Origin of the sequence: Planococcus beigongshangi (genome assembly GCF_016820495.1) — a bacterium.
In the GTDB taxonomy this organism is placed as follows: Bacteria; Bacillota; Bacilli; order Bacillales_A; family Planococcaceae; genus Planococcus; species Planococcus beigongshangi.
Genome location: NZ_JADHDU010000002.1, coordinates 517408 through 575078, shown reverse-complemented (window position 1 = coordinate 575078; position 57671 = coordinate 517408). Strand labels below are relative to the sequence as shown.

The 57671-nt window shown below is 47.1% G+C and carries 56 protein-coding genes and 2 other annotated features (2 of these 58 only partly in view); of the genes, 43 read left to right on the top strand and 13 right to left on the bottom strand.

Annotation, left to right across the window (positions count from 1 at the left end; all coding sequences use genetic code 11):
- The 3 genes from IQ294_RS06930 to leuS form a co-directional block, all read left to right on the top strand.
- On the top strand, window positions 1-451 hold the 3' portion of the coding sequence (locus IQ294_RS06930; protein ID WP_203333271.1) for a CoA transferase subunit A. Its footprint begins 242 nt before the window's first position; only the last 451 of its 693 coding nucleotides appear in the window; its start codon lies off the left edge, out of view; it ends in the stop codon at window positions 449-451.
- Between the two features lie 17 nt (window positions 452-468).
- Complete coding sequence (locus IQ294_RS06925) at window positions 469-1122, top strand: 3-oxoacid CoA-transferase subunit B (protein ID WP_203333270.1); 654 nt, start codon at window positions 469-471, stop codon at window positions 1120-1122.
- Window positions 1123-1167: 45 nt separating this feature from the next.
- Window positions 1168-1374, top strand: a binding site (T-box leader).
- 44 nt (window positions 1375-1418) lie between these two features.
- Window positions 1419-3830 (top strand): leucine--tRNA ligase, encoded by a 2412-nt coding sequence (gene leuS, locus IQ294_RS06920; RefSeq protein ID WP_203333269.1) that lies wholly within the window; start codon window positions 1419-1421, stop codon window positions 3828-3830.
- A 253-nt stretch (window positions 3831-4083) separates the two neighbouring features.
- On the opposite strand, the gene IQ294_RS06915 is transcribed toward leuS, so the two are convergent.
- Entirely contained in the window at window positions 4084-5349 is a 1266-nt protein-coding gene (locus IQ294_RS06915; RefSeq protein WP_203333268.1) for a BaiN/RdsA family NAD(P)/FAD-dependent oxidoreductase, read from the bottom strand.
- A gap of 224 nt (window positions 5350-5573) precedes the next feature.
- On the opposite strand from IQ294_RS06915, the gene IQ294_RS06910 reads away from it, so the two are divergent.
- Together IQ294_RS06910 and IQ294_RS06905 are read left to right on the top strand one after the other, a co-directional pair.
- Window positions 5574-7181 (top strand): putative polysaccharide biosynthesis protein, encoded by a 1608-nt coding sequence (locus IQ294_RS06910; RefSeq protein ID WP_203333267.1) that lies wholly within the window; start codon window positions 5574-5576, stop codon window positions 7179-7181.
- A gap of 9 nt (window positions 7182-7190) precedes the next feature.
- Window positions 7191-7904, top strand: coding sequence for a pseudouridine synthase (locus IQ294_RS06905; protein WP_203333266.1), 714 nt, complete (start codon window positions 7191-7193; stop codon window positions 7902-7904).
- Between the two features lie 395 nt (window positions 7905-8299).
- On the opposite strand, the gene IQ294_RS06900 is transcribed toward IQ294_RS06905, so the two are convergent.
- Entirely contained in the window at window positions 8300-8521 is a 222-nt protein-coding gene (locus tag IQ294_RS06900) for a DeoR family transcriptional regulator (RefSeq protein ID WP_033541578.1), read from the bottom strand.
- Window positions 8522-8833: 312 nt separating this feature from the next.
- On the opposite strand from IQ294_RS06900, the gene pepV reads away from it, so the two are divergent.
- The 6 genes from pepV to IQ294_RS06870 all read left to right on the top strand — a co-directional run bounded on the left by pepV (window position 8834) and on the right by IQ294_RS06870 (window position 14233).
- Window positions 8834-10213, top strand: coding sequence for a dipeptidase PepV (gene pepV / locus IQ294_RS06895; RefSeq protein WP_203333265.1), 1380 nt, complete (start codon window positions 8834-8836; stop codon window positions 10211-10213).
- A 66-nt stretch (window positions 10214-10279) separates the two neighbouring features.
- Window positions 10280-11128: a D-amino-acid transaminase gene (gene dat, locus IQ294_RS06890; protein WP_203333264.1), complete on the top strand. Its 849-nt coding sequence runs from the start codon at window positions 10280-10282 to the stop codon at window positions 11126-11128.
- 88 nt (window positions 11129-11216) lie between these two features.
- Entirely contained in the window at window positions 11217-11756 is a 540-nt protein-coding gene (gene thpR / locus IQ294_RS06885) for an RNA 2',3'-cyclic phosphodiesterase (RefSeq protein ID WP_203333263.1), read from the top strand.
- Window positions 11757-11778: 22 nt separating this feature from the next.
- Entirely contained in the window at window positions 11779-12690 is a 912-nt protein-coding gene (locus IQ294_RS06880; RefSeq protein ID WP_203333262.1) for a diacylglycerol/lipid kinase family protein, read from the top strand.
- 18 nt (window positions 12691-12708) lie between these two features.
- Window positions 12709-13356, top strand: coding sequence for a tRNA (guanosine(46)-N7)-methyltransferase TrmB (gene trmB / locus IQ294_RS06875; RefSeq protein WP_203333261.1), 648 nt, complete (start codon window positions 12709-12711; stop codon window positions 13354-13356).
- Between the two features lie 22 nt (window positions 13357-13378).
- A complete protein-coding gene (locus IQ294_RS06870) occupies window positions 13379-14233 on the top strand; it encodes a YtnP family quorum-quenching lactonase (protein ID WP_203333260.1) in 855 nt (284 codons plus the stop codon).
- Window positions 14234-14517: 284 nt separating this feature from the next.
- Here the strand turns inward: IQ294_RS06870 and IQ294_RS06865 are convergent, their stop codons facing one another.
- Both IQ294_RS06865 and IQ294_RS06860 read right to left on the bottom strand, forming a co-directional pair.
- A complete protein-coding gene (locus tag IQ294_RS06865) occupies window positions 14518-15075 on the bottom strand; it encodes a DEAD/DEAH box helicase family protein (protein WP_203333259.1) in 558 nt (185 codons plus the stop codon).
- Window positions 15076-15155: 80 nt separating this feature from the next.
- On the bottom strand, window positions 15156-15470 hold the full coding sequence (locus IQ294_RS06860; protein WP_203333258.1) for a hypothetical protein: 315 nt from the start codon (window positions 15468-15470) through the stop codon (window positions 15156-15158).
- 171 nt (window positions 15471-15641) lie between these two features.
- Between IQ294_RS06860 and IQ294_RS06855 the strand changes: the two genes are divergently transcribed.
- The 13 genes from IQ294_RS06855 (at window position 15642) to ccpA (ending at window position 27820) form a co-directional block, all read left to right on the top strand.
- Window positions 15642-16715 carry a M42 family metallopeptidase gene (locus tag IQ294_RS06855; protein WP_203333257.1) on the top strand — a complete coding sequence of 358 codons (1074 nt, stop codon included), beginning with the start codon at window positions 15642-15644 and terminating at the stop codon, window positions 16713-16715.
- Between the two features lie 48 nt (window positions 16716-16763).
- Window positions 16764-17285: a DUF84 family protein gene (locus IQ294_RS06850; RefSeq protein ID WP_203333256.1), complete on the top strand. Its 522-nt coding sequence runs from the start codon at window positions 16764-16766 to the stop codon at window positions 17283-17285.
- Between the two features lie 60 nt (window positions 17286-17345).
- Complete coding sequence (locus IQ294_RS06845) at window positions 17346-17861, top strand: hypothetical protein (RefSeq protein ID WP_203333255.1); 516 nt, start codon at window positions 17346-17348, stop codon at window positions 17859-17861.
- A gap of 12 nt (window positions 17862-17873) precedes the next feature.
- Window positions 17874-18191 carry a thioredoxin family protein gene (locus IQ294_RS06840; RefSeq protein ID WP_203333254.1) on the top strand — a complete coding sequence of 106 codons (318 nt, stop codon included), beginning with the start codon at window positions 17874-17876 and terminating at the stop codon, window positions 18189-18191.
- Between the two features lie 61 nt (window positions 18192-18252).
- Window positions 18253-19068 (top strand): DUF1444 family protein, encoded by an 816-nt coding sequence (locus tag IQ294_RS06835; protein ID WP_203333253.1) that lies wholly within the window; start codon window positions 18253-18255, stop codon window positions 19066-19068.
- Window positions 19065-19673, top strand: coding sequence for a YtpR family tRNA-binding protein (gene ytpR / locus IQ294_RS06830; protein WP_203333252.1), 609 nt, complete (start codon window positions 19065-19067; stop codon window positions 19671-19673). The genes IQ294_RS06835 and ytpR overlap by 4 nt, the downstream gene beginning before the upstream one ends.
- Before the next feature lie 6 nt (window positions 19674-19679).
- Window positions 19680-22166: a DNA translocase FtsK gene (locus tag IQ294_RS06825; protein WP_203333251.1), complete on the top strand. Its 2487-nt coding sequence runs from the start codon at window positions 19680-19682 to the stop codon at window positions 22164-22166.
- 138 nt (window positions 22167-22304) lie between these two features.
- Window positions 22305-23618: a UDP-N-acetylmuramate--L-alanine ligase gene (murC, locus tag IQ294_RS06820; protein WP_203333250.1), complete on the top strand. Its 1314-nt coding sequence runs from the start codon at window positions 22305-22307 to the stop codon at window positions 23616-23618.
- A gap of 137 nt (window positions 23619-23755) precedes the next feature.
- Window positions 23756-24247, top strand: a complete 492-nt coding sequence (locus IQ294_RS06815) for a DUF948 domain-containing protein (RefSeq protein ID WP_203333249.1) — start codon at window positions 23756-23758, stop codon at window positions 24245-24247.
- A 42-nt stretch (window positions 24248-24289) separates the two neighbouring features.
- Entirely contained in the window at window positions 24290-25096 is an 807-nt protein-coding gene (locus tag IQ294_RS06810; protein ID WP_203333248.1) for a YtxH domain-containing protein, read from the top strand.
- Window positions 25097-25112: 16 nt separating this feature from the next.
- The gene (gene ytxJ / locus IQ294_RS06805; RefSeq protein ID WP_203333247.1) at window positions 25113-25442 is read left to right on the top strand and encodes a bacillithiol system redox-active protein YtxJ; all 330 of its coding nucleotides are present in this window, start codon (window positions 25113-25115) and stop codon (window positions 25440-25442) included.
- Window positions 25443-25612: 170 nt separating this feature from the next.
- Complete coding sequence (locus IQ294_RS06800; RefSeq protein WP_203333246.1) at window positions 25613-26698, top strand: bifunctional 3-deoxy-7-phosphoheptulonate synthase/chorismate mutase; 1086 nt, start codon at window positions 25613-25615, stop codon at window positions 26696-26698.
- Window positions 26699-26809: 111 nt separating this feature from the next.
- Window positions 26810-27820, top strand: coding sequence for a catabolite control protein A (gene ccpA, locus IQ294_RS06795; RefSeq protein WP_203333245.1), 1011 nt, complete (start codon window positions 26810-26812; stop codon window positions 27818-27820).
- A gap of 167 nt (window positions 27821-27987) precedes the next feature.
- On the opposite strand, the gene IQ294_RS06790 is transcribed toward ccpA, so the two are convergent.
- From IQ294_RS06790 to IQ294_RS06780, 3 genes are read right to left on the bottom strand one after another with little or no spacing between them, the layout of a single operon-like run.
- A complete protein-coding gene (locus IQ294_RS06790; protein ID WP_203333244.1) occupies window positions 27988-29181 on the bottom strand; it encodes an acetoin utilization protein AcuC in 1194 nt (397 codons plus the stop codon).
- On the bottom strand, window positions 29151-29795 hold the full coding sequence (locus tag IQ294_RS06785) for an acetoin utilization AcuB family protein (RefSeq protein WP_203333243.1): 645 nt from the start codon (window positions 29793-29795) through the stop codon (window positions 29151-29153). The genes IQ294_RS06790 and IQ294_RS06785 overlap by 31 nt, the downstream gene beginning before the upstream one ends.
- A gap of 18 nt (window positions 29796-29813) precedes the next feature.
- Window positions 29814-30446, bottom strand: a complete 633-nt coding sequence (locus tag IQ294_RS06780) for a GNAT family N-acetyltransferase (protein ID WP_203333242.1) — start codon at window positions 30444-30446, stop codon at window positions 29814-29816.
- Between the two features lie 170 nt (window positions 30447-30616).
- On the opposite strand from IQ294_RS06780, the gene acsA reads away from it, so the two are divergent.
- On the top strand, window positions 30617-32335 hold the full coding sequence (gene acsA / locus IQ294_RS06775) for an acetate--CoA ligase (protein WP_203333241.1): 1719 nt from the start codon (window positions 30617-30619) through the stop codon (window positions 32333-32335).
- 55 nt (window positions 32336-32390) lie between these two features.
- Here acsA and IQ294_RS06770 read toward each other — a convergent pair whose 3' ends face one another.
- Window positions 32391-35348, bottom strand: coding sequence for a transglycosylase domain-containing protein (locus tag IQ294_RS06770; protein WP_203333240.1), 2958 nt, complete (start codon window positions 35346-35348; stop codon window positions 32391-32393).
- A gap of 106 nt (window positions 35349-35454) precedes the next feature.
- Window positions 35455-35652, top strand: a binding site (T-box leader).
- A 122-nt stretch (window positions 35653-35774) separates the two neighbouring features.
- On the opposite strand from IQ294_RS06770, the gene tyrS reads away from it, so the two are divergent.
- A complete protein-coding gene (tyrS, locus tag IQ294_RS06765; RefSeq protein WP_203333239.1) occupies window positions 35775-37043 on the top strand; it encodes a tyrosine--tRNA ligase in 1269 nt (422 codons plus the stop codon).
- A gap of 147 nt (window positions 37044-37190) precedes the next feature.
- On the top strand, window positions 37191-37724 hold the full coding sequence (locus IQ294_RS06760) for a general stress protein (RefSeq protein WP_203333238.1): 534 nt from the start codon (window positions 37191-37193) through the stop codon (window positions 37722-37724).
- A gap of 92 nt (window positions 37725-37816) precedes the next feature.
- Here the strand turns inward: IQ294_RS06760 and IQ294_RS06755 are convergent, their stop codons facing one another.
- Window positions 37817-38617, bottom strand: coding sequence for a cobalamin-binding protein (locus tag IQ294_RS06755; RefSeq protein WP_203333237.1), 801 nt, complete (start codon window positions 38615-38617; stop codon window positions 37817-37819).
- 448 nt (window positions 38618-39065) lie between these two features.
- Between IQ294_RS06755 and IQ294_RS06750 the strand changes: the two genes are divergently transcribed.
- Window positions 39066-39317 (top strand): hemoblobin-interacting domain-containing protein, encoded by a 252-nt coding sequence (locus IQ294_RS06750; RefSeq protein WP_432419949.1) that lies wholly within the window; start codon window positions 39066-39068, stop codon window positions 39315-39317.
- A gap of 177 nt (window positions 39318-39494) precedes the next feature.
- Here IQ294_RS06750 and rpsD read toward each other — a convergent pair whose 3' ends face one another.
- Window positions 39495-40097, bottom strand: a complete 603-nt coding sequence (gene rpsD / locus IQ294_RS06745; RefSeq protein WP_203333235.1) for a 30S ribosomal protein S4 — start codon at window positions 40095-40097, stop codon at window positions 39495-39497.
- 365 nt (window positions 40098-40462) lie between these two features.
- On the opposite strand from rpsD, the gene megL reads away from it, so the two are divergent.
- Entirely contained in the window at window positions 40463-41677 is a 1215-nt protein-coding gene (gene megL / locus IQ294_RS06740; protein WP_203333234.1) for a methionine gamma-lyase, read from the top strand.
- Between the two features lie 100 nt (window positions 41678-41777).
- Here megL and IQ294_RS06735 read toward each other — a convergent pair whose 3' ends face one another.
- Together IQ294_RS06735 and hisJ are read right to left on the bottom strand one after the other, a co-directional pair.
- Window positions 41778-42257 carry a GAF domain-containing protein gene (locus IQ294_RS06735; RefSeq protein WP_203333233.1) on the bottom strand — a complete coding sequence of 160 codons (480 nt, stop codon included), beginning with the start codon at window positions 42255-42257 and terminating at the stop codon, window positions 41778-41780.
- An 8-nt stretch (window positions 42258-42265) separates the two neighbouring features.
- Complete coding sequence (gene hisJ, locus IQ294_RS06730; protein WP_203333232.1) at window positions 42266-43078, bottom strand: histidinol-phosphatase HisJ; 813 nt, start codon at window positions 43076-43078, stop codon at window positions 42266-42268.
- A gap of 153 nt (window positions 43079-43231) precedes the next feature.
- Between hisJ and ezrA the strand changes: the two genes are divergently transcribed.
- From ezrA to cuyB, 13 genes are all read left to right on the top strand, one after another.
- The gene (gene ezrA / locus IQ294_RS06725; protein ID WP_203333231.1) at window positions 43232-44935 is read left to right on the top strand and encodes a septation ring formation regulator EzrA; all 1704 of its coding nucleotides are present in this window, start codon (window positions 43232-43234) and stop codon (window positions 44933-44935) included.
- 134 nt (window positions 44936-45069) lie between these two features.
- Entirely contained in the window at window positions 45070-46173 is a 1104-nt protein-coding gene (locus IQ294_RS06720) for a cysteine desulfurase family protein (RefSeq protein WP_203333230.1), read from the top strand.
- Between the two features lie 3 nt (window positions 46174-46176).
- Window positions 46177-47379 carry a tRNA uracil 4-sulfurtransferase ThiI gene (gene thiI, locus IQ294_RS06715; RefSeq protein WP_203333229.1) on the top strand — a complete coding sequence of 401 codons (1203 nt, stop codon included), beginning with the start codon at window positions 46177-46179 and terminating at the stop codon, window positions 47377-47379.
- Window positions 47380-47484: 105 nt separating this feature from the next.
- On the top strand, window positions 47485-49056 hold the full coding sequence (mbcS, locus tag IQ294_RS06710) for an acyl-CoA synthetase MbcS (protein ID WP_203333228.1): 1572 nt from the start codon (window positions 47485-47487) through the stop codon (window positions 49054-49056).
- Between the two features lie 116 nt (window positions 49057-49172).
- Window positions 49173-50108: an EamA family transporter RarD gene (gene rarD / locus IQ294_RS06705; protein WP_203333227.1), complete on the top strand. Its 936-nt coding sequence runs from the start codon at window positions 49173-49175 to the stop codon at window positions 50106-50108.
- A gap of 58 nt (window positions 50109-50166) precedes the next feature.
- Window positions 50167-51180 carry a signal peptide peptidase SppA gene (gene sppA / locus IQ294_RS06700; protein WP_203333226.1) on the top strand — a complete coding sequence of 338 codons (1014 nt, stop codon included), beginning with the start codon at window positions 50167-50169 and terminating at the stop codon, window positions 51178-51180.
- Window positions 51181-51192: 12 nt separating this feature from the next.
- Window positions 51193-51771 (top strand): RDD family protein, encoded by a 579-nt coding sequence (locus tag IQ294_RS06695; RefSeq protein WP_203333225.1) that lies wholly within the window; start codon window positions 51193-51195, stop codon window positions 51769-51771.
- Window positions 51772-51806: 35 nt separating this feature from the next.
- The gene (gene tpx / locus IQ294_RS06690) at window positions 51807-52313 is read left to right on the top strand and encodes a thiol peroxidase (protein WP_203333224.1); all 507 of its coding nucleotides are present in this window, start codon (window positions 51807-51809) and stop codon (window positions 52311-52313) included.
- Between the two features lie 52 nt (window positions 52314-52365).
- Complete coding sequence (locus IQ294_RS06685) at window positions 52366-53289, top strand: class I SAM-dependent methyltransferase (RefSeq protein WP_203333223.1); 924 nt, start codon at window positions 52366-52368, stop codon at window positions 53287-53289.
- 71 nt (window positions 53290-53360) lie between these two features.
- Window positions 53361-53546, top strand: coding sequence for a hypothetical protein (locus tag IQ294_RS06680; protein ID WP_203333222.1), 186 nt, complete (start codon window positions 53361-53363; stop codon window positions 53544-53546).
- A 163-nt stretch (window positions 53547-53709) separates the two neighbouring features.
- The gene (locus IQ294_RS06675; protein ID WP_203333221.1) at window positions 53710-54129 is read left to right on the top strand and encodes a universal stress protein; all 420 of its coding nucleotides are present in this window, start codon (window positions 53710-53712) and stop codon (window positions 54127-54129) included.
- A gap of 274 nt (window positions 54130-54403) precedes the next feature.
- A complete protein-coding gene (locus IQ294_RS06670) occupies window positions 54404-55642 on the top strand; it encodes a carboxylate--amine ligase (RefSeq protein WP_203333338.1) in 1239 nt (412 codons plus the stop codon).
- A gap of 3 nt (window positions 55643-55645) precedes the next feature.
- Window positions 55646-56347 carry a cysteate racemase gene (cuyB, locus tag IQ294_RS06665; protein ID WP_203333220.1) on the top strand — a complete coding sequence of 234 codons (702 nt, stop codon included), beginning with the start codon at window positions 55646-55648 and terminating at the stop codon, window positions 56345-56347.
- Window positions 56348-56408: 61 nt separating this feature from the next.
- Here the strand turns inward: cuyB and IQ294_RS06660 are convergent, their stop codons facing one another.
- On the bottom strand, window positions 56409-56903 hold the full coding sequence (locus tag IQ294_RS06660) for a universal stress protein (RefSeq protein ID WP_203333219.1): 495 nt from the start codon (window positions 56901-56903) through the stop codon (window positions 56409-56411).
- Between the two features lie 371 nt (window positions 56904-57274).
- On the opposite strand from IQ294_RS06660, the gene ald reads away from it, so the two are divergent.
- Window positions 57275-57671 carry the start of an alanine dehydrogenase gene (gene ald, locus IQ294_RS06655; RefSeq protein ID WP_203333218.1) on the top strand. 719 nt of this gene lie beyond the right edge of the window, so the window shows 397 of its 1116 coding nt (coding positions 1-397); the start codon lies at window positions 57275-57277; its stop codon lies beyond the right edge, outside the window.

Below are 57671 nucleotides of genomic sequence, written 5' to 3'. Positions count from 1 at the left end.
TAAAGAGTTCGAACGCCAGGTGCTGTCTGGTGAAATCGAAGTCGAACTGACGCCGCAAGGCACGTTAGCTGAAAAAATGCGCGCTGGCGGAGCAGGCATTCCGGCATTTTTCACTCCAGCTGGCGTCGGCACGACCGTTGCGGAAGGAAAAGAAATCCGTGAATTCGACGGCAAGGAATACGTACTGGAACATGCACTCCGTGCTGATTTTGCATTGGTACGGGCTGCCAAAGCCGATAAAATGGGCAATCTCGTTTATAACAAAACCGCGCAAAACTTCAATCCGCTGGCGGCGGCTGCCGGCAGAATTACGATCGCTGAAGTCGAAGAAATCGTTGAAACCGGAACAATCGACCCGAACCATGTCCAGACGCCGAGCATCTATGTGCAGGGATTGCTGGAAGCGAAACAGGAAAAACGCATCGAGCGTTTAACGACAAGACAGGCATAAGGGAGGAGACTGAGAATATGGATAAGCAAATGGTAAGAGAACGAATTGCGAGACGCGCTGAGAAAGAGATAAAAGACGGCGATTACGTCAATCTGGGAATCGGGATGCCGACTCTGGTGGCGAATTTCATATCAGATAATAAATCGGTCGTGCTGCAATCAGAAAACGGCCTGCTTGGCATCGGACCTTATCCGACTGAAGAGCAAGTCGATCCGGACTTGATCAATGCCGGAAAAGAAACTGTGACGACCATTCCAGGCTCCGCTTTCTTCACGAGTGCCGAATCGTTCGCGATGATCCGCGGCGGGCATATCGACGTAGCGATACTCGGCGGCATGGAAGTTGCCGAGAACGGCGACCTTGCCAACTGGATGATTCCAGGCAAAATGATCAAAGGGATGGGCGGAGCGATGGATCTGGTCCACGGTGCCAAAAAAGTCATCGTCATCATGGACCATGTATCGAAAGATGGTTCCGCCAAGATCAAGAAACAATGCGATCTGCCGCTGACCGGCAAAGGCGTCGTCAACAAAATCATCACGGAACGCGCAGTCATCGAAGTGACCGACAGCGGACTTGTGTTAACGGAAGTGTTTGAAGGCTTCAGCGTCCAGGATGTCGTCGATTCGACTGATGCACCGCTGAACACTGAAAACGTCAAAACATCCTGAGCCATTGCCAAAAATCGGCGGGTCGTATAGAATAGAAGGTAATAGCAAATGACTATGATGAGGATCAGTAAACCGTGTTTTATTCCCCCAGAGAGCCGGCGTTTGGTGCAAGCCGGTGGATAAAGCGGTTGAACTCGCCTTTGAGTCAGTGTATGTGAATCTAGTAATATGCACCGTTCTCCGCGTTAAGGAATCAAGTTGGGCGAGCAATCGCTAATTTGGGTGGTACCGCGGGTGATTCCCGTCCCTTATTTTTATAAGGGGCGGGAATTTTTTATTTTGAGGAGGAAAACACAATGACATTCAAGCACAAAGTTATCGAAAAAAAGTGGCAGCAACATTGGGAACAAAATAAAACTTTCAAACTGGAAACGGATTTCGACAAGCCGAAATTCTACGCACTTGATATGTTCCCGTATCCATCAGGCGCCGGACTCCACGTCGGGCATCCGGAAGGCTACACGGCGACGGATATCCTGAGCCGTATGAAACGCATGCAGGGCTATAACGTTTTGCATCCGATGGGCTGGGATGCTTTCGGTTTGCCGGCTGAGCAGTATGCACTTGATACAGGAAACGATCCGGCGGAATTCACAGCGAAAAACATCGCGACGTTCAAACGCCAAATCCAGGAACTCGGCTTCTCGTATGACTGGGACCGTGAGATCAACACGACGGATCCGAAATATTATAAATGGACACAATGGATTTTCATCCAGCTGTACAATAAAGGCCTGGCTTACGTCGATGAAGTGGCGGTCAACTGGTGTCCGGCACTTGGCACAGTCCTTGCAAACGAAGAAGTGATCGACGGTTTGTCGGAGCGCGGCGGCCATCCGGTCGAACGCCGCCCGATGCGCCAGTGGGTATTGCGCATAACTGAATACGCGGATCGTTTACTCGAAGATCTGGACGACCTTGACTGGCCGGAAAGTCTGAAAGACATGCAGCGCAATTGGATCGGAAAATCGGAAGGGGCGGAACTTGAGTTCCAAATCGATGGAAATGACCATTCCTTCCGTGCATTTACGACTCGCCCGGATACGATTTTCGGTGCGACTTATGCAGTCTTGGCGCCAGAGCACAAACTGGTTTCAAGTATTACAACACCTGAACAAAAAGATGCTGTTGAAAAATACATTGATGACGTAAAAACGAAAAGCGATCTCGAGCGCACAGATTTGGCAAAATCAAAATCTGGTGTATTCACTGGAGCTTACGCGATCAACCCGGCAAGCGGCGAGAAGATGCCGATATGGATTGCGGATTATGTATTGGCGACTTATGGAACAGGTGCCATCATGGCAGTTCCGGCACATGATGAACGCGACTATGAATTCGCGAAACAATTCGATTTGCCGATCGTGGAAGTTGTATCCGGCGGCAATATCGATGAAGAAGCTTACGCCGGCGACGGTGAACTGATCAATTCTGATTTCCTTAATGGATTGAATAAAACCGAAGCGATTGCGAAAGCGATCGACTGGCTTGTTGAAAAAGGTGTCGGCGAGAAGAAAATCACGTATCGTCTCCGCGACTGGCTGTTCAGCCGTCAGCGTTACTGGGGCGAGCCGATTCCGATCATCCACTGGGAAGATGGCACGATGACTCCGGTTGACGAGAAAGATCTTCCAGTAGTGTTGCCGGTGACTACAGATATCAAGCCGAGTGGAACAGGTGAATCACCACTTGCCAATATCGAAGATTGGCTGAATGTCGTACACCCGGAAACGGGATTGAGGGGCCGCCGCGAAACGAACACGATGCCGCAATGGGCAGGCAGCTGCTGGTACTACCTGCGTTATATCGACACGGAAAATGATGAAGCCATTGCAGATCCGGAACTATTGAAACACTGGCTGCCGGTTGATGTGTATATCGGCGGAGCCGAGCATGCGGTCCTTCATTTATTGTATGCGCGCTTCTGGCATAAAGTTCTATATGATATCGGTGTGGTTCCGACAAAAGAGCCATTCCAGAAATTATTCAACCAGGGAATGATTTTGGGTGAAGGCAATGAAAAAATGTCGAAATCCAAAGGCAATGTCGTCAACCCGGACCAGATCATCGAAAGCCACGGGGCAGATACACTGCGTCTGTATGAAATGTTCATGGGGCCGCTTGACGCTTCGATTGCCTGGTCGACGAACGGTCTTGACGGAGCGCGCCGTTTCCTTGACCGCGTATGGCGCCTGTTCATCGAGAATGATGCGTTGAGTGCGAAAATCGTTGAAGCTAACGACGGCAAAATGGAAAAAGTCTATCATCAGACTGTGAAAAAGGTGTCTGAGGATTTCGAAGGTCTGCGGTTCAATACAGCCATTTCACAGATGATGGTCTTCATCAATGAAGGCTATAAAGCGGATGCCATCCCGAAAGAATACGTGGAAGGCTTCGTGAAGATGCTGTCGCCGATTGCACCGCACGTCGCGGAAGAACTGTGGGAAAAACTTGGCCACACGGAAACGGTGACCTACGCGGCATGGCCGACATTCGATGAGTCGAAAATGGTCGACGATGAAGTGGAAGTTGTTGTGCAGGTGAACGGCAAAGTGAGAACGAAAATCGTTGTTGCGAAAGACAGCACGAAAGAGGAACTGGAAGCGGCAGCGCTTGCGGATGAATCCATCCAAAAAGCTGCGGAAGGCAAAGGGATCCGTAAAGTGATTGCGATTCCTGGGAAATTGGTGAATGTGGTAATTGCATAATTTAATGAAACCGGAGTTCGGGCTGAGAAGCTGGAGCTCCGGTTTTTTATTGGCTGAAATTGGAAAAAAGAATGCTGATATTTATTTGGATAGTATTTAGTCCGTTCCGGATAGTATTTTTAATATCTGGATAGTATTTCGAAATTCCGGATAGCATTTTAACCATTCCGGATAGTAAATCCTTAATTTGGAAAAAAATCTGTACAATATTGAAAAAAAGCCTTCGCAAAATTTTTGCGAAGGGTTTTCTGATCTATAATTGTGCTGCGAAATCTGCCGCACTTCTGCCGGCGACATTGCCGGTCACAAGAGCCGACGTAATATTATAGCCGCCTGTGTAACCGTGGATATCCAGGATTTCACCGCAGAAATACAGACCGGGCTTCTTGCGTGAAGCCATTGTTTTCGGCTCGATCTCCTTGATGGACACACCGCCGCCTGTGACGAATGCTTTTTCGATCGGCTGCGTGCCGGTCACTTCCATAGTGAAGGCGGTCAATTGTGACGCCATGGCACGGACTTTTTCACTGGCAAGCTCTGCACCGGTAACAGACGGATCGATTCCTGCGCGTGCCAGAAGAAACAGCAGCCAGCGTTCCTGTGCGAGACTCTTCCAGACATTTTTAACCGCTTTTTTCGGGTCGTCCTTCATCATTTTGAAGAGCAGCTGAAATGCGGATTCGGCATTTTCGTCCGGCATTGAATTGATGCGCATCTCTACGGGTGCGCCGCCCGTCTTTTTCATTTCCTTGACCACATACTGGCTGCAGCGAAGAATGGCAGGACCGCTGAGTCCGAAATGGGTGAACAGCATGTCCATCTGGTGTGTCACCAGAACTTTGCCTTTTTTATTCAACACTGAAACTGCAACGTCGCGGAGGGCTAGTCCCTGAAGGTCGCGGCTGACGATGAACGGCTCTTTTGACAGGAGCGGCACTTCTGTCGGATACAGGTCAGTGACCGTGTGGCCGGCTTTTTCCGCCCATGGATAGCCATCTCCTGTCGAACCGGTCTGGGGAACAGCTTTTCCACCGACAGCAAGGACAATCGCTTTCGCTGTGTATTCTTCGCCGGAATGAAGGCGGGCACCTGTGACTTTTTCGTCGGTCATCAATAATTTCTTGACCGGTGAATCAAGCAGGACTTCGACACCGAGCCGGTCCATTTCACGGAACATGGCATCGGCCACATCCTGTGCACGGTTCGAAACCGGGAACATGCGGCCATGATCTTCTTCTTTCAGCGCGACACCGAGCCCTTCGAAGAAGGAGATGATGTCCTCATTGTTGAATACGGAAAAGGGGCTGTAGAGAAATCTACCGTTACCTGGGATGTTTTTTACAATTTCCTCAAGCGGCAGGCGATTGGTGACATTGCAGCGTCCGCCGCCGGAGATGATCAATTTTTTACCGAGTTTTTTGCCTTTTTCGATCAAAAGAACTTTTTTGTTAGATGAAGCTGCGGCGATTGAAGCCATGAGGCCAGATGGACCTCCGCCGATGATAATGACGTCATACATAGTAGGAAGAACTCGCTTTCGTTTATTATTTGCTTGTAGGTGAGCATTGGGATCAGACTCCAGCCGCCCAGCTCTTCGGGGCATAAGCCGTTTTAGAGCTTAACGGGCACTTTCACTTTTCTTTAGTATACACGATGCTTCAATATCCGTTGAGTAATTCCTTCTATAGGTGTAAACTATCGGGTAGATTGTTTTTTTATCAAGAATTAGTCAGGAAGTGCAAAATGTCAACGTTAATCAAAGGAACGGCCATTTTGACGCTGGGTATGTTTTTATCCAAAGTGCTTGGTGTCATGTATATTATTCCATTCTACGGATTGGTCGGGGAAGAAAATATCGTCCTGTACCAATACGCATATATCCCTTATAACCTGATGCTGGCCGTCGCCATATCGGGGGCGCCGCTGGCTTTTTCAAAATATGTGGCAAAATACAATTCGCTGGGGGATTACGAAACCGGGCGGAGGCTACTGCGATCCGGTTTGCTGACAATGCTGATTACGGGTTTTATCTCGTTTCTCGCACTTTATTCGCTGGCGGATGTATTGGCCAAAATCACAATTGACCCGGATGACAAGATCTTTACGGAACAGGATGTTGCAGATGTCATCCGCTGGGTGAGCTTTGCCTTGATTGTCGTGCCCTTCATGAGTTTATGGCGCGGGTTTTTCCAGGGCTATAATTATATGATGCCAACAGCTGTTTCCCAGTTGCTTGAACAGATTATCCGCATCATTTTCCTTTTGGCGGGAGCTTATGTAGTCATCAATATTTTTGACGGAACGCCGAAGACTGCCATTCAGTTCGCGGTTCTGTCCGCAGCAATCGGTGCAATCGGTGGTGTCCTGGTCCTGTTTTACTACTGGAAAAAGCAGAAACCAGAATATGATCTGCTGCGTGCCAATTCAATCGACTCGTATGATGTCCGTCTTCGTGACATGTACAAGGAGATTCTATCATACGCACTTCCAATCGTTTTTCTGGGCGTGGCCAATCCATTATTCCAATTCATCGATATGCTGACCTTCAATATGGGGATGAGCCGAACGGACAATGCAGAAAATACCAGCCTGTATCTGGGAATCCTGAATTTGACGGCGCATAAGCTCGTTTTGATCCCGGTCATGCTGGCGACCGGATTTTCAATGGCTTTGATTCCATTGATCACGAAATATTACACGTTGAATGAACATAAATCATTGACGCGCACACTTGATCAGTCATTCCAGATGATCGTGTTCCTCACCTTGCCGGCAGTTGTCGGCATGACATTATTATCCGATGAACTGTATCATATCTTCTATAAGAACAGTGAAATCGGTTCAGAGATTCTTGCGCATTATCTGCCGGCAGCCATTCTATTTGCGCTGTTCCCGGTAACGGCTTCGATCCTGCAGGGGATCAACCAGCAGAAATGGATCGTTCTGAATCTTATGATTGGGCTTTTGCTTAAATTGTCATTGAACATCCCGCTGATCGCGATATTCGAAACAAATGGCGCCATTGCTGCAACCATCATCGGCTATTCCGGCGCAATCGCGATGAATATCGGTGTCATCATGGTGACGATGCAATACCGTTCATCCTTGGTTGTCAGGCGCCTTGTCTTCATCGTGCTGATGAATGCTGTGATGGCAGCTGCTGTCCTATTGGCATTGGCAGGGTTGGATCTGGTCATCGGTATGGAAACCAAATTACAGTCGATCATCCGGATTATAGTCGTCGGAGGGATCGGAGGCGCAGTATATGGCTATATCGCGCTCCGTACCGGTCTTGCCCAGAAGTTATTCGGTGAACGTTTGACAAAATACACCCGTAAATTGGGCTTCTAGGGGGCACTTATGCGTATCGATAAGTTTTTATCCAATATGGGTTTTGGTTCCCGAAAAGACGTGAAAGTTCTTTTGAAATCAAAAGCAGTGGAAGTGAACGGGGAAATCGTCCGTGATGCTAAGCGGCACGTCGATGAAAACGGCGATGTGATTACCGTGGATGGCGAGGCTGTTGAATATGTGGAATTCATCTACTTGATGATGAATAAACCGCCGGGTGTCATTTCAGCGACAGAAGATAAATATGATGAGACGGTCATCGATCTGCTCGGCGATGAAGAGCGGCATTTCGAGCCGTTTCCTGTCGGCCGCCTCGATAAAGATACAGAAGGCTTGCTGCTGCTGACGAATGACGGCAAACTGGCCCATGAATTGCTGTCACCGAAAAAGCATGTGGCGAAAACGTATTACGCGAGGATCGATGGACGGGTGACCGAAGAGGACGGCGTGGCATTCCGGAAAGGAGTCATTCTCGATGACGGCTACCAGACGAAAGAGGCGTTTCTTGAAATCCTCAGGAACGGTGAAGAATCCGAAATCGAATTGACGATAACGGAAGGGAAATTCCATCAGGTAAAGCGCATGTTCGAGAGTGTCGGCAAAACTGTTGTCTACTTGAAGCGCCTGTCGATGGGCTCGCTTCAACTGGATCCGGAACTTGAACTCGGTGAATACCGCTATTTGACGGACGAAGAATTGAATAACTTAAAAGAGAAAAAATGACCGCCATTGACTGGCGGTCATTTTTTATTGAAAGGTTATTATTAATATTGGACAGTCGACGGCGCCCTGATTAAACGGGCGCCGTCGTTTTTTGTTGTCTAGTCTCCGGCGGGCCAACTCTTCAGAGCAGAACGGGCCGTTTCCGCTTTTCGTTGTCCAGACTCCGATGGCCCAGCTCTTCGGGTCATAAGCCAGCTCAGCAGCCGTGGCCAAGGCCACTCTGCTGATCCGTCTTATGCCTGTCAGAGCTTGACGGGCATCGTCGCTTTTCTTCTGTTTAGTCTCCAGCGACCCAGCTCCTCGGGTCATAAGCCGGCCTAGCTCTGCGGTCAAGACCTCGCCGCTATTCCGTCTTATGCCTTTCGGAGCTAAACGGGTGCTGTCGCTTTTCTTGTCTAAGATGTCATCTTCACTTTTTTCTGCGTCGTTGTCCATTTGCCCCGAACTGGACTTGTCACCAAATCGTTAAAGGCTAACACATTCAAATCCCTTTGAATGGTGCGAGGAGTGATGCCGAATTCATCGACTAAATCTTGCGTAGTTACAGTCCCGTTTTCCAGGATGTACTTATACATATCTTTAATTCGAATGAGCATGCGATCCGTAGTAGGTTTCATAAAAGAGAACCACTCCTTCATCTTTTTTCCCATTGGCAAAGACTAGCGGACGAGCTGCCGGGGTATACCCGGCTGATTTTCTGCAAGTGTTTGAGACATCCCCCTAAAATATTATCTGCCAGTCCAACTAATCTGACAATTTGATTATAGCGAAAAAATGATTCTATATCCATATTTTTATTCTGATTTACTATAATTTACAATCCTTTTACACTTGAGAAATCACTGGAACAGGCAAAAAAAATTGTCCGCTAATTCTTTTAATCCGCCGGAAAAGGTGTACAATGGGGGTAATAAAAGCGGGGTGTTCATATGGATTGGCAATTGGAAGCGGAAAAAAGGCAGGAAAAGATGTTAAAGGAATTACAGGAACTGATTGCGATTCCGAGTATTCTCAGTGAAGACGCTGCACCGGACGCACCTTTCGGAAAAGAAGTCAAAAGGGCGCTGGACTGGTTTTTGGATAAAGGCCGCGAAAACGGCTATCAAGTGAAGAATGTGGATCATATAGCGGGTCATCTTGAAATAGGTGAAGGGGAGGAACTGTTAGGGATTCTCGGCCATGTGGATGTCGTACCGACCGGAGCAGGCTGGACGAAAGAACCCTTCGGCGGCATTATCGAAGATGGAAAATTATTCGGCCGTGGTGCCATTGACGATAAAGGGCCGACTATAGCTGCATGGACTGCGTTGAATATGGTGAAGGACTCAGGGGTAACATTCAATAAACGCATCAGGCTGATCATCGGAACGGATGAAGAAAGCGGCTTCCGCTGTGTCGGAAATTATTTTCAGAAAGAGGAAATGCCGACGATCGCTTTTGCACCGGATGCAGATTTCCCGATCATCAATGCAGAAAAAGGGATCGCCGGACTTGTGTTTTCACAGCTCACTTCAGGAAAAAAAGATCAATTGGCCGCGTTTCGTTCCGGCGACCGGACCAATATGGTGCCTGATTTGGCGACAGCAACTCTAGCCGGCAATCTGGCTGACTGGAAAGAAAAGATTGAAGCGTTCACCAATGAACATGATGTCCCTTTTTCAATCGTTGAAGAAAACGGACAGGTGAGGCTGACTGTCCACGGAAAATCGGCTCATGCGATGGAACCGGATGACGGCATCAATGCCGGAGTCCTGTTGGCTTTATTCCTGAGAGATCACCTGTCGGGCGATGGCAAGGCATTCACGGATTTTATAGTGGATCACTTTTACAGGGACTCGAGAGGCCGGTCACTGGGGCTGGAATTCAACGACGAAGTTTCAGGCGATACAACGTTCAATGCAGGTATCATGCGTTATGATCAAAAAAAAGGTGGAATAGCCGAAGTCAGTATGCGGTATTCAATCACGTATCCTTTCGACGAAAAGACAGCTGATTTTGAAGTGGAAGGTTTTACACTTAATATCCATTCCAATTCCAAACCGCATTATGTCGATGAAAAGGACCCGTTCATCAAAACTTTGCAGGACGCTTATGAAAAACAGACGGGTGAACCAGCTGAGCTCCTGGCAATCGGCGGCGGCACGTATGCACGCGTCATGGATAAAGGCGTGGCGTTCGGCATGCTGTTCCCAGGTGAGAGGGACGTCGCCCATCAGCTGGATGAATTTGTCGACATCGCCAATTTGACGAAAGCGGCAGCGATCTATGCAGAAGCCATTTATCAATTGGCTTGTCAAAAAGAAAATTAATTTTAGGGGACTGCATTTCCGCAGTTGAAATATCAAAAAACATCACTTTTGAAAGAAGGAATGGAAATGGATTGGATTTTACACAACGACGAGTTTATCCAGGAAGTGGATCTCAAGATTTCCAAAGAGGACCGCGGCTATCAATTCGGTGACGGGATATATGAAGTGATCCGTGTATACGGGGGCGACCTTTACACAGCAAAAGAGCATATCGACCGCTTTTATGCGAGTGCCGAAAAAGTGAAGATCGTGGTGCCCTATACAAAAGATGTGTTCCACAAATTGATGTATGATCTGGTCGAACGAAATGAAATCAATAACGGACAGGTATATGTACAAATCACACGCGGAGCTTTTATGCGCCAGCACCATTTCCCGTCCGACACTTCGCCGGTAGTCGTGGCATATACCAAATCTGTGGAGCGTCCGCTTGAATTGATGAGAAACGGCGCACATGCGATTTTCCTGGAAGACATACGCTGGCTGCGCTGCGATATCAAGAGCCTGAATCTGCTTGGCAATGTCATGGCAAAACAGGAAGCTTATGAAAACGGCTGCTATGAAGCAGTGCTTCATCGCGGTGAAGTGATAACAGAAGGTTCGTCTTCGAATATGTATGGCATCAAAGACGGCATTCTTTACACGCACCCGGCGACGAACCTGATCCTGGACGGCATCACGAGAAGAACGATTCTCGGACTTTGCGACGAACTGGGCATCACAGTTCAGCAAACACCAATGACAAAAGATCAGGCGCTCGACATGGACGAGTTCTTTATGTCATCTACCACTGCCGAAATCATTCCATTGACTCAAATCGACGGAAATAAAATCGGGACGGGCGAACGGGGCACACTGACAGAAAAATTACAGAAGGCATTCGAGGCTAAATTGAATCTGGGCGTCCAGATCTGACAGTGAATTTTGAAAACAGTGTCCGGCAACTGCCGGCCGCTGTTTTTTTGCTTTCATTTAAATGGTAAACTGATGAGAGGTGATCATTATGAGCATTCATTATTTTATCGGAATCAAAATCCCCCTGCCAGCAGCCGGGAAAATGACTTCCCAGCGCGACACCTGGAATCTGGAGAGCCACAGGCGCCATCCTCTGGCGGAGGACCTTCACATCACTTTGCTGTTTCTCGGAGGAGATCCCCATGGAGAAATACATGCCGTTGCAGAAGCACTGGCAGAAATCAGCCATCCTCCATTCGAGCTTGAAATCAGCGGTGTGGCCCATTTCGGCATTCCCGAGCGACCCCGGGTGGTCTACGCAGCGCTGGAAGAGAATGAGCAGCTGAACGGTTTGCAGGGGAAAATCAGTGAGACGCTGAGAGCGTTTCAATTGAGCCCTGACAATAAGCCATTTGTTCCGCATATCACACTCGCGAACAAATGGCGCGGGCAGGATGTGTGGGAGCAGCTTCCGGAAATCGAAACCGATCATTTCAAAGCTTGCGAATTCGCCTTGTTTCGAATTGATCCTGCCGGTACACCAAGATATATTCCAGTAAGAACCTATAAATTGAAAGATGGCGTGTAAGCACGTCAATGGGCGAAGTCAGATGAGAACTATATTCGTTATCAATCCGGCAGCCGGCAACGGCATTGCCATGAAGAAATGGCTGAAGTTCAAAGAAACGATCCGTTTTCCATTTGAACTTGCAGTCAGCAGGTATAGCGGTCATGCGGTGGAAATCGTAAAGGGGCTGCATGATTCATCCGAACCGGTGCTGGTTATCGGTTTTGGCGGTGATGGCACTCTCCGGGAAGTGATTGCCGGAGCAGCCGGTGCACCGCAGCTGATTGTCGGTTCTGTTCCGGCAGGTTCGGGAAATGATTTCAGCCGCGGCTTCCATTCTTTTGCGGATGCCGGGGAAATTGCAGCATTTTTGCAGAATCCGATTGGCAAGAGACAGGATCTGGGTCAGTTTGCGGACGATGACGGCCATTACTTTGTCAGCAGCTCGGGTATCGGTTTTGACGCTGACATCTCAGTGAAAGTCAACCGCTCTGTTCTGAAGCGCCTCCTCAATAAATTAGGGCTTGGCAAACTTGTTTATTTGATCTACGTAATTTCTGCATTACTGACTTTCCGGCTGTTTACGCTTACAGTCGAACAGGACGGCAAAACGCTCCAGTTTGACCGCGTCTGGTTCGCGACGGTCAGCAACCAGCCGTATTTCGGAGGGGGCATGAAAATTTCCCCGCATTCCATAACCGACGACGGCATCCTGGAACTTACCGTCGTGAACCGTCTTTCGCGATTGAAACTGCTGCTGGTTTTTGGTACGGTATTCAGCGGGAAGCATCTTCAGTTCAAGGAAGTCCACCAACTGAAGGGAACCGATTTTTTATTGGCAACGGACCGCCCGGTTTACCGCCATGTGGACGGCGACGGTGCGGGAAGGACTCCTGAAAAACGCAGCATCCGCTATTCAGTCAGCCTGGATGGCTGGCAATCTGTAAATAAATGATGGAAAGAGGAAGTAGAAATGAGAGCGAGATATAAACCATGGGCATCTGAATTGATCGAAGCCCATCCGGAAATCGTGATTCCGGAACCGGAAAAGTTAAAAGGGAAGTGGCAGGAGGAGTTCGGCAATACGAATCCGCTGCACATCGAAGCAGGGACCGGCAAAGGCCGCTTCATCACTGGAATGGCGCTTGCCAATCCGGATGTCAATTACATCGGCATCGAATTGTTCGACAGTGTCATCGTGACGGCGCTTCAGACCGTATTGGACGAGGAAAACGGAATACCGAACCTTCGCCTATTGCGGGTGAATGCGCAGGAAATGACTAATTTCTTCGAGAAAAATGAAGTCGACCGCCTGTATCTGAATTTTTCCGATCCATGGCCGAAAACGCGTCATGCCAAACGGCGCCTGACACATGAATCGTTTTTGAAACTGTATGAGACGGTTCTTCCGAAAAACGGGGAAATCCATTTCAAGACGGACAACCGCGGTTTATTCGAATATTCACTGACAAGCATATCTGCATACGGCATGCTGTTGAAGGATGTGTCACTCGACCTTCACGCCAATGAACCGGAATGGAACATCATGACCGAATACGAAGAGAAATTTAAGAAAAAAGGCCAGCCGATCTACCGGATGGAAGCGCAATACAATTCTTAAAGTGGGCTAAGGGGGATGGATGATGGAAAAATTTGACTTTCATGAAATGACATTGACATGGCTTGACGGGGGAACCACGAATCTGGACGGCGGCACAATGTTCGGCGTCGTGCCGAAAGTGGTGTGGTCGAAGAGGTATCCGGTGAATGAAAAGAATAATATCGAATTGCCGACGCATCCGATACTGGTCCAATTCGACGGACATAATCTATTGATCGACAGCGGACTGGGCAGAGGCAAATTGACCGACCGCCAGCTGCGGAATCTGGGGGTTTCTGCAGAATCATCATTGGATGAGGAGTTGGCTGGACTTGGTTTGTCGGCAGCGGATATCGATGCCGTATTGATGACGCATCTTCACGGCGACCATGCAGCAGGTCTTACCATGAAACAGGGCGACGAATACGTATCGGCTTTCCCGAATGCGAAAATTTACGTTTCTGCGGTTGAATGGGAGGAGATGCGCAATCCCAATATCCGTTCACGCAATACGTACTGGAAAGAGAACTGGGAGCCTGTGCAGGGTCAGGTCGAGACATTCAAGTCGAAGCTGACGCTGTTCGGGGCGATCACGATGATCCATACAGGCGGCCATTCAAACGGCCATGCGGTCATCAAACTGGAGAGCGGCGGGGAAACGATCCTCCATATGGGCGACATCATGCCGACCCATGCCCATCAAAATCCATTGTGGGTGCTCGCATATGACGACTATCCGATGGATTCGATCTTCGCGAAAGAGCGGCTGATGAAAGAGGCGCTCGAAAACGGCTATTATTTCTCGTTCTACCATGACGCCTATTACCGTCTGCTGAAGTGGAATGAAGACGGCAAAGATATTATCGAAGCCGTGACATATAAAGAGAAGAATAGCTAGTTTTGCAAAAGGCATCGCTTCGGTGGTGCCTTTTTTGATTTATTTGGATGAAGATTGGGTGACCGCAACTAGATAAGGTGAATTAAAGAAACGACATCTATCTGCCACTTCGTCACTTTGGACAGTGCAAAGATTATGCTGCTCAAGTTCATGGCGCATCTTGCCTCCCGCAATAAGCCGAGAAGAGCACTTGTCCTATATCCCAATTAAAACAATAAAAATGGCTGCCCGATAAGACAGCCATTGCAGTTTCAACACATATAAATTTCAATCTAAACCCAAGCCTAAAACCCGAAATGCGCTTTAATCATTTCGGCCGCTTTTTCAGGAGCGAGGCCCGTATTGTTCAGGCGCATATAATTATCAGCCTTGATCTCATCCTGGAAAGAATTCAGGCGATAGATTTTATTGGATTTGAGCATTTCCCTTTCGGACGAAACGAGATTTCTTTTGGTCGGCTTGTGCGCGAGACGGTTTCCGCTTTTGTTTCTGATCAGTCTTTCCTTGATATCGGCTTCGAGTTCGACGAAGTATATTTCAGCGCCCTGTGCCTCGAATAGGGCAACGGCTTTGTTGACGAAATCCCAGTCTTCCTGCTGGTCGAACGCCCATACATATGTAAAGATCATGCCGTATTTACCGCTGCGCGCAAATGAAGTGAAAATCTCTTCGCGAAGCATGGTGGAAATGCGCCACATCTCCTTTTCAAAACCGAAGAACGGTTCCAATAAATCGATGGTCATGTGATTGTGCAATAATTTCAGGTCGGTGATTTTCGCCAATTCCTGGCCGACAGTCATTTTTCCGACAGCATGCGGGCCGAACAGCAGGACAAATTTCATGTTTCTTCCTCCGGACTTTCTGGATTTCGATAAAAAAACTGCAGGCAAGCGATGTTTCAGGCGCTTGCCTGCAGTGTGGATTAAACTTTTGATACTTCTACGACTGCGCCTGTATAGGCGTCAGCCATGAACTCGAATTGCTCCAGTTCATCGTCGCGGTGGCGGGTGATGCCGCCTTTATAGACATCCGTCGTGATGGCGTGCTGAGTATATGGCTCGGTTTTCATATAAATCCATGAACCGTCGATCGGCCCTTCTTCTTTGAATGAAGTTTTGACTTGTTTAAGTACTTCTTCCGCCGGATAAAGCTTTTGAGTGCGGTCAACCATTTCTTTGATGACGTACGTTGCAGCGACTCCTGTAGCGAAGCCAATCAATAAATCACGATTTTTCAATTGAATCCCTCCCATAATTGCTGGCTAAATTGTACCATACATCATAAAAAAACGAGAAATGAAAGCAGTGAAGAATCAAAACAAATTTCGTTTTTCGAAATTTAAAGTGGAAATAAACTGATAAAAGCTCTAAACTGAAAAGAGGCATTTCATATAGGAGGAAGTTTTATCATGAATCATGAAACAAGAGAACTTTTCAAAACCTTAACAGAATTGCCAGGAGCTCCTGGCAATGAACATGCAGTTCGTAAATTCATGAAACAGCAGCTGGAATCTGTTTCCGATCGAATCATCCAAGATAAGCTGGGCAGTATTTTCGGCGTCAAAGAAGGCGAAAAAGATGGCCCGCGCATCATGGTTGCCGGACATATGGATGAAGTCGGATTCATGGTGACGCAAATCACCGATAACGGCATGATCCGCTTCCAACCGCTTGGCGGCTGGTGGAATCAGGTAATGCTTGCAACGCGTGTCGAAATTATCGCTGGCGATCGGGTGATCCCTGGGGTCATCGGATCGATTCCTCCGCATTTACTCAGCGAGGAATTACGCAGTAAGCCGATGGAGATCAAAAACATGCTCATCGATATAGGTGCGGATGATAAAGAGGATGCATTGTCGTTCGGCATCCGTCCAGGTCAGCAGATCATCCCTTACAGCCCGTTCACGCCGATGGCAAACGATAAGAAAATCATGGCGAAAGCTTGGGATAATCGTTACGGATGCGGCCTCGCAATTGAATTGTTGCGTGAACTGAAAGACGAAAAACTGCCGAACCAATTGTTTTCTGGAGCGACAGTGATGGAGGAAGTCGGCCTTCGCGGCGCGCAGACTGCAGCGAATATGATCGACCCGGAACTTTTCTTCGCACTTGACGCCAGCCCGGCAAACGATGCAACAGGCAATGTAAACGAATTCGGCCAATTGGGTAAAGGGACCCTTCTCCGCATACTCGACCGTACGATGGTCACACACCGCGGCATGCGGGAATTCGTACTCGACACTGCTGAATCGAATCGTATCCCTTACCAGTATTTCATTTCGCAGGGCGGCACTGATGCAGGGCGTGTCCATACGGCAAATGAAGGTATACCGAGTTCCGTGATCGGAATCTGCTCGCGTTATATCCACACTTCCTCATCGATCATCCATACCGATGATTATGCGGCGGCGAAGGAATTATTGGTGAAACTGGTGAAAGCGGCTGACCGCACCACAGTGGATACAATCAAAAATAACGTCTGAAAAAGTGCCCTTGGGCACTTTTTTTCTATAGAAAGGGAGAAGTACGAGATGGAAAAATTAAAAATTGCCGTGGCATCGAAAAATCCTGCGAAAGTGAAATCGATGAATGATGTGTGCACTGAACTGGGCATACTTGCCGAAATCACTGCTGCTGAAACCGACTCGGGGGTTTCGGCACAGCCATTTTCTCTTTCCGAAACGCGTCTTGGCGCAGTCAACCGGGCAACAGCGGCACTTGGATCCGGGGCAGATCTGGCTGTCGGACTTGAGGGTGGCGTATTTGAACTCGAAGGCGCTCTATATCTCTGCAATTGGGGAGCATTGGCGACTGCTGAAGGCGGCGTCTATACGGCAGCCGGGGCGCAGATCCCGCTGCCGGACAGCATTGCCGAAAAATTGCTGGCAGGATATGAGCTCGGGCCGTTGATGGACAATTTTGCTGACGAAACAGGCGTCCGGAACCATAAAGGAGCCATCGGCATTTTGACTGCCGACGGGGTGAACCGCGGAGAGATGTTCGGACATGTCGTCAAACTGCTAATCGGGCAGTGGCGGTTCTACAGCGCTTGAGTTGCATGTGCATACAAACATCTTTAAAATAGGTATCAGCATAGCAGGGGAGGAAGACGTGTGAAACGGTCAGCATTTATCATGGGAATTACAGCATCTCTATTTCTGTTAACGGGTTGCATGGCGACTCCGGAAGAACGCCTTAATGCCGGATTAACGGAAACCCGGGATGCGTTCGAAGAGGAAGCGCCCGAAACCAATGAAACAGCCGGACAGATAGAGTTGTACCTGCCGGGGGGCTATGATATCGAAGAGCCTTCAGATGATCATAATGTCATCATTACAAAAGGGAGCGACTCATACGTCCTGTTCATCAATCCGAATGAATCTGCGGACAGTAAATTCTTCTATGGACTTCAAAAGGCGAACGAAGAACAGCAGTGGATCATGGATCAGACTTTCGAGCAGAATGGCCGTTTCGGTTTTACCACTTTGCGGGAAATCGCTGAAGACCGAATTGAGATCGTAGTCAGCACAGGCGGTGTCAAAATGACGACCATATCCGAAGAGTCGGATGTTCCTGGCAATATGGAATGGATGATGAAAACAGTCCGCTCGGTCGAAGCGGGAAATTGAGGAGAAGAATTGATGAGACAACTGGAATCAATTGAGGAATTCAATAAATTAAAAAACAGCCAGCCGGTAATCTTCATGTTTACTGCCGGCTGGTGTCCGGATTGCCGGGTGATCGATCCGATCATGCCGGAGGTAGAAAAGAAGTTTGGGAACTATACATTCGTTTCGGTTGACCGGGATAAGTTCATCGATCTTTGCATCGAGTTGGACATATACGGCATCCCGAGTTTCCTGGCGTTCGGCGAAGGCAAGGAGCTGGGACGCTTCGTAAGCCGTGACCGGAAGACTCAAGAGGAAATCGAATCCTTCATTACAGAGTTGGCCCTATAATATCAAGACGGTTCGCCCGCCTGGGTCGAACCGTTTATTTTTGACAGAGAGGAAGATCGCGATGAATTCCACACAATTATTCAATCTATTGAGAGAACGGCTTCCGAGCCGGGACTTGGAATGGCGCTATGACCGTGAAAAGAATACGGCGAATATCCGCCACTTAAAAGTCGGAAAAGGCCTGACGCTGGACCTTCCGAAAATTGCAAGCCGCTATGAAACAAAAGGTGATGAAGCGGTCAATGAGATCGTTTATACCATCAATGAAACATTCAAGGCGATGGAGCGTGAAGCGGAAGGGGACCTGCCTGGCGGTGAACACATCTATCCGGTCATCCGTTCGACTTCCTTCCCCGAAGAGTCCAATGAAGGTAACCGCTTCATCACTGCAGAACATACTGCTGAAACCCGGATCTATTATGCACTTGATACAGGGGCAGCCTATCGCTTAATTGATGAAAATATGTTAAATTCATTAAGTCTGACAGAAGACCAGCTGAAAGAGCTTGCGAGATTCCAGGTTAAAAAGCTGAAAACTGCAGTCAAGGAAGACCATGTTGCGGGCAACGTGTTTTATTTCCTTAACGAGAATGATGGATATGATGCTACACGAATTTTGAATGAGACCTTCCTGAAAGAGATGAAACAGAAAGTCACGGGAGACATGACGGTATCAGTTCCGCATCAGGATGTCCTGATCATCGGTGATATCCGCAACGAAATGGGATATGACATCCTCGCCCAGATGGCGATGCATTTCTTCACCAATGGCAAAGTGCCGATCACATCCCTGTCGTTCATCTATGAAAACGATGAATTGGAACCGATATTTATCCTGGCAAAAAATAGACCTGAAGAGGAGAACGATAAGAAATGAACGCATTTTACAATAAAGAGGGAATCGGCGACGTGCTGCTGGTTCAATTGCAGACGGAAAAACCTGAAAAAATTAAAACTGAAATTACAGGAGATGTAACGCTGATCAAAGACGAAGCAGGCAATATTGCCGCTTTCAACTTATTCAATGCATCGGGGTACATCACGTTCCCGGAAACGGGAACAATCGACGTATCGGAGCAATTGGTGACTGAGCTTCAGAATGCACTTGAAAAAAATGGCGTTGATTACCTGTTGGAAGTCGACCTGTCACCAAAATTCGTCATCGGGTATGTAGAGTCTATGGAAAAACATCCGAATGCGGACAAACTGAATGTCTGCCAGGTGACTGTCGGCACTGAAAGCCTGCAGATCGTCTGCGGTGCACCGAATGTGGCAGCCGGACAGAAAGTGGTTGTAGCAAAAGTCGGAGCAGTGATGCCTTCTGGGATGATCATCAAAGATGCTGAACTTCGCGGAGTAGCATCCAGCGGGATGATCTGCTCGGCCAAAGAATTGGCATTGCCGGATGCCCCGCAGGAAAAAGGGATCCTTGTTTTGGACAATGATGCAGAACCCGGAACAGCATTCGAAGTAAAGGCGTGATTTAACATGAGTTGGGTTAAAAATTTATGGAATCGGATGTTCGCGGACGAACGTGAAGAAGAAGTGGAACCGGAATATGAAGCGCCCGTCGAATCTGCAAACAGAAATGTCCCTTTCCGCTTTCCAGTCATCACTGATGAAGAAAGGGAGATTTTTCTTAAGCGGGAGCAGAACGGCGAGAAAGTGACCATGGCAGAAGTCAGGGAAGAACTGGTCCGTCGGCCGCTTCGTCCTGCTCAGAATGAGCGGAGGGAGTTTCACCCGGAACCGGTCCCTGTAAAGCGGCCGGTCCGTCAGGCAACGCAGCATTTAAGGGAACGCCCATCCAAACCGGCCGAACGAAAAGAGAAGAGCCGGCCAGTGCCGGTCAAAAACCGTTTTGAGCCGACCAGGATCCCTTCTCCCATCCATGGATATAATGAGCGGAAACCGGCACGGATCGAAAAGCTTCTTGAACAGAAAGAGCTGAAAGAAGAATTCCAACGGGCGATTTTGCCGCAGCCTGAACCCGCACCGCCAGAAATCCAAAAGGCGGAAACGGAAAAAGCTCCAGCGGTGATTGAGCAAATTCAGCAGGAATCAGGGAAAGTCACCGAAACGATCCCGGTTATTACGGAGCAGGAACCGGTGATCGAACAAATGGATGCAGTTGAGGCGGAACCGGAAATAAGGGAAGAAACCCAAATTTCCTCTGTTGCAGAAGAAACCAAGTCAGCTGATCTGGAAGAATCTCCTGTAGAAACGGATCCGGCGTTTTCCGAAGAGGAACCTGAACCAGAAATGATCGAAGAAAATCCGGTACATAATGAATTGCCGCAAACCGGCCAACCGTCGCAGGCGGCAATAGAGTCGGCTCCAATCAGAAAAAAGGAAAAAACGGTGCCGTTTAATGTGCTGATGCTGAAATCGGATAAGGAAAAGATCAATAAATTTCAGCCCTTTCAGATGAAACAGCAGGCTCCGATTAAAAAAGCCGAACCTTCAGCGATACCTAAACAGGATCAGCCTGCCACTATAGAAAAGACTGCACCATTGCCAGTGGCAGAAGAACCGGTTGAACCGATTGAAACGCCTGCATCCCTGAGCTATGTGCACCCGCACAGCAGCTTTCTTCAGATGCCTGAAAATGACCGAAAAGATGATGAGTGGATGGAAGAACAAGGCGAGCGCCTGATTGAAGCGCTGTCCCACTTCCAGGTGCAAGCCACTATTTTAAGCATCGTTCAGGGGCCTGCTGTCACTCAATTTGAGCTGACGGTCGCCCAGGGTGTGAAAGTGAGCAAAATCCGCAATCTGGCGGATGATCTTAAATTGGCGCTGGCAGCGAAAGATATTCGTATCCAGGCTCCGATTCCAGGGAAAAGTTCCATCGGCATCGAAATCCCGAACAGGACGTCGAGAGCTGTCAGAATTTCGGAAGTGCTCGAAAGTCCGCAATTCCTGGATTCGGATTCTCCGTTGGAAGCGGCGCTTGGCCTCGATTTGACCGGTAAGCCGGTCACACTCGATCTAAGGAAAATGCCGCACGGTTTAATTGCCGGTGCGACAGGATCGGGGAAATCGGTATGCATCAATTCACTCCTGGTGAGCCTGCTGTACAAATCGTCGCCGCGTGATCTGAAACTGTTGCTGATCGATCCGAAAATGGTTGAACTGGCACCGTATAACCATATTCCACATCTTGTGAGCCCTGTTATTACTGACGTAAAAGCAGCGACAGCTTCATTGAAATGGGCGGTGTCGGAAATGGAACGGCGCTATCAATTATTTGCGCATACCGGCGTACGCGATATCAGCCGCTATAATAAGTTGGTGAAGGAAAAAGGCGATCATGCCCAGCATCTGCCGTATATTTTAATCGTTATCGATGAATTGGCAGATTTGATGATGATGTCACCGTCAGATGTCGAAGATGCGATTTGCCGGATTGCGCAGAAAGCGCGCGCATGCGGTATCCACCTGGTCATTGCGACGCAGCGGCCATCCGTGGATGTCATTACCGGCTTGATAAAATCCAATATCCCGACACGTATCGCGTTTTCTGTATCTTCACAAGTGGATAGCCGGACCATCCTAGATTCTCAGGGAGCTGAACGGTTGCTTGGAAGAGGGGATATGTTGTATCTAGGAAACGGCATGTCAGCACCAAGCCGCATCCAGGGAACTTTCGTGACAGATGAAGAAATTGAAAAAATCATTGATCATGTCCGCAGCCAAGGTGAACCTGAATACTTCTTCAAAGAAGATGAACTGATCAAACAGGCGGGATCCGGAGCGGAGCAGGATGAATTATTTGAAGATGCCTGCCGCTTCATCATGCAGCAGGGAAGCGCGTCCACGTCCCTGTTGCAGCGGAAATTCCACATCGGCTATAACAGAGCCGCCCGATTGATGGATCTAATCGAGGAATATGGCTTCATATCCGAACAGAACGGCAGTAAAGCCCGCTCTGTACTGATTACAGAAGAAGACATTTCTGAAGTTTTCCATTAAGGGTCCTATTATTCTAAAATGTCGGTTATCTTTCCGTTTGATAAAATTATGATATAATTGTGTAATTGTTTGGAACAACGGCTATTGCATCCATAAGGTGTCCATAGACTACTTACAGCTTCCACAGGAGGTTCATTTATGACAGTTTTACATTTTACCGGCATTAAAGGCTCAGGGATGAGCCCGCTGGCGCAGATTATGCACGATATGGGCAGGGAAGTTCAGGGCTCGGATATCGCCAAGTATTTTTTTACAGAGGAACGGCTGCGTGAAAGAGGCATTTCCATCCTGCCTTTCGATCCTGACAATATTTCTGCAGAGATGACGATCGTTGCCGGCAATGCTTTCAATGATGAGCATCCGGAACTCGTGCGCGCAAGGGAATTGGGCGCGACCATCATCCGCTACCATGAATTTCTTGGAGATCTGATGAAACAATATGTCTCCGTCGCAATCACTGGCGCTCATGGAAAGACATCGACCACCGGCTTGATGGCTCACGTGCTGAATGGCTATAAACCTGTATCTTACCTGATTGGTGATGGAACAGGCTACGGTATGGAGGATTCGCATTTCTTCGTTGTCGAAGCGTGTGAATACCGCCGTCATTTCCTTGCCTATCATCCGGATTATGCGATCATGACGAATATCGATTTCGACCATCCCGATTATTTTGCGGGAATCGACGATGTGTTCAATGCATTTGAAGAAATGGCTCAGCAAGTAAAAAAATGCATCATCGCTTGCGGTGATGATGAACATCTTCAGAAATTGCAGTCGCCTGTCCCGATGGTCTACTACGGCTTCGGAGAAGAGAATGATTTTCAGGCCCGCAATATCGTGAAGACGACAGAAGGCACAACGTTCGATGTTGTGATCCGCAATGAGTTTTTTGCGACATTCACGATTCCGATGTTCGGCGACCATACGATTTTAAATGCGCTGGCCGTCATTTCACTTTGCCATTATGAAAATATCCCGGCAGATATCATTCAACAGCAATTTACTGGCTACCAAGGCGTAAAACGGAGATTCACGCAGACGGATATCGGTGACCGCATCCTAATCGACGATTATGCGCACCATCCGACCGAGATACGTGCGACCCTGCAATCGGCACGCCAGAAGTTTCCTGACCGTGAAGTGATTGCGATTTTCCAGCCGCACACATTTACCCGCACCCAGACATTCCTCCAGGAGTTCGCAGATTGCCTGACTGAGGCTGACCAGGTGTATCTCTGTGATATTTTCGGTTCTGCCCGCGAAGAAGCGGGAACGATGACAATCAGCGACCTTGCAGAGAAAGTGCCGGGCAGCCGAGCGCTGCAAGTGGAAGATGTGGCCCAATTAACCAGCCATGAAAATGGCGTATTCCTGTTCATGGGAGCTGGAGACGTAACGAAATTCAAAGAAGCTTTTGAGAACCTGCTGAAGTCAGAAGAAACAGTTTAACTTTCGAGTTAAACTGTTTTTCTTTTTTAGCAGGTTTTTTGTGAGGCTATCTAGAAGTATTCTAGTGGGACTAAGTTTAGGCTCAGTTCGACAAGGGTAGAAAATCTATAGACCAGAAAGTAAAAGGAGGAATTATGATGGATTGGCAAATACTGTTGTACATAGCCGCTATCGTGGCTGCAGTCGGATTCTTAATTCTATGCGTAGCTTTGGCAATGACATTGAATTCGTTGAAAAACACATTAAAAGAAGTTTCCGGCACAGTTGCGGGACTTGAAAATCAGCTGCAGGGGGTAACATTGGAAACCACCAACCTGCTGCACAAGACGAATGAACTCGCAGAAGACATCCAAGAAAAAACAACGAAACTCAATGGTGTCGTGGATGCAGTGAAAGGGGTCGGGAATTCGGTGACAGACCTGAACGCTTCAGTGAGACGCATTACCATGTCCATTGCATCGCAAGCTGAACAGAACGAAGAGAAGATTGCGCAGGTCGTTCAATGGAGCAACGTGGCGATGGGGATCCGCGATAAATGGAAAGAGCGTAAAGCCTACAGCACGCGGCAGTCGGAATCATACCAGCCGGTACCGGGACAAAAGCAGCTTCCCCACAACGACCAGTATTAATACAATCAAATAAAAACTATTAAAATAATGGAGGAATGTAAAATGACTGGAAACAATAACAATGATTTCAACAACCAAAAACCGAATTACAATGAGTCGCAATATAACAGGGATTATTATTCGAATACCGGACAAAACTATCAGCAAAGCGATTACGTGCCGCAATCCTACGGCATGTCCAGCCGCTATGACGATCTTTATGATTACGAGGAAGAATCAGGCTCGGGAAGCTTCCTGGCAGGAGCTCTTGTCGGCGTAGTGATCGGGGCAGCTGCAGCTTTGTTCCTTGCACCGAAATCCGGCAAGGAATTCCGCGGAGACCTGAATACCCAAGTCACTTCATTGAAAGAGAAAACACAGGGCTCAGGATCTGACAGTGAAGGCGGCGGTCTGAAACAGCAGCTGAAAGACCAGTCTTCCAAAGTTGTGGATAAAGTGAAAGGCATGAAAGGCGGAACTTCACCGATGGATGATGGCACAGCATCCTCAGAAGGGGAAGAGTCGATCGAGTTGCATGCGACGATCCAGAACAGTGTCTACGAATCCAATAAAGAAACTGAAACAGCAGGCGAAGATGCCTTCACTTCAACAGCCAATGCGCTGAAAGAAGCTGTCGAAGAAGTGAATGAAGATAAAAAATCTGCTGGTTCAGGATCGAATTCCAACGACAATAAATCCGGGAACACGTCCCATAAGAACAATTCCGGAAACAATAATTCAAACAAGAACAACAGCAGCAACAGCAACAGCAGCAACAGCAGCAACAGCAGCAACAGCAACAGCAACAGCAACAGCAACAGCAATAACAAAAACAATTCCCACGGCAATAAAAACAATTCGACTAAATAATCTGGGAGCGGATACAATGAAAAATCTTATACGCGTACAGGACCTGGACAGTTTGAAAAAAGCGGTTGAAAACACACAAAGCTTCTGGCTTTTCAAACACAGCAGTACCTGCCCCGTGTCAGCAGCTGCCTGGAACGAATACAATGAATATTGTTCATTGCATCCCAATCAGCTGTTCCTGTACCTGGTAGTCCAGGAAGACCGGGAATTGTCCAAGGAAATAGCGGAAATCACTGAGATCAAACATGAATCGCCGCAAGCCATGCATTTTGCGAATATGCAAGTAGACTGGCATGCCTCCCACAATAAGATCAAAAGCAAATCAATGCAGGAATTTATTGCTTGATAAAAACAAGCCGGAGCCCAGTGCCCCGGCTTTTCTTATGCTTAAATACTTTAGCGCGTTGAAGCGCTAAAACTTTTTGCGTGACTTTGCCGAATACTTTGCATATAATAGTCCTATCATGTTAATATGAGTCACTAATAACAGGTGAATCATTGAGAGGGGAAATTTGAATGAGCAAGATGGATCTAGAACAGCTAAGAGAAAAAGTTGATGCAGTAAACCTGCAAATTCTATCCCTGATAAACGAGAGAGCTTCCGTTATACAGGAAATTGGGAAAGTTAAAGAAAAACAGGGTATGAACAGATATGATCCTCTTCGCGAGCGCCATATGCTAAATCTCCTGAAAGACAATAATAATGGGCCGTTGGATCAAAAAACGGTTGATCATATATTCAAGGAAATCTTCAAATCCGCATTGGATATGCAGGAAGAAGATACTCGCAAAGCGCTTCTTGTATCCCGCAAGAAAAAAGCGGAAGACACAATCATCGATATCAACGGCGAAAAAATCGGGCAGGGCGAACCGTCGTTCATCTTCGGACCATGTGCTGTTGAATCCCAGGAGCAAGTTACGACAGTTGCTGAAGCCATCGGCGCCAAAGGGCTTAAAATGATTCGCGGAGGAGCCTATAAACCCCGCACATCGCCATACGATTTCCAGGGACTTGGTCTTGAAGGCTTGAAAATGCTGAAAAACGCTGCAGATGAATTTAATCTGGCAGTGGTTTCAGAAATCGTCACACCTCACCACCTTGAAGAAGCACTTGATTATGTCGACGTTGTTCAAGTCGGAGCGCGCAATATGCAAAACTTCGAATTATTGAAAGCGGTCGGAAGCATCAATAAGCCGGTACTGTTGAAGCGAGGCATGTCTGCCACCATCGAGGAATTCATCAATGCGGCTGAGTATATTATCGCATCCGGCAACAGTCAGATCATCCTTTGCGAACGCGGTATCCGCACATATGAAAAAGCGACGCGCAACACATTGGACATTTCCGCTGTGCCGATCTTGAAGCAGGAAACGCATTTGCCGGTATTCGTAGATGTGACGCATTCTACTGGACGCCGTGATCTATTGCTGCCGGCAGCCAAAGCGGCAATCGCCATCGGAGCCGATGGGGTTATGGCAGAAGTGCACCCGGATCCGGCTGTTGCCTTGTCTGATGCCCAGCAGCAGATGAGCCTTCCGCAATTCGATGAATACTATGATTTATTGATGAAGTTCATGAAACAGTATGAATTGAAAGTTTAATGAAAGTTTAATGTCAAAAAGCCGGGGGGAAACCCGGCTTTTGTTTTGTTTTAGTTGATATACATAAAGTTTTTAACGTATGATTGAAGAAAAGGGAAAGAGGGCGCTTACATGACCGTAACAATTTATGATGTGGCACGGGAAGCGAACGTTTCCATGGCGACAGTTTCACGCGTAGTGAACGGCAACCAGAATGTCAAACCGGCCACAAGGAAAAAAGTATTGAAAGTGATTGAAGAATTGGGGTATCGCCCAAATGCGGTAGCGCGGGGTCTTGCAAGCAAAAAGACCACCACAGTAGGTGTCATCATTCCGGATATCTCAAACAGCACGTATGCTGAACTTGCCAGAGGCATCGAAGATATCGCGACAATGTACCGCTATAATATCATCCTGTCCAATTCGGACCAGAACGAAAACAAGGAGTTGCAGCTTCTTGAAACGATGCTCGGCAAACAGGTGGATGGAATTGTATTCATGAGTGATGTGATTTCCCCTGAGTTGCTGTTCGAAATGGAAAGATCGCCGACTCCGATTGTGTTGGCCGGCTCTATTGAAGAAACCGGCAAGATCGCTTCTGTAAATATCGATTATTACGAAGCCGCTTACGAGGCTGTTAAAAAGTTGATTGATAATGGTCATACAACGATCGCATTGATTTCTGGGCCGTTAAGCTCCAAGATCAACCGGGATTATAAGATGAAAGGCTACCGTGAAGCTTTGAAGGCTGCCGGGATCGAGTTCAGGCCAGAACTTGTTGTGGAATGCAATAATTCGTACGATGAAGGAATGGAGGCTGTAAGAGAGCTGAAATCCTATAAACCGACGGCTTATTTCGTCAGCAATGATGAAATGTCGATCGGGGTCATCCACCAGGTGGAAGAAGAAGGGTTCCGGATTCCTGAAGATGTCGAAATCATCAGCTATGAAAACTCCAAGCTGGCGCGTATGGCACGTCCGATGCTGAGTTCAGTGGCTTTGCCGCTGTATGATATCGGAGCGGTTTCCATGCGTCTATTGACGAAATATATGAATAAAGAAGAAATTGATCAGAACCAGGTCATTCTCCCTTATCGTATCGAGGAACGCCAATCCACTAAAAATGCAGAAGTGAATAAATAAGCTTTCAGGCTATGGAGAAATATCATTTTCTTCACTCATTTCGCTGCAGGTCTGTTAATATCTCAAAGCCAGTGCAGCGATGCTTTTACGCGCAATATCGATTTCTTATCTATATTTCTTTCACAAAAAAGCTGCACCGGCGATTCCGTCCGGTGCAGCTTTTGATATCAGGAAAGATTCTTCTGCGTATGGCGGATGATATAGAGTGATTTATCCATCATCTGCTGGTTTTTTTCATTGATTTCTTCTTTTCGCGGGATGGGTTCGTACATATTTTTTGGATCATCCCACGTTTTGATCAAGGGGACAGGTGATTCAGGCTGCCAGTTTTCAAGCCATTGCCCGGGAAGGGGGCCAGTTGGCTGGGCAAAATCACTCATTTCCATCCATAACAGCGACCATGCCCGAGGTACGACGCGCCAGATATCATAGCCGCCGCCTCCGACGGCAATCCATTTACCTCCGCAATATTCATGCGCCAGTTCATGTGCGATTTTAGGGATTTCGCGGTAAATATCCATGGTGCCATACAGGTGGGTCAAGGGATCAAGGTAATGGGCATCTGCGCCGTTTTGGGAAAGGATCACATCGGGTTTGAAATGTTCCATGATCTCTTTCATGGCGGTGCGGTAAATTTCCAGGAAAGATTCGTCCTCTGTAAAAGCATCGATCGGAAAATTGAAGGAAGTGCCGTAACCCTGGCCGTTTCCGCGTTCATTGATATTGCCGGTGCCGGGGAACAGGTATCGTCCAGTTTCGTGAATCGATACAGTGCAGACATCCGGATCATCATAGAAGCACCACTGGACCCCGTCTCCGTGATGGGCATCCGTATCGATATAGAGAACGCGGGCACCGTATTTTTTTTGCAGGTATTTGATGGCAACAGAACTGTCATTGTAGATGCAAAATCCGGATGCCTTTCCACGGAATCCGTGATGGAGTCCGCCGCCAAGATTCAGGGCATGCTGCGCCTTGCCTTCCATCACATAATCGACAGCGGTTAAAGTGCCGCCCACAAGACGTGCACTCGCTTCATGCATATTTTCGAAGATGGGTGTATCTTCAGTGCCGATTCCATAACTTTCACCCACTTCAGGACTAAGCTCACCATTGCTCGCTTTTTTGACGATATCGATATAGCGCTGGTCATGCGCCAATAATAATTCTTCATCTGTTGCCACTCTGGCAGGCACGACCAGATTTTCTGGAAGCGCATTCATTTTTCTCAGCAAATCAACCGTCAGCACGAGGCGCTTCTGGTTGAATGGATGGGTCTCTGAAAATTTATAGCCCAGCTGATCTTCAGAGTAGATAAAAACGGCATGTTCTATTCGTTTATTTGCGGCATTTTTGGCCATAAGACATCAAAACCTTCTTTGCGTAAGTCATTAATGAGTGCCAGAGGATTCATGGTTTGAACACGGAACACGAGAATTTTGAAATCCTCCTTTTCCCGGTCGGGGTATACCAGCACGCTGAGTACATTGATATTATGCTGAGCGAAAATTTGAGAAACCTGCATTAAGACGCCGGAGCGGTCCTTTACGCGCAATTCGATCTGGGAGCCGGGCTGGTGTGTCCCGGTCAGCTCGATAAAAGTATACAGCAGATCGGTTTCCGTGATGAAGCCGACCAGTTTCCCGCCGCTTACGATCGGAAGACAGCCGATCTGCTGTTCATAGAATACCATGGCAATTTCTTCGACTGAATCCATCGGATGGGCGGTCACAGGATTCGGTGTCATGATTTCATCGACTGTTTTCAGATAAGGTGCACCTTTTGGCGATTCTGTGAAACGGGACGGCAGCGCTTCTTTCAGGTCCCTGTCTGTCACGACGCCGACGACTTTGCCTTCCTCCAGAACAGGGGCATGCCGGATTTTTTGTTTTTCGAATAAATCCAGGACCTCCTGCACAGTTTGCCGGGAATTCAATACATGCACTTCCGTTTTCATAATCTCTTCCAATAGCAATAGGCTCACCCCTTTTAATTAGTACATATAACGCTGTTTGAAGCGCAGCTGATCAAATTTTTGGATGGATTCACGATCCACCCTGCTGCCGATTTTTGCCATCAGGCAGTTGGCAGGGTGGGAGCTGATTTCAGGCTCATCGGTTGCATAATATTCAAGACCGCCAGCCTGCATCATCTTCTCCATTATTTTACGGTATTCCCATACATTCAGGCCCGTCCCTTTTAAATCCCAATGCCAATAATATTCAGTCGTGATGACAATGAAATCTTCAAAAGCATCATCCATCATCGAGGTTTTGAGCAGTGCTTTACCGACGCCGCTGCCTCTGAATTTCGGTATGACTTCAATGGCACCGAGTTCTATCAGATTTTCCATATTCCCTTCAGACCAGCGTTCAAGCGGATCCGGATAGAGGAAAGTGACATAGCCGACGATCATATTCTTATCGCGGGCAATGAGGATCCGCCCTTCCGGTAAGTCGGCAATTCCGATGACAGCTTCATGCTGTTGTTTGGCAGGACGGAAGGCAACCAGATCTTCGTGGAAGTCGAGAGTACGGAGTTCGCTTGATGGAACCGGTCCTTCAATAACGATTCTTCCATGTTTCGTTTTTAACTCCATAGCGTTATATGTTTTCTTGTGCTCCATTATTTCACCGCCTGTAAATTTACAATTAGGTTCATTATACATGAAAAGGGAAGGGTATTGCCAATCACTTTGAAAGCGCTCTCTATTATCTAAAAAGTTAAAATAATTGGATTTTTGGTTGGCCGCTGGGTTAGAATAAAATAGATATTAGAATTGAAAGGATGATTTGGATGAAAGTGGAAGCTATGCCAGCAGTGCCAGGAGATTTTAACTTACATAATTATGACGCGGTGGCGGCTGATTTTGACTGGAAAGAAGTTGAGAAACAATTCAGCTGGTATGAAACCGGTAAAATCAATATGGCTCATGAAGCGATTGACCGACATGCAGATTCTTCCAGAAAAAATAAGATAGCTCTTTATTATATGGATCAGTTCAGAAAAGAATCCTACACATTCTATGAGATGAAGCGTATGACTAACCGGGCAGCGAACCTATTGAAAGCACATTCGGACCTGGAGAAGGGAGATCGTATCTTCATCTTTATGCCCCGCTCGCCGGAACTTTATTTTATGATGTTCGGTGCATTGAAGATGGGTCTGATTGTGGGGCCGCTTTTTGAAGCGTTCATGGAAGGTGCGATTTATGACAGATTGGATGACAGTGATGCCAAAGCCATCATCACAACCCCTGATCTTGTATCACGTGTACCTTTCGACCGTCTGCCGAATCTGCAGACGATTTACCTGGTCGGCGAAAACATTGAAGAAGATGATCACACAGTGGATGTCATGAAACATCTGCCAACAAGTTCAGACAAATTTGAAGTGGAATGGCTCGACAAGGAAGATGGTCTGGTCCTTCATTATACTTCCGGTTCCACAGGCAAACCGAAAGGGGTCCTGCATGCGCAATATGCCATGGTCCAGCAGATCCAAACCGGCCAGTGGGTCCTGGATTTCAAGGAGGAAGACATCTATTGGTGTACAGCGGATCCAGGCTGGGTGACCGGAACAGCATACGGCGTTTTTTCACCTTGGCTGAACGGTGTCACGACGGTCATCATCGGCGGCCGCTTTTCTCCGGAAGGCTGGTATCAGGCCATTGAAGATTATGGCGTCACAATCTGGTACAGCGCGCCGACTGCATTCCGTATGCTGATGGGAGCAGGCGATGCTTTGGTGAAAGAGTACGACCTGTCAACATTGCGCCATGTCGTTTCTGTCGGAGAACCGCTGAATCCCGAAGTCATCAGATGGGGGGCGCAGGTATTCGAACGCAGAATCCATGATACATGGTGGATGACGGAAACCGGGGCGCAGGTCATTTGCAATTATCCATCCCTGGCAATAAAGCCGGGATCGATGGGTAAACCGATGCCTGGTATCAAAGCGGCCATCGTCGACGATCAGGGCAATGAGCTTCAGGCCAATCAGATGGGTAACCTGGCGATTGAAAAAGGGTGGCCGGCAATGATGCGTCATATCTGGAACAATCCTGAAAAATACGAGTCCTATTTCCTGAAAGATAAATGGTATGTTTCCGGAGATTCAGCTTACATGGATGAAGAGGGCTACTTCTGGTTCCAGGGCCGTGTAGATGATGTCATCATGACTTCAGGCGAACGCGTCGGTCCATTCGAGGTCGAAAGTAAATTACTCGAGCATCCTGCCATCGCAGAAGCAGGTGTCATCGGTAAACCCGATCCTGTCCGCGGTGAAATCATCAAGGCATTTGTTGCGCTGAATGAAGGTTTCGAACCATCGGATGAATTGGTCCAGGATATCCAGACATTTGTCAAAAAAGGGCTGGCCGCACATGCAGCACCAAAAGAAATTGAATTCAAGGATAAACTTCCGAAGACGAGAAGCGGTAAAATCATGCGCCGAGTGTTAAAAGCATGGGAACTCGATCTGCCGGCAGGCGACCTTTCGACAATGGAAGATTAATCGTATAAATAAAAAAGATCCGGACCATTTCAAAATGGTCCGGATCTTTTTTATTTTATTCGGCGTCGTCAGGTTCATCAGGTGTTTCAGGAGGATCTGCCGGCTCAACCGGCTCGTTAGGTTCTTCAGGTTCTTCAGGTTCTGTCGGTTCCTCAGGCTCCTCGGGTTCTTCCGGCTCAGTGGCAGGAGGAGGTGAAGCAGGAGGTGCCGGTGTATTGTTTTCTTCCGGTTCACTTTCCCTTTCCGGCGCATCAACCGTGACGGCGTTGGAATTGGCTGATTCCCTGCCAGTGATATCGACAGCTACGACATGATAGGTACCCGGTCCTGGTACTCTGTATGAGTTGCCGGACGTTTCAGGAATGGAAGCCAAGCGGGAAGTGGAGCCGCCTGTATTTCTATAGACGCGGTAGCCTACGACATCATTTGACGGCGAATTGCCCCAACTCAGTGCTGTTCCGTCAAGGGCGGCAGAGACAGCAGCAGGTGCAACTTCATCCGCATTAAAGCTGGTGGATGAAACGACGTTCGAGAATCGTGAATTCTGCGGGAACAATTTGCTTGGATCTCCGCCGAAAGGTGCGAGCATCCGGTCGATGAAGTCTGCAGAAACTCCTACGCCGCCACCCGAAATAAATTCTTCAGGTGTAGAAGGAAGGGCTGCATAGCGGCTTCCGTTGATCGTTGTATATCTTCCGGTTGTCAGGCTGTCATCCGCCTGGCTCGGCACCATGACATTCGCATTGAACAAATCGGATCTGACAAGTCCGTCGCCGGCGCATCCGCCGCTTGGCGCTAGTCCGGAGATACCGCAGAATGAACGGTTGACAACTCCTTCAGGCTGTTGGAATGTCTCCTGGGTCCCGAAGAATTCAGGATTGATGTCATAAGAAGCATTCATGATGGCCGCCCATACCTGATTGACACGGGTAGAAGGCTGGAGATTGCTGTTTCTCATGATATCAAGTGAATTGGACTCCTTATCATACCCTAGCCATACACTCATTGTGACGTTCGGATTATATCCTACAAGCCAGACATCTTTTGTTTCCTGCGATGTCCCGGTCTTGCCCGCAAAATCAGCATTGAATTTCAATAGATTGTTAGCGCGGTTGGCAGTGCCGCCAGGGCCATCAAAGACATCCCGCATCATATCCGTAATGATATAGGAAGTTTGAGGAGTGTAGACTTCTTCTTTTTTAACTTCGTATTCGAAGATGGTGTTCCCCTGTGCATCTTCAATCCGGTCAATCATTGAAGAACCGGTAAATGTTCCGTAATTGGCAAATGTTGCGTATGCTCTTGCCAATTCTTCAGGTGTAGCTTCAATTCCACCGCCGAGTGCTGCAGAAGGCGCGAAGTTCTCTGATTCGACTACAGTGGAAAATCCGTTGTTCATCAAATAATTGATCGGCATCTGGTTTTGAATCTGTGCGAACAGCCGGACTGCCGGTAAGTTCTGAGATTCAGCCAACGCTGCCCTGGCAGACATGATGCCTTGCTCACTGGAAGAGATGAAGTTGCTTGGTCCCCATGTTTTTCCGTTATTATCGATGATTTCAAATTTCACATCGACGACCGGGCTGCCGGCGCCGATTTTTCCATATTCAATAGCTGGGGCATATACCAGCAGCGGTTTCGCTGTAGAGCCGATAGAGCGCAGAGCCTGGGTTGAATAATTGAAATTTGAAATATTGTGGTCGCGGCCGCCGACAAAGCTTAGAATCCGGCCGGTATCATTTTCGATTGTCGTTGATCCGACCTGGACTGGCATCGGAACTTCTTCTTCCTCGCCTTCGGAGTTGACGATTGTTTTGGTTAATGTGGGACCATATGCCTGATAAGCATCTTTAGCTGCCTGCTGGGCATTGTAGAGTTCTTTATTGATACTTGAATGGATGCGGTATCCCCGTGAGCGGACTGCACGGTCAGCCAAAATCTCATATTCTTCGAATAATTGATCGTTTTCATCCAGGGTGACCGGATCGATGCCGTTTTCTTCGGCAAGGACATCCATGATGATGCGGGTGGCCCGTTTTTCGATTTCCGTCGTGATATACGGGTATTCTTCATAAGAAAGAACTGTATCAGTCCGGAAGTCTTTGGTTATGTCATAAGCCAATGCTTCATTGTATTCCTGTTCCGTAATATACTCGGTTTCAAGCATCCGGAAAAGTACGGTTTTCATCCGGTCGATGCCAAATTCCAAATACTCAGGGGCCTTCACGCCGCCGCCTGAAGAAAATGGAGTATAACGGAAAGGCGCTTTTGGTATGCCGGCGATGAATGCCGCCTGAGGCAGGTTCAGTTCACTTGCTGACACATTGAAAATGCCTGATGCAGCAGTTTCAATTCCGGCGATATTCGTACCGGCTGAGTTTCTTCCATATGGAATGATATTCAGGTAAGCTTCAAGAATTTCTTCTTTGGTCATGAATTTCTCCAGGCGCATTGCCAAAAGAATTTCCTTCGCTTTTCGTTCATAGGAAACTTCGTTCGTCAAAATCTGGTTTTTGATGAGCTGCTGAGTTAAAGTGGAACCGCCTGTTTGGCTGTCGGAATTCGATACATCCTGGAAGAGGCCGCGGAAAATCGCTTTAGGCACAATTCCTTCATGTTCATTGAAATATTCATCTTCTGTAGCCAATACTGCATTTATTGCATGTTCAGAAACATTTTCCAGCGTCGTTTCTTCACGGTCCAGGTCAGTTCTCAACTTCCCAAGGTATTGGTTGTCGGCAAAGAATATCTCAGAGGTTTCATCATATGCATAGATTTCATTGCGCATTTCACTTTCGGTGCGCAATTTTTCTTCATCTACTAGAGAGGCGAAATAGCCGGCTCCTACAGAAGCGGCAAAAACACCCCCTACGACCAGAATGATTGCTAAAAGTACAGCAAGATTCCAGAAAACTCCTGTGGTGATATTCAAGCCTTTTGACCATTTTGAAGATTTCCATTTATTGTATGTTTCATCGGTTTTCTGTTGCCATTGTCTAACACGTTCGCGCACGATATCTACCCCCTAAAATCTTTTTATATTATAGCATATTCTTAAAATCCCGACTAAATTATTGACAAACTATAATTTTCGAGTACACTTACAATTATATTTCAATATTAAAACTGTGAAGGATCCGAAGTAGGTCCTGCGATTTTTTTCAAGAGAGCCGGTGGTAGCTGCGAACCGGTAAAAACGCAGAAACCGAATTACAGGTTTGGAGTTTACGGAAGTGCCCCGTTCGGCACGTGTGAAAGTGGAAGGATTGGAAACGATTCCTTCAAGCTGGGTGGTACCGCGCAAATGCGTCCCTGCATGTTCAAACATGCAGGGACTTTTTTATTTTTAGGAGGCATGCGCGAATCATCGGTTTAAACTTTCTGCGGAATACCCCGTTCATCACAGCAGTAAGATAATTGTATACGAGGAGGAACAATAATGTCGAATGAATTATTAGAAGATTTAAAATGGAGAGGTTTACTGTACCAGCAAACGGATGAAGAGGGTCTTGCGGAATTATTGCAGAGCGAAAAGATTTCCCTGTATTGCGGGGTTGATCCAACAGCAGACAGCATGCATATCGGCCATATCGTTCCTTTGCTGACATTACGCCGCTTCCAGATGCATGGCCACCAGCCGATCCTGCTCGTGGGCGGGGCAACCGGCATGATTGGGGATCCGTCGGGACGCAATGAAGAGCGCCAATTGCAGACCACGGAACAAATAGACCGGAACGTAGAAGGCATCAAAGTCCAAATGGAGCGGATCTTTGATTTCCATACGGAAAACGGAGCGAAAATGGTCAATAACCGGGATTGGATCGGTGCGATGAGCATCATCGAATTCCTGCGTGATTACGGTAAATTGATCTCTGTCAATTACATGCTGGCCAAAGATTCAGTGGCATCTCGCCTCGAAACCGGCATCTCGTTTACAGAGTTTTCGTATACGCTTATCCAGGCAATCGACTTCAATCATCTATACAATAACTTCAATTGCCGCGTACAGATCGGCGGCTCGGATCAATGGGGAAATATTACTTCCGGTCTGGAAGTGATCCGCAAAACGCATGAGGAAGAAACCAAAGCTTTCGGCATCACGATCCCGCTTGTCACAAAAGCGGATGGTACGAAATTCGGTAAATCTGCCGGTGGTTCCGTTTGGCTGGACGCTGCAAAAACCTCACCATATGAGTTTTACCAGTTCTGGATCAATACATCAGATGCGGATGTCATTAAATACCTGAAAATTTTCACGTTCATTAGCCGTGAAGATATTGAAGCACTGGAAGAATCGGTAAATACGGAAGCACATCTGCGTAAAGCGCAAACTGCACTGGCCGAAGAAATGACGCGCCTGGTGCACGGCGAATCCGCTCTGGAAGACGCAAAGCGCATTACTAAAGCATTGTTCAGCGGTGACCTTAAAGCTTTGTCCGCAAGCGAAATGAAAGCGGCATTCAAAGATGTTCCTTCTATTGAAATGGAACGCGAATCAAAATCCATCGTCGATCTGATTGTTGAAGCAGGCATTTCACCATCAAAACGCCAGGCAAGAGAAGATATCACAAATGGCGCAATATCTGTTAACGGTGAAAAAGTGACGGATCTGGAATACATCATTGATGAAAAAGACCGTTTGGAAGATGCATTTTCAATCATCCGCCGCGGCAAAAAGAAATATCATATGGTTCAGTTCAAAGGCTGATCAACAAGGACCGGCTTTAATTCAGCGCTATTTTTCCGGCGACCGTCCCTGGATTTCAGAGTCAATCATGTTTAATGCAGGGTTCAATGGGGAAATTTGAACAATGTCAGCTTTTCTATTGACTTACAAATCTAAGGAGGCGTAATAATGTCAAGAATAGTAGGTTCTTACAATTCAGAAGAAAAAGCGATCAAAGCTATTGAAGATTTGAAAAGGGAAGGATACCGGGCAGAGGATATCTCGGTTCTGAGTAAAGATGAAGCCGAAACAAAACATGTAACAGAAGAAACAGGTACACATGCAGGTGAAGGTGCTGCAACCGGCGCACTTGCTGGTGGGGCACTTGGCGGCTTAGGCGGTGTGCTGGCGGGAATTGGTGCTCTGGCCATTCCGGGAATTGGGCCGATTGTGGCAGCCGGACCGATTGTAGCCGGTTTGACGGGTGCAGCGGCAGGCGCCGGTGTGGGCGGATTGGCTGGAGCCTTGATCGGTCTTGGTATTCCGGAAGATGAGGCAAAGGATTACGAAAATCGGTTCAATGAAGGTGAAATTCTTGTTCTAGTCGAAGAGGATAACTTGAATATCCCGGATCATAATGACCGTGATAACTTTGCAGGCAACGATCCACTGATCGGGGGCCAGCGCGGAACAGGCGGCATCAGAGGTTCGAAGGATATTTAAAATAAAGCAGGCAGTTCAACGAAAAGCAGCGCTTCCTTCCGGAGGCGCTGCTTTTTCTTTGTATCATATATAGAAGGAAAATGAAAAAAGCGTCATCTTCGCTTCAAAAATGAAGGGACTTCCATCGACTCGAATTGCTCAGGATGAAGGAGCTTGCCAAGTTTGATGGCACCTTCAACGAGACGGGGGGAAGGGCGGCAATAAAGTTCTTCTTCCATGACATGGACATTGCCGGCTGCTTTCATGCCTTCGAATCCTGGGCGTTTGCGGAGCAGTTCAGGCTTTACTTTATCGGTCATTATGCCAACCCAGGCGAGCAGGATGAAATCGGGATCCCGCTGAATGATATCGTCCCAATCGGTTTGGATATTAGCAGAGTCCGTGTCATCGAAAATATTACGGGCGCCTGTTATTTCACTGATTTCCGACAGCCAGTTGACTTTGCCGGGTGTAAAAATGGGCTTGGGCCACCATTCCCAGTAGAGGGAGGGACGTTTTCCAATGCCGGCAGAACGCCTTTGGATTTCGCTTATTGCTTCCTTATATTGCGAATAGGCCGAAAGCGCATCGACTCCAGCTGCTTTTCCGACAGTCAGCAGGTCCTGCCCGATGTCATCCAGACTTTGAGGATCAAGGATGATATGCGGGATACTTCTCTTTCTCAATTCTTCGACATTCTTTTCCATGCCGGGCACACTTAATGAAGCGAGCACCAGGTCAGGTTCCAATTTTTCAAGTTCATCCATACGGATATCAAGGTCCGGACCAAGTTTCGGCAAGTGGGAGATGCTTGCCGGCCAATCGGAAAAATCATCGATTCCGACCAGCATTTTATCCGCCCCCAAAAATGCCAGGAGTTCGGTATTGCTCGGACAAATAGATATGAGTCTCATTGCTGCACCTCCGTTTTTATCAGTTTATCATAGAGGGAGGAGTCATTCCCGCTTTATGTGCAACAGAAAAAATAGTAAACGGAAATGGTGTTCAAGCTTTAAAAATTGAGAATCAGCGTAATTGATATTGGTTATTTAAGAGATTTTATCGGGGGCTAGATCAGGAAGACAGCGCTGACATCTTCACAAAAACTTTCAGAAAAAAATGAGAGAAAATTTTTGAGAACGCCAAAAAAGTATGTACTTTTCAGATATCTGCAGGTATGATATTTTTCAGGGAAACAGGAAAAGAAAACGCTGGAGATGGCACGCCGTATGCGGTGAAAGTCGCTTGTGCGGTGTAGGCTTGTTATAAAACCGGGAAATAGAGATGGTCTAAGACAAGAATGGCGAACCAGAAATACCAGCATTGTTAGAGGCACCAGAACTGACTTCATTAAACCAAGTAGTGGGAGGAACTCCGGAGTTTACTTTTGCCGATGATCCAGCATGGAGAGATAGCCTTGAGGCAATTCTTTTGACAGAGGACGGAACTTCGGTAGACGATCTTTTCGAACTCTTCACAATAACTGAAGGAAATATCCTGTATATCGGTGATGGACGATATGGGCCTTTTACTTACAATTGGACATTTGTAGCTGAAGGTTATGAAGATGCAGTAATATCGTTTGATCTGTCGGATTCAACTCCAGCTGAATAAGGTGTTTCGGATAAAAAATGAAGAACCTCGCCAATCGGCGGGGTTTTTCTTGTTGTCTTTCCAACCGGCATCAAAGAATGGCACGCAAATGAATGATTCTATGTGATGGTCTTCGAAAAGTACAAAACAGAAAAACCCCAAACCGGAAGTCCGGTTCGGGGTTTGAAATCAAAAAGATTAACGTGAGTAGTACTCAACGATCAACTGTTCGTTGATTTCAGCAGACAATTCGCTGCGTTCTGGGTAGCGTACGAATGTACCTTCTTTTTTGTCAGCGTCGATAGAAACATATTCAGGAACAAAGTTGCTCACTTCAATTGCTTCGTTGACGATGTCAAGGTTGTTTGATCTTTCACGGAAAGCGATCGTTTGTCCTGGCTTAACGCTGTATGATGGGATGTCAAGACGTTTGCCATCAACAAGGATGTGGCCGTGGTTTACCAATTGGCGAGCCTGGCGGCGAGTGCGCGCAAGACCTAAACGGTAAACAACGTTATCAAGGCGAGCTTCAAGAAGGATCATGAAGTTTTCACCGTGTTTACCAGGCATTTTGCCTGCTTTGTTGAAAAGAGTTTTAAATTGGCGTTCAGTTACACCGAACATGAAGCGCAATTTTTGCTTTTCTTGTAACTGTAAACCATACTCAGAAACTTTTCTGCGTTGGTTAGCACCGTGTTGACCTGGTGCGTAAGGGCGTTTTTCTAATTCTTTACCTGTGCCTGAAAGGGAAATACCCAAACGGCGGGACAGTTTCCATGCTGGACCTGTATAACGAGACATATAAGTCTCCTCCTCTGTTTTTGGTTTTTAGAGTAAAATAAAAACCAGATGCATTCATGCAGCAAGCCATTTTATAATATTGTACCTTCGCTCAGCAGCCAAGAGTTACGCGATACACCTCTATAGACCAGACGCAGGCTTCAGTTGAAACCTGGATTGTCGTATAAGGAATAAAATGGGCAAGCAGGCACACACAACTGCTGCGATTATTTTACACAAAGCATAGTATAACCGATTTCTTCATATAAAGTCAATCGAAAGAAAAAATTGAATTGGGCAAAGCCGCTTTTCTTTTTATTGGCTACAGGGTAGAATGGAATTGAATAATGTAAGCGCTTTCTATTTATGATTAAGGGGTGTAAGAAATGGACAAATCAAAAATGAGTATGGAAACAGCGGTGATCCATAAAGGGTATGACAGCTCGAAACATCATGACAGCCTGGCGACTCCGCTTTATCAGACTTCAACTTTCTCGTTTGCCACAGCGGAAGAAGGAGAGAACCGCTTTGCCGGCAACTCGGAAGGGAATATCTATTCGCGGCTGGGCAATCCGACAGTCCGTGTATTGGAAGAGCGCATGGCGGAAATCGAATACGGCGAAGGGGCGCTGGCATTCGGTTCCGGGATGGCTTCGGTAAGTGCAATCCTCATTTACCTGACAAAAGCGAATGACCATGTCCTTTGTTCACGCGGTATTTATGGATGCACATTCGGGCTGCTGGAAATAATGGAAGAAAAATATGGCATTACCCACAATCTGGTTTCCATGACGACGGAAGAGGAAATCGAAGCCGCAATCAAACCTGAAACGGTATGCATTTATGTCGAGACGCCGATCAATCCGACTATGGAACTGGTGAATCTGGAAGCGGTCATAAAAGTAGCCCGGAAACATGGCATCCGTGTAGTTGTCGACAATACGTTCTGCTCACCTTATCTGCAGAATCCATTGAAGATGGGCGCCGATTTTGTCCTGCACAGCGCGACAAAATATTTGAACGGCCACGGCGATGTCATCGGTGGAATTTTAGTGGGGAAAGACGGAGAAGAAATGCAGCACATCCGGATGACTGTCCAAAAAGATGTTGGGGGCATCATGTCACCTTTCGATGCGTGGCTTCTGCTTAGAGGGCTGAAGACACTTCATGTACGCATGGACCGCCATATTGAAAATGCTGGAAAGGTTCTCTCATTCCTTCAGCAGCAGCCGGCGGTCAAAAAGATTTTCTATCCGACCGACTCCAGCCATCCGCAATACGAGCTGGCGCTGAAACAGATGGCCAAAGGCGGCGGATTGATTTCCTTTGAACTTGAAGGCGGCAAGAGGGAAGCACAAAGCTTCATGAATGCGCTGTCCCTGATTAAAATCGCGGTAAGCCTCGGTGATGCCGAGACATTGATCCAGCATCCTGCTTCCATGACGCATGCAGTGGTTCCGGAAGCTTCCAGAAATGCCATGGGAATTACAGATTCCCTGCTGCGCCTGTCGGTCGGGCTGGAATCAGCCGACGATATCACCGCGGATTTGGCAGCGGCATTTGAAACAGTAAGAACGGAAGCGAAACTTCAGGAAATCTGAAGTGATGGGGAAAGCTGATAAATGGATGATTGAGGCCGCATTGATATAAAATGGACAAGATAAAAGCCGGAACTCCTTTGCGGAGTTTCCGGCTTTATTTTTATAAATGGCTCATCAGAATTTCAGTGAACGCTTCTAGACCTTGCTGATCTTCTTCAGTGAAACGGCTGAGTTCAGGGCTGTCGATATCAAGTACGCCGATCACTTCGCCGTTTTTGATCAATGGCACGACAATTTCAGAGCGGGAAGCCGCATCACAGGCGATGTGGCCAGGAAATGCATGAACATCCTCAACGAGCATGGTTTTCTTTTCAGCCACTGCAGTTCCGCAGACGCCGCGGCCTACCTGGATGCGGACGCATGCAGGCAATCCCTGGAAGGGACCGAGCACAAGCTCGCCGCCTTCCATCAGATAGAACCCGGCCCAGTTGATGCGCTCCAGGAATTGATTGAGCAACGCAGCTGCGTTGCTTAAGTTAGCGATTGTGTTTGTTTCGCCTGTCAGAAGTGCATCAAGCTGTTTGCCGAGCATCGAATATTGTTCAGCGCGCGTTCCGCTGTAGTCGGTTTGAGTAAACATGGGAACCCTCATTTCATCAGTATAGTAGGGTTATTATAGAATTTTTCATGATGCTTATGCAAGCCTGCGACACTATGGGCATCGGATCCGAACACGAGCGGGATGCCAAGGGATTTGGCGTATGGCAGATATGCCTCCGGCGGATAGGGTTCGCGGCACCCCGGTTTGGACAGGCCCGCGCTGTTCAGATCGATTTCATAGCCGCCGGCGGCGATCGAGCGGAACAGTTTCTCGATTTGCGGCTGGTCATCGATGGCTTCGCCGTGATCAAGCTGGAATTTATGGATCAGCGTCGGGTGGCCGATGCGTTTTGGTTTAAATGCTCCAAGATCTGCTGAAACCGATGCTTCAACCGTGTTGTAATAACGGTTGTAGAGTTCAGGGACAGAACCTGCGATGCGGGCGGCTTCCATAAATACATCAGTACTGAAGTCGATGCAATGATAGCCGTCATCCAGTTTCAGGAAATGAACGGAAAGGAGGGCGTCATCAAGCATCGGCCCGAAAAGATCGAGGAATCTGCGTGTTTCCTCTTCGTAGCCTTCAATGAAATCGACTTCAAGTCCGGCCCGGATGCGTATATCATTTTTATACCGGTCTTTTACTTCGTTTACTGCAACCAGGTAAGCCGATAAAGCGTCCACATCCATACCGCTGTCTTTCTCGGGTGTGGTATCTTCAAATGATGGAGGGAGAGGGGCATGTTCTGTAAAACTGATATCTGTAAATCCTGTCTCCAAAGCCTTTTCGACATAGGCATTCAGTGTGTCCTGCGTCCCGTGGGGGCAATAAGGGGAATGGATGTGCGCATCTCTTTTCATCAAACGTCTTCCTTTCGTACGAAATGAAAATTTTTCTCTCTTTTATTCGAAATTGGCGAACATTACAGGTCATTACATGTTAAAATAGGAGAATCTAGAATTTAAATTACATAGAGCTGGAAAAGTGATTTTGAACAGGGGGCTATATGACTTATGGTGGAGTATATCATCATTGCGGTCATTATTCTATTAGCGGTGATTATCGTTGGCTTTATGTTTCGAAAGAAGCATCACACGGAAATTGAACGCTTGGAACAGTTAAAACTGCAAATACAAAACAAACCGATCTTGGAAGAATTGACGAAAGTGAAACAATTGAACATGAACGGACAGACGGAAGAGATGTTCGAACGCTGGCGTTCAATATGGACCGAAGTGATGGATGTACATATTCCGCAGATTGATGGCCTGCTTTTCGATGCTGAAGACGCAGTCGACCGTTTCAATTTCGGAAAAGCAACCGGTGCAGAGAAAGAGGCCGGGGAAAAAATCGAACTGGTCGATCGCCAGATGAATGAAATCCTGGTTGAACTCGAAGAATTGATCGGCAGTGACGAGAAAAACCGCAGTGAAATGGATATCTTGAGAGATCAATACAGGCAGGGGCGCAAGAGCCTGCTTGCACATCAACATTCCTACGGTGCCGCTGCAGTTCCACTAGAGAAAAAGCTTGAGAAGTTCACGCCTCTTTTTGAACAATATGATGAACTGACAGCCAAAGGCGATTATTTGAAAGCGCGCGAAATCGTCATTGGCTTGTCTGACGAAGGGCAGCAGGTATTCCGCTTGATCGAAGTGATTCCGCCGCTGCTTGCGGATATCCAGTCCAAGATTCCTTCCTATATCAATGAACTGCGCAGCGGAATCCGGGAAATGGAGTCACAGGGCTATTACCTGGAACATCTCGAAATTTCAAAACAGCTTGATTTGATGGAAGAGCAACTGGCTGCTGATAAAGAGCAGATCAGCCAATTGAACATCGAAGAACCTCAAAAGTCGGTTGAAGAAATGAAAGAGAAAGTGGATTCGTTTTATGAGCTTCTTGAAAAAGAAGTAGAGTCCAAGCATTATGTGGATCAGCATAAAAATGCAACAGCTGCAAAGCTTGATGAAGTGACGCTTGAAACCAGGGAAATGTCTGATGAATGTGCAGTTGTACAGCAAAGCTATAAAATACCGGAGCAGGAAGCGAAAATTCCAAAAACCTGCTTAGAAACGCTGGAAGACCTTCAAAAACGGTTTGATTTGCTCCAGTCAAGAACGGAAGAAGATCAAGCCGCATATTCCAGCCTTCAGCAGGAATTGAGTGAAATTCGCTCGCAGCTTGCAGAAATCGATTCAACACAGGCAAGTTTCACCGAATCCCTGAAGAGCCTGCGGACAGACGAACATAAGGCACGTGCGAGACTGGATGTACTGAAACGGAAACTGCAGGAAACCGACAGGATGCTCCATAAAGCCAATACACCGGGGATACCGGAGGAAATGGATATTCGACTGGAAGAAGCTGAAGAAAACCTCTTTGTTGCCATGCAGGGCCTTCAGGAAGTTCCGTTGAATATGAAACTGGTTGAAAACTATCTGGTCAAAGCTGAACGGTCTATAGCTGAAGTTGAGGAAAAAGCAGTTGAAATGATTGAAAATGTCCAGTTGATCGAACGCATCATCCAATACGGCAACCGTTACAGAAAAACAAATCCACAGATGAACCAAAAACTGATGGAAGCGGAAGAGTCTTTCCGACAGCTCCGCTACGCTAAAGCACTGGAAGAAGCGGCAACTGCAGTAGAAAATTTCGAACCGGGTTCGATGAAACGGATCGAAGTGCTTTCGAAGGAAAGTGCCTGGAAAGTGTAAGAAATGCGACGGCGCCCGTTAAGCCCAAAACTTTTATAAAGAATCATCAGACTGATTAAGTTATAATAACTTAACCATTAAAAATTGAAACCACCAGCCCTCATGCTGGTGGTTTTCTTTTCGGAGGTGATCAGATGATCTATTTGGATAACAGCGCAACGACGAAGCCCAAAAAAGAAGTCATGGATACATTCATAAAAGCCAATGAAGATTATTACGGAAATCCCGCCTCTCTTCATAAGCTCGGCAATACTGCAGAGAACCTGCTGGAATCGGCCCGCCGGCAAATTGCTAAAGAACTGCAAATGCAGCATGTCGTTTTCACTTCAGGCGGAACTGAGGCCAATAATTTAGCGATCCTGGGGACAGCCCAGGCTTATGCGCATCGCGGACGCCATATCATCACCGCTGTCACAGAACATCCTTCTGTCCTGAAGTCAGTGGACCAACTTGAAGCCCGGGGTTTTGAAATCACCCGTCTGCCTGTTGATCCATCAGGCAGCATCGATCTGGATCACTTGAAAACAAGTTTAAGAAACGATACGATTCTGGTGACATTGATGCAGGTGAACAATGAAACAGGAGCTGTCCATCCTGTTTCGGAGTTCAAAGAGATTTTACAGGGAACACGTACATTCCTTCATATAGATGCTGTCCAGGGAATCGGTAAAATCCGGATGAGGACAGAGGATATGCCGGATCTATTAACTATTTCCGCGCACAAGATCCACGGACTCAAAGGCAGCGGCGTACTTGCGTTTAATGATGTGCAGCCTGAAGCGATCGTCATCGGCGGGGGGCAGGAATCTGGTTATCGGAGCGGTACAGTTCCGGTCCCGCAGGCAGCGGCATTCGCAAAAGCGTTAAGGCTCGCACGCCCCAATCCGGAATGGGGGCTGTGGAATAAAACGCTGCGGGAGTTTTTCGGTCAGTTCGAAGACATCAAAGTCATCAGTCCGGAATCTGCTGCTCCTCATATCCTTTCCGCAGCGATGAAAGGTGTCAAAGGTGAGATTTTGGTTTCGGCGCTTCAGGAAGAGTCGATCATCGTTTCCACTTCAAGTGCCTGTTCATCAAAAAATAAAGAAACGAGCCATGTCATCAAAGCGATGGGGGTACCCGCCGCCTATCAGTCGGGTGTAATCCGCCTCAGTTTTGGCGCGTACACTACAGAACAGGATATCGCGGCATTCCAACACGCATTTAAAAAGGTTCATGCAATCATCAAAGGAGTTTAAACCATGAAAACTAATCAAATACTCATCAGATACGGGGAGCTTTCAACAAAAGGCAAGAACAGAAGTTCATTCATCGGCCGCCTCCGCGATAATATCCGCCATACATTCAGCGATCTTGGCAAGCTCCAGATCCAAGCGGAACGCGACCGCATGTTCATCAACTCGGACAGCGAAGAAGATCTGGAACAGGTCATCGCAAGGCTGCCGAAAGTATTCGGCATCCAATCATTCAGTCCGGTTACTGAAACAGAACTGTCGATTGAAGCGATGAAGAAGGCGGCCGTTGCCATAATCGGAAAAATGGATACGGAAGGCAAGAGCTTCAAAGTGTCCGTCAGGCGTGCCAATAAGCAGTTCGGCATGGAGAAGCCTGAAATCTTGCAGGCTATCGGTTCTTCCGTTCTAAGCACTTACTCAGGGTTATCCGTAAAGATGAAAGATCCGGATATCGAATTGAAAGTGGAGATCCGTGAAAAAGCCGCTTATATGACAGCCGAAGTGATCGCGGGTGCAGGCGGACTGCCGATCGGTGCAGGAGGCAAAGCGCTATTGATGCTGTCAGGGGGGTTGGACAGCCCGGTTGCAGGCTATCATATGCTGAAGCGCGGCGTTCGTCTGGAATTGATCCATTTCTTCAGTCCACCTTTTACAAATGACCGGGCAAAAGAGAAAGTTTTGGATCTGGCTGATAAGCTCAGCCAGTTTGGGTCTTCCGTCAATCTGCACATCATTCCGTTTACAAAACTTCAGCAGGAAGTCCATAAACAGGTGCCGGATAATATCACGATGACTTCTACTCGCCGTATGATGATGCGTGTAGCAGATAAAGTTTTGGAGCAAACGGATTGCAAAGCGATCATCACAGGGGAGAGCCTGGGCCAGGTGGCGAGCCAGACCCTTGAGAGCCTGTATGCGATAAATGCTGTCACAACTACGCCGGTGCTGCGACCGCTGATTTCAACGGATAAACTGGAAATCATCGATACAGCGATGAAAATCGGCACACATGATATTTCCATCAGGCCTTTTGAGGATTGCTGCACCATTTTTACGCCAGCTAATCCGAAAACGAAACCGAAGCTTGAGAAAGTCGAGTATTATGAGGGATTTGTATCGTTCGATGAATTGATCCAGGAAGCTGTCGATCATCGTGAAATCATTAAATTCCCTAGAGCCAAGAAAAATGAATTCGAAGATTTATTGTAGAACCGCCTATGGGCGGTTTTTTCTTTTTTATAATTATTTTGAATACTGAAATTATTGCGTTATAATAAAGAAGGCATTCAGCAAATAGTCCAAGGGGGTTTCCACATGAATCGAGAAGCGTTACTTGCACCGGAAGAATATAATCTAGTGGATGAAATCGAGAAATTTGCAACTGGCGAAGGGAAAATGGCGATTGTCTGGGAAAATGACAAAGGGTATTCGAAAAGCGTTACATATGATGAATTAATGGCAATGGCCAATAAAGCCGCCAATAGTTTTGTAAAAGCGGGGTTGGTAAAAGGGGATGTCGTCCTTGTCATGGTCCCTCGCCTGATAGAAGCGTACGTGGTATATATCGGCGCGCTGAAAGCGGGTCTTACCGTCATTCCGAGTTCTGAGATGCTGCGCGCAAAAGATATTTCCTACCGCTTGAACCATAGCGGGGCAAAAGCGGTTATTGCCTATGAACGGTTCATGGATCAGTTCACTGAAGTCCCTGAAATGGAAAATACCATCAAATTGATGATCGGTGAATCGGACAGCAATTGGATTTCACTGATAAAAGAAATGGAAAATGCATCCCCTCATTTTGAAAAAGCGGCAACGCGAAATGACGACATGGCCTTCTTATCGTATACTTCAGGCACAACAGGGAATCCAAAAGGTGCAATACATAGCCACGGCTGGGCATACGCTCACCTGCGCACCTCTGCAGAGCATTGGCTCGGCGCGAAAGAAGGCGATCTGGTATGGGCTACGGCTAGCCCTGGCTGGCAAAAATGGATCTGGAGCCCGTTTCTTGCAACACTTGGCAGCGGAGCAACAGGATATGTCTATAATGGGAAATTTGATCCCGAAACATATTTACAGATGCTTGAATCGAAAGGGATCAACGTCCTATGCTGCACCCCGACCGAGTACCGGCTGATGGCGAAGCAGAAGAATCTGGCCGACTATGATTTGTCCTCGCTTCACAGTGCGGTGTCGGCAGGCGAGCCGCTGAACGCGGAAGTCATCAATGTATTCAAGCAGCATTTCAATCTTGAAGTAAGGGACGGATACGGACAGACAGAAAACACGCTCCTGGTCGGTGTGATGAAAGGGATGGAAATCCGGATCGGCTCGATGGGCAAACCGACGCCTGGCAATAAAGTCGAGATCATCGATGAATTCGGCAACCCGTGTAAAGCCGGGGAAGTGGGGGATATCGCCGTCCACGCAGAAACGCCGGCCCTATTCAAAGGCTATCTGAAAGATGATGAGCGGACGAAAATGCAATTCCGCGGTGATTATTACATCACCGGCGATAAAGCGTCGAAAGATGATGACGGCTATTTCTGGTTTGAAGGCCGCGGAGACGATATCATCATCTCTTCCGGTTACACGATCGGTCCGTTTGAAGTGGAGGATGCTTTAGTGAAACATCCGCTGGTGCAGGAATGTGCGGTTGTCGGTTCCCCGGATGAAATCCGCGGCACCGTGGTAAAAGCTTTTGTCGTGCTCGTTGACGATGCCGAGCCTTCCGAGGGGCTTGTAAAAGAACTGCAGGAGCATGTCAAAGAGCTGACAGCCCCTTATAAATACCCGAGATCCATTGAATTTTTGGGACAATTGCCAAAAACTGCATCCGGTAAAATCCGCCGTGTGGAATTGCGCCAAAAGGAAATGAATAAATGACCACGGCGGCCGGAACTTTTCCGGCCGCTTTTTTTATTGCCTATCATCCACATCAAGCCTATAATTGAATAATATTTCGGTAAGCAAAATAATAGGGGAATGGTGAGCAATAGAATATGACAGATGAGAAAAAAGGGATATTATATACGATTTTGACTTACGCCTTATGGGGCGTGCTCCCGATCTATTGGAAACAGCTTGGCCATGTGCCGAGTGATGAAATACTGACCGCACGAATTTTCTGGGCGTTCTGGACAACGGTGCTGGTCATCTTCCTCATCGGAGGGCAAAAAAACCTATTGAACGACCTGAAGACATTATGGAAATCAAAAAAAGCGTTTTTCACACTGATGCTGGCTTCCTATCTGATCACGCTGAACTGGTTCCTCTACATTTTTGCCGTAACAAGCGACCGCATCGTGGAAACGAGCCTTGCCTATTACATCAATCCATTGGTGTCCATGCTGCTGGGTGTCTTCTTCCTGAAAGAGAAGCTGACGCCGGCCATCAAATTTGCATTCGTACTGGCGGCAATCGGGGTGGGGATTCTTACCGTTTCGTATGGCGTGTTCCCATGGATGGCTTTCGGCATGGCATTCAGTTTCGCGTTTTACGGATTGATCAAGAAGACCATCAAACTGAATGCGCTGCGTGGCCTGGCCCTGGAAACACTGTTTGTGCTTCCGGTAGCGGCCGGATTCTATATCTACCTGTTTGCCATCGACAGAGCCGCTTTTACAGCTGTTGATGCAAGCACTGACTGGCTGCTGATTCTGAGCGGAGCGGTCACCGCCCTTCCGCTGTTTTTATTTGCAACAGGTGCACCTCTGATTCCGATGTATATGATCGGATTCCTTCAATATATTGCACCCACGATGATGCTCATCATCGGTGTGGCGATTTACGGCGAGGAATTCAACCGGATCAGTTTGATTTCCTTCTCCTTCATCTGGGTGGCGCTGATTCTTTTCACCGCTTCAAAAATGGCGGAAGCGCGCAAGATCCGCAGGGAAAAAGTGAAGCATCCCATTGTGTACACGAAAAAACCATGAAACGCTTTTGCGTTTGGCCCGTAAAAGAAAGATGGAAGTATTAAAGGAGGCAATTGAAATGAATACAAAAAGATGGATAGCACTTTTGGTGGCAGCTGCTGTACTGGTGATATCCCTGCTCGTCAATTCGGTATTCTCGATGTTCCAGAGTAATTTCGCTGCCAGTTTTGAAGAAATAATGGCTGCAGATACAGCTCAATTAGAAGAAACCATCATCGAACCGGGAAGCGCCAATTCCAAAATAGCGGTATTGGAAGTTGATGGCGCCATCCAGGACACGGGAGATGCATCAGCATTGTTCGGTTCCGCTGGCTATAATCACCGGCAGTTCATGCAGCAACTTGAACAAGTGAAAGAAGATAATGCAGTAAAAGCGGTGATGCTGAAAGTGAATTCACCTGGAGGCGGGGTAGTGGAGTCGGCTGAGATTTACGACAAGATCACCGAAATCCAGGAAGAAACAGACAAGCCATTCTATGTCTCGATGGGCGCCATGGCTGCTTCAGGCGGTTACTATATCGCTGCACCAGCCGATAAGATCTTTGTTCACAGGGAAACTTTGACCGGATCTATCGGCGTCATCATGCAAAGTGTCAATTATGCGGAGTTGGCCGATAAATTGGGCATCGATTTTGTCACCATCAAATCCGGACCCTATAAAGACATCATGAGCCCGACAAGGGAGATGACCGAAGAAGAAGCAGCCTTGATGCAGGAAATGCTCAACGATTCTTATGAAGGTTTTGTTGACATCATCGTAGAAGGCCGCGACCTTCCTGAAGAGGAGGTCCGTGCAGTTGCGGATGGCCGCATCATGAACGGCCGCCAGGCTATAGAAGCGAATCTTGCGGATGACTATGGATATGCGGAAGATGTAATGGAAGCGCTGCGGAGCGATTTTGATCTGGGGAATGCCCAGGTGATTGAATACGGAGCTTCTGAAAGCTGGAGTTCATTATTCGCAGTAAAAGCCGGATCGTTTTTCGGAAATGATATTGAAACGCAATTATTGACGAAATTGATGACGGAATACAGTTCACCGCGCATGATGTATCTATATGGTGAAAACTAAGGAGGGGCGATCATGGAAAACAATACGAGCCAGAACCAAGCTTTGGCTGATGAAAAAGAAACCGTTCGCCCTGACAGCCGTCAATTTGAAAAAGTGGAATTCTATGAACGCAAACCGGCTGGATTCTGGGTGCGCTTTTGGGCTTATCTGATTGATCTGATGCTGATTTCCGGTGTCACTTCGATTCTGTTCAAACCTATCTTCGCGCTTTTGGGCTTAGAGATTTCCACTGAAAACTGGTATACGCCTTTTGCAATATTGTCATCAATCCTGTTTTACGCATATTTTGTGCTGATGACTAAATTCTTCAGCCAGACTGTCGGAAAAATGATTTTTGGTATTAAAGTCGTCTCATTGAAACGGGACAATCTCGACTGGAACACCTTACTGTTCCGGGAATGGATCGGCCGGCTCATTTCGGTGACGGTTCTCCCGCTTTATTTCATCGTCGGATTCACGCCGTTGAAACAGGGCGTCCATGATTTCTTCGCAGATACGACAGTCGTACATGAAGAGTCTTTCAGAAAAAGCAGCGTGTTGCAGAAAGCCGGCCGCGGGCAGTCGGGGTTGCAAGAGGACCGGGCCTTTTAGTATGATGAAGACAGTATGAGAGGGAGGCGTTTTTATTGGTACAAGTTACATTTAAAGGAAATCCGGTTACATTGCCGAACAAAGAAGTCAAAGCAGGGGACGAAATTCAGAACTTCACAGTGCTGGCCAATGATTTGAGCCCTGTCACTTCGCGGGATAAGGCAGGGGAAATCAGATTGTTCAGCGTGGTTCCTTCTTTGGATACGGGCGTATGTTCCGACCAGACGAAACGTTTCAGCGACGCAGCTGCATCGCTCGGTGAGAATGTTGAAATTCTGGCTGTTTCCTGTGACTTGCCGTTTGCACAAAAACGGTGGACTGAGATTAATCAGGTTGACAACCTGACAACGTTGTCCGACCACCGCGACCTTTCCTTTGGTGAAGCATTTGGTGTAACGATGCAGGAACTCCGGCTGTTAGCACGTTCGATTTTCGTAGTCGATGAGAATGACAAAGTGACTTATGTGGAATATGTTGCAGAAGGCACAGATCATCCCGATTACGATCGAGCGATTGAAGCGGTAAAAGAATTGACAAAATAATATGCGGAACCCACTCTCTTGAGTGGGTTCTCTTTATGGGGACTGAGAACTGATGAATTCATCTATGGAAAAAGTTTTTAATTTTATCGACAAGCATACGACTGAAATACAGAACGAGCAGGAAAGCTCATATCTTGAAAGTCTGCTGACGACTACAGAGCAGTGGCTGGATGGTTTGATCAATCCGGATACTGAAGCTGGCAAAGAAGATATCCGCAAAGCGATCCAGCTGGCAGTGTTAAAAGGGATGAAAGAACATATCCAGCCGCATCACCAAATGACGCCGGATGCTCTTGGGCTCCTGATGGGCTATCTTGTGGAGCTGTTCGTGAAAAAAGATCAGGCCACTATACTTGATCCAGCTGTCGGAACTGGCAATTTGCTGCTTACCGTCATGAATTACCTGGATGGTAAACTGCTCGGAGCAGGTGTGGAAATCGATGATCTTTTGATCAGACTGGCTTCTAATATCGGCAATCTGGTTGAGCAGCCGATCACTTTATACCTGCAGGATGCGCTGCAGCCTTTATTGATCGACCCGGTCGATGCCGTTGTATCGGATTTGCCGGTCGGCTATTACCCGAATGACGAAAATGCAGCAACTTATGAATTAAAGGCGGAAGAAGGGATGTCTTATGCGCATCATCTATTCATCGAGCAATCGCTGAAGCACACGGCTGACGGCGGGTACCTCTTCTTCATCGTGCCAAAAGCGCTGTTTGAATCACCTTTGGCCAGCCAATTGCATGATTATTTGAAGAAGACGGCCTATATTCAGGCGGTAATGGAATTGCCGGATACGCTATTCAAAAATTCTACCCATGCAAAAGGGATCCTGGTGCTCCAAAAGAAAAAAGAAGGTTTGAAAGCGCCGAGGGAAGTGTTGTTGGCCAGAGTGCCGAACATGTCGAAACCTGAATCCATGGCGAAGTTTTTCTCCCAGGTCAATAATTGGTTCAAAGAAAACAAGGAATGAATTGGTTAAAATATGTTATAATGGAAACAGCAGAAATACTATACCAGATTAACTGAAAAGAGGGATGACCCATGAGTGAATCCAATGAAACTCCAAAAAAAGTAAGCCTGCAGGAAGCTGTGAAACGTCAGCTTGAAGCGAAGAAAAACCAGGCAGGCGGCAAAAAAGGCGGCGGCAACGCATCACTTGAAACAAAGAAAATGAAGAGCCAGCAGACGAAGAAAGTGAATAATACGCGCCGTAAGATGGGTGTTTAATAAGAAAAGCGACGGCACCCGTTCAGCTCTGACAGGCATAAGACAGATCAGCGATGGTCTGCCTTTTTCTATGGATTTCCACCTGATAAAAGGGTTCGGGCACTGGGCGGCGAAGCAGTTATAGAACAAGCAGGCCAGAAACCGTTAAAAGGAGTGGACCGCAGTGTATAAGAAAATTCTGCTTGCCTCGGATGGATCGGAAAATTCGTTGCGCGCTGCCCGGGAAGCTGTCTATATCGCTCTACTTGAACAGGAAGCCGAAGTTACTGTCCTTTATGTCATTGATCACAAAGAAGCGGAAAGTGAAGAGATACACAAGAACATCCCTGTCGAAGTCGAGCTGGCGAGAAAGAAAAAAGTTCAGCCAATAATTGATCTGCTTGAAAAAGAACAGATTTTTTATAAGCTGGAACTGATTTACGGCATTCCCTCAAAGGTCATTTCAGAATATGCCAATGAAGGAAACATCGATTTGCTGGTCATGGGCAAAAGGGGCTTGAATCCGATGCAGGAAATGGTGCTGGGCAGCGTCAGCCGTTCGGTACTGAACAAAGTGGATGCTCCCGCACTGGTCGTGAAATAGGAGGTCTATTTCTTATAATTCAGCCGAGAATGTTTCCTGCCATCAAATATAGGCAATAAAGAGAAGGGACGGAATAATTCCGTCCTTTTTTCCTGTTTAAGGAATTGAATTGAGGATTAGTCCTTATCTTCAGCTTATGATTTCAGTTGTGGGCCCTGTAAATGCTATAATAACTGATTGTGAAGGCATATTAAGAATATGGGCATGCCTCGGAACATTAAAGGCGTCCCGCTCTATGGTAGAATTAGTCCATAATAAATTTAAAAGAGAGCTGATGATTTTGAAAACAAACGAGAGGTACACCGCATTTTTACCGGTATTGCTGGGTTCTGATATGAACGCCTACGGTATGGCACGGGCATTCTATGAAGAATACGGCATCAAGCCGCTGGTTTTGGGAAGATCCAACCTTTCCGCCACGCAGCATAGCTCAATCCTGAACTTCCGGGTTGTTGAAGACTTGAACGAAGAAGGGACGTTTCTGCCGGCAGTCCTGAAGATTGCTGAAGAGTTCAAAGGACAGAAATTACTGCTCCTGGCCTGCGGGGATGATTATGCAAAACTCATCATCCGGAACAAGGATAAACTGACACCGCATTTTTCAGTTCCCTATATAGATGAAAAGTTGATGGACCGGCTGGTTCTGAAAGAGAATTTTTATGATATCTGTGAGCAATATGGTTTCAGTTATCCGCGGACTGATTTATGCACCTATGAAAATTACAAAACGTTTTCACCTAATTTCTCTTACCCGATCATCATCAAAGCGTCCAATTCTGTAGCTTACTGGAATTGTTCGTTTCCGGGCAAAAAGAAAGTTTTTGTTGCCCATGACCCGGCTGAAAAAGATGCGATTTTGGAAGCGATCTATAGTTCTTCCTATAAGGATAATTTGACGATCCAGGAATTTATCCCGGGTGACGATTCATTCATGCGCGTCTTGAATGCCTATGTCGGGAAAGACGGTAAAGTAAAATTGATGGCACTCGGCAATCCGATCCTAGAAGAGCATTCACCTGAAGGCATCGGCAGTTATGCAGCCATCATCAATACATTCGATGAAAAACTGCTCGACAAAGTGCGTTTCTTCCTTGAAGATATCGGCTACACAGGATTTGCAAATTTTGACATGAAATATGATGCACGTGATGATTCGTATAAATTGTTCGAGATTAATCTGCGCAATGGCCGCAGCAGCTATTATGTAACGGCAAGTGGACATAACCTGATGAAATATGTGGCAGATGACCATATCTTCAATAAACCCCAACAACTCGTTTACGCCAAAGATAAGCATCTTTGGTTGATCATTCCTAAAGGAGTCCTCTTCAAATATGCACAGAATGAAGTCTTGAAAAAAGAGGCCAAACGATTGATCAAAGAAGGCAAAGTGACAAATTCATTATTCTACGAAAAAGATTTTAATCCGAAACGCTGGATCAAACTAAAGTTGAATAACCTGAATTATCATCGGAAATATAAAAAATACTTCAACAATAAAGGTCTGTCCTAAGCTATGGAAAAGAAGACACTCGGAATTGTCGGCGGCGTTGGTCCGCTGGCGACTATGTTTATAGGCGAAATGATTGTGCGGCGCACAAAAGCTGCAAAAGATCAGAATCACGTAAACTCCATCATCACGAATAATACACGCATTCCCGATCGCACAGCTTATATAATGGGGCGTTCAGAGGAAGACCCGGTCCCTGTCATGATCGAGGATATAAAAAAACTTACCTCAATTGGAGCGGAACTGATCATCATCCCTTGCAATACCGCGCATACTTTTTATGACAAACTTCAACAGGGATCGCCGGTCCCGGTGATCCACATGATTCGCGAAACGATGAAACGTGCGTCGGAGCAGCAGGCACAGAAAGTCGGAATCCTTGCAACTACGGGGACGATCACTTCCAAAGTCTATCAGCAGGCGGCAGAAGAATTCGGTCTTGAAGCCGTCCTGCCGGATGAGGCGATCCAGGAAAAAGTCATGAGCATCATTTATGACAATGTGAAGGCTGGGAAAGATGCAGACAGGAATGTCTGGAACGACATCGCCACTTTTTTGGAAAACCAGGGATGCGACCGGATTATTCTAGGGTGCACAGAGCTGTCCATTGTCAAAAAAGAGATGGACCTTCCGGATTTCTATCTGGATTCGTTGATCGTGCTGGCGGAAACAGCTATTGAAGCATGTGGCTACGACCTTGCCGAATGATACGGATTGAATAGCAAAAACCCTTTCCATTTTATGGAAAGGGTTTTTTATCTGTCATTGATTAGGCCGTCGGATTTTGTCCGCTATCCATTCTGGACTTCAGATTGTCCGGCGCATCATCAGTACGGACTACCAGCACGTCGCAGGCAGCGGAACGGACGATGTGTTCGGAAACGCTGCCGATAAGAAAGCGTTCAACGGCATTCAGCCCTGTAGCACCACAAATGATAAGATCGGCTTCCACTTTTTTTGCCACATCACGGGAAATCATTGTTTTAGGTGATCCGTAATCTACAACGATATTAACTTTTTCTACGCCTGCAGCCATTGCCTCTTTTTTATAATCGGCTAGAAGGTCTTCAGCGAATTTTTGTGCTCTGTCCGCGATGGAGCGGTCATAAGCTTCAATTGCAGCAAACGATCTTGTATCAATGACGTTCACCAGATTCAATGTTGCGTTATTGCGTGTTGCGATGCCCACTGATTTCTTGAAGGCCCATTCCGCTTCTTTTGAACCATCCACTGCTACGAGTATTTGTTCATATTCCAAAGTCATAAGATCATTCCTCCTCATTTGATTCTATTTATGCAATTCGATATACAGGACGTAAAGTCCTTCTTTACAGGAAATAAATCAAGGATTGATGTGACAGATGCTTGAACGGAGCATGAGCGGATGCAAATTTTCTGCCAGCTCTGAATGGGTCTCGAAATTATTATATGATGATAAAAAATAAATTCATTCATTACTCGGAATCTTGCGTGTTTTAGAAGAAGGGCAGCAAGCGGTAAAAAGAATTCACAGAATATAATCATTCGCAAATTTAAATAGGGCATAATCCATAAATATCTGTTAGAATGGATTTGCTTTGAGTAATTAATCAAATGATTTCTATTTTCTATTAAATGATCAATGGAGGTATTTACATGCGTATTGGAGTTCCAACAGAAGTAAAAAACAATGAAAACCGCGTAGCGATGACACCGGCTGGCGTTGTCAACTTATCATTATATGGACATGAGGTTTTTATCCAATCAGGAGCAGGGCTTGGCTCTGGTTTTACTGACGAAGATTATACTTCTGCCGGTGCGGCTATAGTTCAAACAGCTGAAGAGGCATGGAACCAGGAAATGATCATGAAAGTGAAGGAACCGGTTGCATCTGAATATGGGTATTTCCGTGAGGGGATGATCCTGTTCACTTATCTGCACCTTGCGCCAGAACCTGAATTGACAAAAGCGATGCTCGAATCGAAAGTTGTCGGAATCGCTTATGAAACGGTTCAGCTTCCGAACAATACATTGCCATTATTGACGCCGATGA

Bases quoted from the DNA above. Each gene is read 5' to 3' on its own strand.
- IQ294_RS06925 (WP_203333270.1), top strand. From the start codon at position 469: ATGGATAAGCAAATGGTAAGAGAACGAATTGCGAGACGCGCTGAGAAA.
- leuS (WP_203333269.1), top strand. From the start codon at position 1,419: ATGACATTCAAGCACAAAGTTATCGAAAAAAAGTGGCAGCAACATTGG.
- IQ294_RS06915 (WP_203333268.1), bottom strand. From the start codon at position 5,349: ATGTATGACGTCATTATCATCGGCGGAGGTCCATCTGGCCTCATGGCT.
- IQ294_RS06910 (WP_203333267.1), top strand. From the start codon at position 5,574: ATGTCAACGTTAATCAAAGGAACGGCCATTTTGACGCTGGGTATGTTT.
- IQ294_RS06905 (WP_203333266.1), top strand. From the start codon at position 7,191: ATGCGTATCGATAAGTTTTTATCCAATATGGGTTTTGGTTCCCGAAAA.
- IQ294_RS06900 (WP_033541578.1), bottom strand. From the start codon at position 8,521: ATGAAACCTACTACGGATCGCATGCTCATTCGAATTAAAGATATGTAT.
- pepV (WP_203333265.1), top strand. From the start codon at position 8,834: ATGGATTGGCAATTGGAAGCGGAAAAAAGGCAGGAAAAGATGTTAAAG.
- dat (WP_203333264.1), top strand. From the start codon at position 10,280: ATGGATTGGATTTTACACAACGACGAGTTTATCCAGGAAGTGGATCTC.
- thpR (WP_203333263.1), top strand. From the start codon at position 11,217: ATGAGCATTCATTATTTTATCGGAATCAAAATCCCCCTGCCAGCAGCC.
- IQ294_RS06880 (WP_203333262.1), top strand. From the start codon at position 11,779: ATGAGAACTATATTCGTTATCAATCCGGCAGCCGGCAACGGCATTGCC.
- trmB (WP_203333261.1), top strand. From the start codon at position 12,709: ATGAGAGCGAGATATAAACCATGGGCATCTGAATTGATCGAAGCCCAT.
- IQ294_RS06870 (WP_203333260.1), top strand. From the start codon at position 13,379: ATGGAAAAATTTGACTTTCATGAAATGACATTGACATGGCTTGACGGG.
- IQ294_RS06865 (WP_203333259.1), bottom strand. From the start codon at position 15,075: ATGAAATTTGTCCTGCTGTTCGGCCCGCATGCTGTCGGAAAAATGACT.
- IQ294_RS06855 (WP_203333257.1), top strand. From the start codon at position 15,642: ATGAATCATGAAACAAGAGAACTTTTCAAAACCTTAACAGAATTGCCA.
- IQ294_RS06850 (WP_203333256.1), top strand. From the start codon at position 16,764: ATGGAAAAATTAAAAATTGCCGTGGCATCGAAAAATCCTGCGAAAGTG.
- IQ294_RS06840 (WP_203333254.1), top strand. From the start codon at position 17,874: ATGAGACAACTGGAATCAATTGAGGAATTCAATAAATTAAAAAACAGC.
- IQ294_RS06835 (WP_203333253.1), top strand. From the start codon at position 18,253: ATGAATTCCACACAATTATTCAATCTATTGAGAGAACGGCTTCCGAGC.
- ytpR (WP_203333252.1), top strand. From the start codon at position 19,065: ATGAACGCATTTTACAATAAAGAGGGAATCGGCGACGTGCTGCTGGTT.
- IQ294_RS06825 (WP_203333251.1), top strand. From the start codon at position 19,680: ATGAGTTGGGTTAAAAATTTATGGAATCGGATGTTCGCGGACGAACGT.
- murC (WP_203333250.1), top strand. From the start codon at position 22,305: ATGACAGTTTTACATTTTACCGGCATTAAAGGCTCAGGGATGAGCCCG.
- IQ294_RS06815 (WP_203333249.1), top strand. From the start codon at position 23,756: ATGGATTGGCAAATACTGTTGTACATAGCCGCTATCGTGGCTGCAGTC.
- IQ294_RS06810 (WP_203333248.1), top strand. From the start codon at position 24,290: ATGACTGGAAACAATAACAATGATTTCAACAACCAAAAACCGAATTAC.
- ytxJ (WP_203333247.1), top strand. From the start codon at position 25,113: ATGAAAAATCTTATACGCGTACAGGACCTGGACAGTTTGAAAAAAGCG.
- IQ294_RS06800 (WP_203333246.1), top strand. From the start codon at position 25,613: ATGAGCAAGATGGATCTAGAACAGCTAAGAGAAAAAGTTGATGCAGTA.
- ccpA (WP_203333245.1), top strand. From the start codon at position 26,810: ATGACCGTAACAATTTATGATGTGGCACGGGAAGCGAACGTTTCCATG.
- IQ294_RS06790 (WP_203333244.1), bottom strand. From the start codon at position 29,181: ATGGCCAAAAATGCCGCAAATAAACGAATAGAACATGCCGTTTTTATC.
- IQ294_RS06780 (WP_203333242.1), bottom strand. From the start codon at position 30,446: ATGGAGCACAAGAAAACATATAACGCTATGGAGTTAAAAACGAAACAT.
- acsA (WP_203333241.1), top strand. From the start codon at position 30,617: ATGAAAGTGGAAGCTATGCCAGCAGTGCCAGGAGATTTTAACTTACAT.
- tyrS (WP_203333239.1), top strand. From the start codon at position 35,775: ATGTCGAATGAATTATTAGAAGATTTAAAATGGAGAGGTTTACTGTAC.
- IQ294_RS06760 (WP_203333238.1), top strand. From the start codon at position 37,191: ATGTCAAGAATAGTAGGTTCTTACAATTCAGAAGAAAAAGCGATCAAA.
- IQ294_RS06755 (WP_203333237.1), bottom strand. From the start codon at position 38,617: ATGAGACTCATATCTATTTGTCCGAGCAATACCGAACTCCTGGCATTT.
- rpsD (WP_203333235.1), bottom strand. From the start codon at position 40,097: ATGTCTCGTTATACAGGTCCAGCATGGAAACTGTCCCGCCGTTTGGGT.
- megL (WP_203333234.1), top strand. From the start codon at position 40,463: ATGGACAAATCAAAAATGAGTATGGAAACAGCGGTGATCCATAAAGGG.
- IQ294_RS06735 (WP_203333233.1), bottom strand. From the start codon at position 42,257: ATGTTTACTCAAACCGACTACAGCGGAACGCGCGCTGAACAATATTCG.
- hisJ (WP_203333232.1), bottom strand. From the start codon at position 43,078: ATGAAAAGAGATGCGCACATCCATTCCCCTTATTGCCCCCACGGGACG.
- ezrA (WP_203333231.1), top strand. From the start codon at position 43,232: ATGGTGGAGTATATCATCATTGCGGTCATTATTCTATTAGCGGTGATT.
- IQ294_RS06720 (WP_203333230.1), top strand. From the start codon at position 45,070: ATGATCTATTTGGATAACAGCGCAACGACGAAGCCCAAAAAAGAAGTC.
- thiI (WP_203333229.1), top strand. From the start codon at position 46,177: ATGAAAACTAATCAAATACTCATCAGATACGGGGAGCTTTCAACAAAA.
- mbcS (WP_203333228.1), top strand. From the start codon at position 47,485: ATGAATCGAGAAGCGTTACTTGCACCGGAAGAATATAATCTAGTGGAT.
- rarD (WP_203333227.1), top strand. From the start codon at position 49,173: ATGACAGATGAGAAAAAAGGGATATTATATACGATTTTGACTTACGCC.
- sppA (WP_203333226.1), top strand. From the start codon at position 50,167: ATGAATACAAAAAGATGGATAGCACTTTTGGTGGCAGCTGCTGTACTG.
- IQ294_RS06695 (WP_203333225.1), top strand. From the start codon at position 51,193: ATGGAAAACAATACGAGCCAGAACCAAGCTTTGGCTGATGAAAAAGAA.
- IQ294_RS06685 (WP_203333223.1), top strand. From the start codon at position 52,366: ATGAATTCATCTATGGAAAAAGTTTTTAATTTTATCGACAAGCATACG.
- IQ294_RS06680 (WP_203333222.1), top strand. From the start codon at position 53,361: ATGAGTGAATCCAATGAAACTCCAAAAAAAGTAAGCCTGCAGGAAGCT.
- IQ294_RS06670 (WP_203333338.1), top strand. From the start codon at position 54,404: ATGATTTTGAAAACAAACGAGAGGTACACCGCATTTTTACCGGTATTG.
- cuyB (WP_203333220.1), top strand. From the start codon at position 55,646: ATGGAAAAGAAGACACTCGGAATTGTCGGCGGCGTTGGTCCGCTGGCG.
- IQ294_RS06660 (WP_203333219.1), bottom strand. From the start codon at position 56,903: ATGACTTTGGAATATGAACAAATACTCGTAGCAGTGGATGGTTCAAAA.